The sequence below is a fragment of the Acinetobacter sp. Ac_3412 genome, from assembly GCF_013072675.1.
GTDB classification, from domain to species: Bacteria; Pseudomonadota; Gammaproteobacteria; order Pseudomonadales; family Moraxellaceae; genus Acinetobacter; species Acinetobacter higginsii.
In genome coordinates this window covers 230,687-288,136 of sequence record NZ_LXUJ01000014.1, presented here as the reverse complement: position 1 = coordinate 288,136, position 57,450 = coordinate 230,687, and the positions used below count along the sequence as shown (strand labels likewise).

Below are 57,450 nucleotides of genomic sequence, written 5' to 3'. Positions count from 1 at the left end.
AATTACAGCGTTTAGGTGTAGTTGTTCAAATCGATCAAGAGGTCGTATTACAACAACATAGCTTTACCCCAGATAACCAAATGCAAGAAAGTAAAGCTCTCTTTTCTGCCAATCTCAGTGACCATTTGGCTGCAGGGATTGATAACTTTATCAGTGAAAAACCCTTTACCCATCTCGAACAAGCTGTACATGCCGAAAAATTAACAGCACAATCTGTTGAGGCACTTCGGCAGTTGAGTATTACACTTTGGCAAGACATGGCAAAACAACTTTTAAATGCCGCGATTCAGCATTGTGATCAAGACCAAGAAAAAGATGATGCACATTATCAATTTCGCTTTGGTGTCTACCAGTACGATACTCAGATAAAACTACAAGTGCCTTATATTTTTAAGGATAAATAACAATGAGAAGCTTATTGCTCACGACAGTTTCCTTCATTTCAGTGGTTGTCTTAACCGCCTGTGGAGAAAACTTTTCTGTTGCCAATGTGAGTCTAGGTGGCAGTGGCTCTGGTACACAAAAACCATTACCTGGTGGAGGAAATCCACCTGTCACTGGTGATAAAGGTAAAGATGATGAAGAGGAAGATCAATATGATTATTTTGTTACCTTCCCTGATGCCGTAAATGATGAATGTACTGGCATACAACGTAGTATATATTTCATTGATGCTGGGACTAAGCATCCTCAGATTGCTGGAGCTCAGCAAAGTAGTCCTTCACAAACCGTTCAAATCAATATTAAAAATACAACGCCGAATTATATATTTGAAAAAATTCCTCAATGTCATCAAGTAGAATTTTGGGCAATGTCAGGGAAATTACATTTCCTTCCTGATCAATATTTAAGATGTTCGGCAGAGCAATATACTGTGCAAGTTTTACAACCTTATGAAATTAAAACCTATGAGTTTGACTTTAAAATTCCACAAGGTGATGACATTTTATTAGTTCGTTACCCAACACAATACACATCTAATTTGCCCGATGCCCAAACCCATTGGAGCAGTTGCCCAACCTTAGACATTCATCTTCCAGTCACCCAACAGCTGATCCCTAAATCGGGCGAAAAATTACCACCATCAAAACCAGATCTTAGCGAACCACCCTCTGGCAGAAAGCCACAACAATAAGCGGTATACAATCGGGCTAAAAAATTAAAACCCGAGTTCTGCATCCTGCAAAACTCGGGCAAATGAGGTTGTGCTTTCAAACTACTTTTATTATCCTGCGTCCATCGCATGCATCATATCCATGATGACTTTTCCATCTCAGCGTTGCTATCCTTAAGCGGAAATCCATTCCTGCGTCCTTGTGCTGATGTATTTAGAATAAACCTTTTAACGATGTAGCACTATTCGTTGCAGACTTAAATCTATGTACGAAATAACGTACATTGATTAGGTAAACTTTAAAATCAGCCAATTGCACGCACATCCTCTAGTTGAATCAGTTTTCCATTTGTTGTTTATGTGGTTGAGCTAAAGGATCTGTCACCAGCTTCTCCTCTTGCTCCGCCTTTTCGATTCCATCTTGTATGGCTTCCTGAGCCTCCTGCTCATCCTCAGCGGTCTGTTGCAACGATTGCTGCTGCTGTTCAAACACCCGTCCTGTTTGTAAGACCACATACACCGGAAAATGATCTGAACCAATATGTGGCAGGCGTTTCATATCGACCAAACCAAAATCGGTACTGTGAAAGATATGATCCAGCGACCATCGTAATAAAGTATAATCCGCATGGAAGGTATTCATAAAATAGCGCCCGACTCGAGGATCAAGCAAGCCACTAATCCGCTGAAATAAACGCGTGGTTCTTGACCATGCCACATCATTCAAATCCCCCATCACGATACAGCTCTGATCAATATCTTCAATCTGATCACCCACAATCAGTAATTCTGCATCTCTTAAGGTCGAATCTTTGGCCTCTGTCGGACTCGGTGGTTTAGGGTGCAAACAATACAACTGCACTTGCACGCCTGATGGCAAAGTCACTGCAGTATGAATCGATGGAATTTCATCACTCAAAATAAATTTAACTTCGGTGTCGTCTAAGGGCAAACGACTATAAAGATGCATACCATATAGGTTCTCTAAGGGTACTGCCACACGGAAAGGATAATCTGCTTCAATTGGGCTCAGCGCTTGCTGCCATTCAGCATTCGACTCCAGCGTAAGTACCAAATCTGGCTTTAAAATTTCAATTTGATCAAGTAACAGATGATATTTGTGATTAGGTGTCAGTACATTTGCCACCAATAAGGAAATTTGTTGCTCTGGATTGAGTTGTGTCTTTTTGACTTTTTTGACTTGCTTGCGCCATAACGGTGTATAAGGCAACACCATTTTAAGCTGATAGGCTATCGCTGCAACCAGCCCAAGAAAGAGCAGTTCAGTACTCAAGGTCCAATCGGAAAGCACAAATAACATCGCAAAAAATGTGATGATCCCGAGTGCTAATATTTGTAATCTCGGAAAGTCTGCACCCCGAAACCACCATTCATCTCTGGGGATCAAAGACCAAAATGAAAGCCATATCACCAGCGCTGCGCAAATCTGAATCCATATCATGTTCATTTTTCTCTTTGGGGTAGCATAGATTTACAATAAAGTTTTCGCTTTATCAATTTTCTATCTAATATAAACAAGATATTCCACTCAATAAACGCACTGTTTTATTTCAGTAAAGCTTGCAGTTGTGGGCACTTTTGATACACTCAAACCCCTTTAAATTTTTTTACATACCGAGGCACAATGACATGAAAGTAGGTCTGGTCGGTTGGCGTGGGATGGTTGGTTCTGTCCTGATGCAACGTATGGTTGAAGAGAATGATTTTGCTCATATCGAGCCATTCTATTTCTCTACCAGTAATGCAGGTGGCGAAGCACCTTCATTTGGTGGTAAGACTGCCCCAGCACTTATGGATGCAACAGACATTAACAGTCTGAAGCAAATGGATGTCATTTTAACCTGCCAAGGTGGTGATTATACCTCTGAAGTTTTCCCAAAGCTTAAAGCTGAAGGTTGGGATGGCTATTGGATTGATGCCGCATCTACGCTGCGTATGGCAGATGACGCAATCATCGTTCTTGATCCAGTCAACTTAAATGTGATCAAAGATGGTTTGGTCAACGGTACTAAAACTTTCGTTGGCGGTAACTGTACCGTTTCATTGATGTTGATGGGCTTAGGTTCACTATTCCAAAATAATTTAGTGGAATGGGCGACTTCAATGACCTATCAAGCAGCGTCTGGTGCGGGTGCGCAGAACATGCGTGAACTGATCACAGGTATGGGGTATTTGTATAACAATACTAAAACCTTATTGGATGACCCTAAATCTGCAATCCTTGATATTGACCGTCAAATCGCAGAATTACAACGTGGCGAAGGTTTCCCGAAAGCAAACTTTGGCGTGCCATTGGCGGGTTCATTGATTCCGTATATCGACAAACAACTCGAAAGCGGTCAATCGAAAGAAGAATGGAAAGGTCAGGTTGAAACCAACAAGATTTTAGGTAATCAACAAATCGTTCCAATTGATGGTCACTGTGTGCGTATTGGTGCAATGCGTTGCCACTCTCAAGCAATCACATTGAAATTGAAAAAAGATGTGCCACTTGATGAAATCGAAGACATGATTCGCAACTCTAGCCAATGGGCAAAAGTCGTTCCGAATACTCGTGAAGCCTCTATGACAGATCTTACCCCTGTTGCAGTCACAGGTACTTTAACTGTTCCTGTTGGCCGTTTGCGTAAGCTCAATATGGGTAAAGAATATCTTGGTGCATTCACTGTTGGTGACCAACTGCTTTGGGGTGCTGCCGAGCCATTACGCCGTATGCTTCGTATTCTGGTGGAATACAAGAACGCTTAAGCAAAAAATCCTAAAAATCAAAAGCCGATCACATTTGATCGGCTTTTTTCTTGCGACGAAAGATGAATAATTTACAATTCATTTACATCACGGTAATGTATACTTTTTCCAGACCATAACATCACTTTTTCATGGATCGAGATGACTGTTTATAACAAATTAAAAATTGCCATTTTAGCCATCATTTCTTCGCAACACCTTTATGCAATTACGCTTGATCCAATTCAAATCCAGTCTGCGCCTGGTGAACTTCTTTATGCCGAAATGAGTTTCCACCAAGCCGATGCTAATTCCAAATTAGACGTCAGTTTGGCAACACCTGAAGATTTATTGATGCTTGGCGCTGCGCATCAGCCCCCTGCTAATCTTAATTTTTTTACACGCCGTAATAATCAAGGCGAAGGCGTGATTGTGATCACTTCATCACGTCCCATGACCGATGCTGAACTGAATATTATTTTAAAAATTCAGGAAGGTGGCGCATCTCATTTAAAGCATATTCGCCAACCGATGCGCCAAGTCGCGAAAGCACCTCTAGCGAAGAATGCCAATGAAAAATCACTCACACCCAAGTTTATTGTCAGTGAAAAAGATATCGCTTTAAACCTACCTGAAAGCACACGCTTTAATGCTACAAATGCAAATTCACAAGGGCAAAACTTAAAACAAGAAACACTCCTCAATGCGCCATTTACCCTTCCACCTGTATTAGAAACATCAAAGCCAAGTACGACAACAACAGCTGCCAGTGCAGTTTCAATCGCTCCCCCCGTGAAAGTAGAAACAACCGCGGCAGTGGCGAGCTCCGTGCCCCAGCCAGCAACGCCTATCGCAGAAAAAGTACCACAGCAGCCAAAAACAGTGCCTGTCAAACAGGAAAGTACTCAAACTGTGAATACGGCCGCTACCAAGCAAAGTACTGCATTGGATGAGGAACTCAAAGTAGCTGAACTTAAACCGATTGAAACCAAAGAAAGAGCAAAAACACCTGATCCAGTTAAAGAGACAGTCCAAGCGGCCAAAAAGAAGCTCCCGACAAAAGCAGCAGCAAACGATGACAAAGCCCAACAGCATGTGGTGCAACGTAATGAATCCTTATGGAGTATTGCACAACATATTGCAGGGCAAACACAGCAGCCTGTTGCTCAGGTCATGAATCAAATCAAAGCACAAAATGAACATGCCTTTATTGGGGGCAACGCCAACCGCCTTAGACAGGGCTCACATTTAAACTTTAATCTTACTGCCACATCTACACAGCAGAATAAGAACACCAATCAAATTGCGGCACAAACACAGCGTCCAGCCGTAGGAAAAGCCAAATATCGGTTACAACAAGCTGAAATGTCTCTAGTGGCTGAGAGTAATCAAGATTCCAGTACTGGAAGTGCCAAAAAAGACACATTACAGCAAAAAACCAGTGCCGATTTATCATTAAAAGTTATGACAGCACGAGAAAAAACCGTTACATTACAAAGAAACGTAACACAGTTAGAATTGGCACTACGTCAGAAGGAACAACGTATTCAGCTGTTAAATGCTCGACTTGCTGAACTGCAAGATCAGTTGAAAGCGCAACAGGACACTAAAAAGCCAACACGCTAGGTTACGAGAATATTCTCATAAATTTGCATAAAAGCGGCTCTATCTTTAAGGGGTATAGATCATGTCAACTATAATCATTGTACTGCTCGTCATTGTACTGATTGTAGCTATCGTTTTAAAAAAACGTGAAAGCAATCAAGCCAATACTGCACCTAAAAAAGGTGCAAGCAAAACGACAAAAAAAGCAGCGACACGATCTGCTTCACGAACCACGCTCGTACGTGAAGAACAAGAGCCAGCAGCACCTCCAACGACTACAGCAATTTCTGAAAGCTTACGTCAAAAACTTGAACAACAAATTCAAAGTGGTAACTTTCAGTCTGCCGAGGCACAAATCAATCAAGCCTTAAAACAAGACAATTCTCAACATGAATTGTATTTGTTTTTACTGGATATTCATTTAAAGCAAAAAGATGATTTGGCGATTGATCAATTGATCAAACATATTCATGCCTTAAAACTGGAAGATATTGCACAAGCAGCTGAAGCGAAGCATCGTGAATACGAGCAGAATAAACAGCCTGATTCAATTGAATTTAATTTAGCATCACATAGTTTTCAGCAAACACCTACATCTGAGCCACAGGTTCAAAGTAATGCTGCTGACTTTGATGCTTTAGTCCAAACACCAGCTGCACAATCATTTGATGACTTACAATCAGAATATGCAGCACCGACAGAAGACGCAAAGCCTGTAGAAGCTGCCCCTGAAGTTCAACCTTTAGACTTTAATTTCTCCTTTGAACAGAAGCCTGCTGATGAAGCCGTGGCTGTACAGTCTCCAGTTGAAACATCTGAGAGTAAAGAACAGCAGCCACTTGAGTTTTCGTTTAACTTAGAACCGACACCACCAAGCATTGAAGAAGCAAAAACTGAAGACCTAAAACCTGAGCTTGACTTTAACTTTACTCATTTAGAGGTTGCATCTCAGCCCGTTGCAGAAAAAGCACCTGTAGAAGAAGCGGCACCAAGCTTAGATTTTAATTTTGAACCTACTGTCGAAAAAACTGAACAACCTGCACCACTTGAAACCACAACGTTTTCATTTGACATTGCAGAACCAGCTGTAGTTGAAACACAACCTGAATTGATCACGCCTGCAGCAACACCTGCAGCAGCGATTACAGTTCATGACCCATTGGCCCAGTCATTCCCAGACCTACAACAGCTTGATGAAGCGCAGTTGAATTTAGAGCTTGCAGAGCAGTATATTGAACTTGGTGCCTATGATTCTGCTCGTGAGTTGTTAAAAAACAATCAGGCATTCAATGCAGAACAACAACAACGTTCAGAAAATTTACTGAATAAAATAGCTTCCTGAATTTGATCAGTCTAATATAAGCAGTCTCTCAGGCTGCTTTTTTTATGATGAAAACAATCGCTTTAATTTATATGGGTGGAACGTTTGGTTGTATTGGCGAACCCTTGATGCCAATGCCAGAACAGGATTTTTTACCTTTATTGGCGAAGGTGATTCCACCACATTTACAGGTTGAATGTTTCGCTGCCCCTAGCATTAAAGACAGCAGCGCCTGTACCGCAACCGATTGGTTGAAGTTGGTACAACAAATCCAACAATTACAACTCAATGGCTTTCAGCATTTTGTCATTATTCATGGAACGGATACACTGAGTTATGCTGCTGCAACACTGGCACGTTTTTTAGGCCATTCTTGTCATGCCATCATTACGGGCAGCCAATACCCATTATTGAATATTGAAGGCAATGATACCCGCGAATTCACCGATGCAATCGGCAACCTGTATTTAGCACTGGAGCAAGTGCTTACCTTACCAAGTGGTGTTTATCTTGCCTTCCATGAACAAGTCTTTCATGCACAAAGCACTTTAAAAGCCCATACCACTGAATTAGATGCCTTTGTTGGCATCAAAGCAGACCAAAGCTGTAACACTACAGCAGATGCCCTTATTGTCCAAAATGAACAGATTGAGCAAGCCGCTCAACTGAGTGTCCTGAATTTGATGTTACAACCGATCGGGAAACAACAACTTATTGTGCAGTTAAAAAATCTTCTAGTTAACCCACCTCACTTTTTGGTGCTACAAGGCTTTGGCACAGGCAATATTGCGGTGAATGATGAAATTCTAGCATTATTTGAACAGCTCTATCAGCAACGGTGCTTACCCATTATTAGTACACAAGTGACCTTTGGGCAACTTGATCAACGCTATGCGGTCAGCTCATGGATTCAATCTGCCAAAGTTTTAGTCAATGATTGTCATAGCCATGCCGATTTATATGCAAAAGTCTTGCAAATGTATTTAAAATATCCGACCCACGAACAATGGTTCGCGCATTGGCATCAACATTAATTCTGAGGTTAGAACATGCAACGTTATGCAATCGGTATTGAATTTTGCGGTACTCAATACCGTGGTTGGCAAACCCAACAGGCTGGCGTTATCACTGTTCAGGAAACCATAGAAAAAGTGCTGAGTCGTATTGCCAATCAGCCGATTATGTTGCATGGCGCTGGACGAACGGATGCTGGCGTACATGCAACCAATATGGTGGCGCATTTCGACACCGAAGCCATTCGCCCAGAACAAGGCTGGATTCGTGGGGCCAATAGCCAACTCCCCAAAGACATTTCAATCCAGTGGATTAAATGCATGGATGAAAATTTCCACGCCCGTTTTAAAGCGGTGGCACGACGTTACCGTTATGTGGTGTATAACGCTCCGACTCGCCCTGCCCTGTTATATAAACAGGTCACCCATCTTTATCAAAAGCTTGATGTGCAAAAGATGATTACGGCTGCTGCCAAATTTGAGGGTACGCATAATTTTGAGACTTTTCGTGCCGCAGCCTGTCAATCGAATCAACCTGTACGTCATGTAAAACACTGTCGCTTATTCGAACATGGTCGTTATCTGGTCTTAGATATTCAAGCAGATGGTTTCTTACACCATATGGTGCGTAATATCATGGGCTGCCTGCTTGAAATTGGGCAAGGCATGTATGAAATCGACCATATTGATACCATGTTTGCCGCAGAAGATCGCACCGCTGCTGGGATTACCGCCCCACCTGATGGTTTATATTTTATTCAGTCTTATTATCCAGATGAATTCGATTTACCACAGCTACCTTTAGGTCCACACTGGTTAAATTTAGCTGAATAACAAAAAAGCCTTATCACAGTGATAAGGCTTTTTATTTGGAACCAATTAACGTTGTTTACGCTTGCGATATTCAACTGGTGTTTCATTGGTCCAACGCTTAAAGGCACGATAGAAGGTACTTGGTTCAGAGAAACCCGTTAAATACACAATCCGCTCGACACTTTCATTGGTATTCGCCAACAGCTTTTTCGCCAAACGGCAACGATAATCCGAAAGAATTTGCTGGAAGCTGGTATTGGCCTCACTGAGTTGGGTTCTTAAACGGCGCGGCGTGATATTCAACTGTGCCGCTACCGTCTCCAGAGTCGTTTCACCACTTTCAAGGGTTGAGCCAATGGCACGGCGGACTTCACCCACCAGATCGTAACGCGCCAGTTCTTGTAATTTCTCAATCGCCAATTGCTCATGCAATTGTAATAATTCAGGCTCTGCTTGCCATAAAGGATAATCCAGTACGGCCGCATCAAAATAAAGGCGGGTTTCTTTTTGCCCCAAGCTCACTGGGCAGCCATAGACTCTAAAGTATTCGTCATCAGCAGCGCCCTCATTGAAGTTAAAATCAATATAAATCGGGTGAAACTGACCTTCGGTAATAAATTTAAAGAAACGTAAAATGCCTGACATGGCACATTCAGAGAAATGACGGTTGACCAAATTATCTGGCCAATACTGTTCACCATTGCTCAAGTAACAGCGACCATCTTCAATCACCAGTTTGGCATCGAAAGCATCACTGATCAGGCGTTGATAAGCCAAGGCGCGCTTTAAGCCTTCGCCAAAGGTTTCACTACTAATAAATAAATGTTCAATCACTTGCCCACGATAAAGTGGTAGATGTTCACCGAGATGAAGCCCGATATCAGGATCGTTACTCACATCCTGTGCAGCGATCCAGAACGCATTTTGTGCACTTAGCGGCGTTCTTGCATTGGTATCCACTTGATTTAATGCCACGCCGGCCTTTGTTAAAATCTCTTCAGTTGGTAATCCTGCTTTACGAATTGCCTGATAACCAAAGCGCAATACAACTGATGCATCTGTTAGCTGACCCACGCTGTGCCCTTCCCTGTAGATACGTTATTATGACAATGAACAACAATTTTAGATTAACGTTGATTGACCAAACTGACAACAATATTCTGCTTATTTTGTTAAAAAAAATCGCGAATTGTCTGACAGTTTCTTTCGGTTAATATCTGACAGCCTCTAACAGACTTGATCTTGTAAATTTTAAATAAATTGACTATAATTTGCGCCTTCCCAATTTGATCTCAGGTAGGCTATGGCCAATAAAGAGGAACTCATTGAGTTCGAAGGCGTTGTCACCGAAACGCTTCCTAATACGATGTTCCGTGTACGTTTAGAAAACGGTCACGAAGTTATTGCTCACATTTCTGGTAAAATGCGTAAACACTATATCCGTATTTTGACAGGTGACAGTGTTAAAGTTGAAATGACACCTTATGATTTAACTAAGGGTCGTATCACTTATCGTGCGCGCTAAGTCAGATTAGTGAATGCAAAAAAGCCACATCATGTGGCTTTTTTTATTGCTGATACGAAAGTTTATTCACTAAGGCGTGTTGTTTTACACCCCACCGTCTGACATTCACGAATACGCTCTTGCAGCCAGTTATTGCGTTCTTGCGTTGCATTCAATTGGCATTGCACATAAACCGTACTCTTGGAATCATCACTACATTCTGCATCACGATGGCGAATCCACGCCAGTTGTGATTTTTTTAAAATTTTTTGTTGTGTATCGCTCAGTTGTTTGCGTAATTGCTGATAGTTTTTATTTAAATCAGCATCTGCACTGGCAAAAATTTTATTGGTACAGTAGATATCGTCATAAGTATTACGGGCATTTTCGCAGTTATCCGCATAGCTCAATGTCGCCATTGCCCCACAGATCAAGCCAAATATTATTTTGCGCATGAAGTTGTCCAAATCGCTTAATTATCATCATTATCTAAGCATATTTTGCTGGGCTTGAACATTGTCCAAAAGTAGACAAGATTGTATCTTTTTAGCAATTCACATAAATGCTCTCGACACTGCTGCACTTTTGCCATTGAATAAAAAAAGATCAAAAAGATAAAGGATGATCATAATGAAAAATTATAAGTACCTGTTGTTCTGTACGCTTCTCGGTTTACAAGCTTGTGCGACATCAAACCAGCCAAATATTAGCCTGCCCGACTATCTAAAACCGTTTATTGGGCAATCTGCGCAGACCATCCAGCAACAACTCGACTTAAAACCCTTAGGTTTCCAAACACTGGCCCAACCGGTTAAGCAAAATAATCAACTGATTTATACCGTGATTCGTCCCGTCCGTATCCCGATTCCGATTGCACAATCAACCGAACTTGGCGCTCAGAATATTCCGATTCAAACTGCTGGCAATGCAGGCAGTGCTTATGATCTAAACTTAAAATGCCATATTATTTTTGAGCTGGATCAACAACAAATTGCACAATCAATTCGTTATGAGGGTAAGGCCTGCTGATTTATCAAATAAAAAAACGCAGCTCATGCTGCGTTTTTTTATAGCCTGCAAGGCTTAGTTTAATGCTGTAACTACAGCCTCACCCATCGCATCTGTACCGACCTTAGTCATGCCTTCAGACATAATATCCGCTGTACGTAGACCTTGATCCAAGACCTGACCGACTGCATCTTCAATCGCTTTAGCCGCCGCTTCTTCACGGAAAGTGTAACGCAACATCATCGCCACAGAAAGCACAGTCGCCAATGGATTGGCAATGTTCTGTCCTGCAATATCTGGTGCAGAACCATGGCAAGGTTCATACATACCTTTACCATTTTCATCTAAAGATGCTGAAGGCAACATGCCAATTGAACCCGTCAACATGGCTGCTTCATCAGACAAGATATCACCGAACAAATTACCTGTGACAATCACGTCAAATTGCTTTGGAGCACGAACCAATTGCATTGCTGCGTTATCGACATACATATGCGATAACTGAATATTTGAATACTGTGCTTGCTGCAAGTCAGTGACGGTTTGTTTCCACAATTCCGTTACTTCAAGTACGTTGGCTTTATCCACCGAACAGACCTTGCCACCACGCAATCCAGCCAACTCAAAAGCAACTTTGGCGATACGCTTGATTTCACTTTCTGAATAAACATCAGTGTTATAGCCCTGCTTTTCACCATTCTCAAGTTCACGAATACCGCGTGGCTGACCAAAATAGATCCCACCCGTTAACTCACGAACAATGAGAATATCAAGGCCAGCAACGATTTCAGGCTTTAAGCTAGACGCATCTGCCAATTGTGGATACAAAATCGCAGGACGTAAGTTGGCGAATAAATTGAGTTCACTTCGAATTTTTAACAAGCCACGTTCAGGGCGAATTGAACGCTCAATGCTATCCCACTTCGGACCACCCACTGCACCCAATAAAATTGCATCGGCTTTTTTCGCCTGTTCACTGGTCACTGTTGGGTACGGTTCGCCATGTGCATCAATTGCAGAACCACCGAGCAAACCATGTTCCCATGTCAAACCTAGATTAAATTTATCATTGACCTTGGTTAAAACCTTTTCTGCAGCTGCTACGATTTCAGGACCAATGCCATCACCCGCTAAAATTAAAATATGCTTCGACATTTATTTTTCCAATTTTCCTATGTGCAGCGATAACACTGCGAGCCAATTAAACCTTTTTCTCAACAAACTCACCAAGACCGGTACTGACGTCAAATGGACGACAGAAACGGCGAATGGTGTGTTGCTCTTGCTGCAAATCTACACACAACGGATCAGGTACAGAAACATTAAGTAAACTGCCTGAACGACGTGTTCGGTCTCGGTACATTTTAAAGGTATAGCGCACATGCGGTTTAAATGCATGAATCACATGGAAAGTTTCGGAACGATCAGGAGAAATCGGATAAAAACGAATGACGACTTCATATTGCTTGGCTGGCACACTTAAATAGACCTGCTGTTTGCGGCTAAATACTGAACCATGTAAGCGTACAATGCCGCGTTCCATTGCCTGTTGGCTAATCCGATGAGTTTTTGCATCAATGACCGCAATGTCACCAATTCGTTCAAACTCACAATTCTCAACACCTGAACAATATAAAGTTGTGTTGTCCGCCTTACTTTCCAATGTGTTCTGTGCAATACGAACCTGATCCACCACATTGGGTGCATTTTGACACGCAGTCAAAGTCATCGTAGCGCCTAGACACAGTAAAATACTGCGAGCGAGTCTTCTTTTCATTATTCAAGCCCAGTCCTCATGTCTTGTTAACATGTAAGCAAAATATTATCCGCTAGCATGTTAACAAGAGTTCAATCTCTGCGCTATGCCTATGTTAAAAATGTCTAAAACCCAATCTGGTTTCTTGCACCCAAACTTATGCTTGGATGTCTTGAAACACCCAAGGACGTGCTTGTTTCGCCTTAGCTTCAAAAGCGCGAATATCATCTGCCACTTGTAAAGTTAAGCCAATATCATCCAAACCATTCAACAAGCAATGTTTACGGAATGGATCAATTTCAAATTTAAATGCTTCACCTGCGGGCGTACGTACTTCCTGAGCTTCTAAATCAATCGTAAGTTGATAACCCTCATTCTCAGCACATTCTTTGAACAATTGTTCCACAATCTGTTCAGATAAAATCACAGGTAACATGCCATTTTTAAAGCAGTTATTAAAGAAAATATCGGCAAAGCTCGGCGCAATGACAGTACGGAAGCCATATTCATTCAATGCCCATGGCGCATGCTCACGGCTTGAACCACAACCAAAGTTAGTGCGTGCCAATAAGATCGTTGAACCTTGATAGCGCGGTTGATTTAACACGAAGTCAGGATTCTTTGGGCGCTTGCTAATGTCTTGACCTAAGAAGCCTTCATCTAAATAGCGTAACTCATCAAATAAGTTATCACCGAATCCCGTACGTTTAATCGATTTCAAAAACTGTTTTGGAATGATTAAATCGGTATCGACATTGGCACGGTCTAAAGGCCCAACAATACCTTGCTCTACAGTATATTTTTCCATGATATTGCTCCCTTAGAATGAACGAACGTCAACAAAATGGCCTGCAATTGCAGCTGCCGCTGCCATCGCTGGGCTCACTAAATGCGTCCGCCCACCATTGCCCTGACGACCTTCAAAGTTACGATTCGAGGTTGAAGCACAATGTTCACCTGGTTGTAACTTGTCAGCATTCATCGCCAAACACATTGAACAGCCTGGTTCACGCCATTCAAAACCTGCTGCCAAGAAAATTTGATCTAAACCTTCTTGTTCGGCTTGCTGTTTCACCAAACCAGAACCAGGAACAATCATTGCTTGCTTAATACTTGAAGCAACTGTACGCCCCTTCACAACATCTGCAGCAGCTCGGATATCTTCAATACGTGAGTTAGTACATGAGCCAATGAAAACACGATCTAACTGAATATCAGCCAAAGCTTGACCAGCAGTTAAGCCCATATATTGATAAGCACGAGTCCAGTCATTGCGTTGTACATCATCTTTGGCTTGTTCTAAAGTTGGTACTGCCTGTGAAACAGGAATCACCATTTCTGGAGAAGTTCCCCAAGACACTTGAGGCTCAATCTCTGCACCATTCAATACCACCACCGCATCAAATACGGCATCTTCATCTGAATGTAAGGTATTCCAGTATTCAACCGCTTGATCCCACTGTTCACCTTTTGGTGCATAGTTACGGTCTTTCACATAGGCAATGGTTTTGTCATCGACTGCAACCATCCCGACACGAGCACCTGCTTCGATTGCCATATTACATACGGTCATACGGCCTTCAATGGACATATCACGGAATACTTGCCCGCCAAACTCAATGGCATAACCTGTACCGCCCGCAGTCCCAATTTTACCGATAATGGCTAACACAACATCTTTAGAGGTCACGCCTTTGCCTAATACACCATCAACACGAACCAACATGTTTTTCGATTTTTTCTGTACCAAGCACTGCGTTGCCAACACATGTTCCACTTCCGACGTCCCGATACCATGTGCTAAACAGCCAAAAGCACCATGTGTTGCGGTATGCGAATCACCACAGACCACGGTCATGCCCGGCAAAGTCAAACCTTGTTCTGGGCCAACCACATGAGCAATCCCTTGACGAATATCATTAATCCCAAACTCAACGATATTAAAGGTTTTACAGTTGTCATCTAAGGTTTGTACTTGAATTCGAGAGGTATCATCTTCAATCCCTGCAATACCTTGTTCGCGCTCTTTTTTAGAGGTTGGCACGTTATGGTCAGGTGTTGCAACGTTAGCACTTAAACGCCAAGGTTGGCGATCGGCAAGCTGTAAGCCTTCAAACGCTTGAGGGCTGGTCACTTCATGTAATAAATGGCGATCAATATAAATTAAGCTCGAACCATCATCGCGTTGTTTTACTAAGTGGTCATCCCATAATTTGTCATATAAGGTCTTGCCTGCCATGTCGTCGCCCTCCATCGTGCTTGCCATTGGTCTGGGTATTTTTCATCTTGAATTGATTATAGCAATCGCTTCACATAAATCTAATTTATCATTTTTATAAATTAACAAACTTTTAGGAATGATAAATTTAAATTTTATATCTTGATCATCTCATTAAATTAAAAAAATTTAAATCATCTTCGCTGAGCACATTTCATACGTACTCTGGCTTTGAGCAGCTGATGTTAAATCATTCACCTCACGATTTATAAATCCAATCGTCCTGAATTGAAATTTCCTTTTTACATTTTAAATGATAATGATTATTATTTAATTAAATAGAGATTTTGTAGGGTGAAACAGATGTCAAATATTCAACAATTTGTCATGAACAATAGTCGGACTTTGAAAAAAACCTTGAGTTATTACATCATGCATATTAGTGTTGCGATGATCGTTGCTTACCTTATTACAGGCAATTGGCTCATGGCAGCTACCTTAAGTTTAATTGAACCAACGGTACAAGCCTTTGCTTTTTTCTTTCATGAAAAAGTATGGAATTATTTCTAATTCAAAAATACTGCTTATAAAACTAATTTTAAAATCTCCTTGGACAAGCTTGTATGAACCTCGCTGCTTTTGAAGCATTTGTAAAAGTGATGGAAACTGGTTCAATTTCCATCGCAGCAGAACAATTATTTATTACCCAACCCGCAGTCACCAAACGGATTCATAGCTTAGAAGACTATTTTGGGGTCAAACTATTTGAATCTGCGGGTCGGGGCATTCAGCCCACCCATGCAGCACATTCTCTATTGCCTAAAGTTCGTACTTGGCTAAATGAATTAGGGGAAATTCACCATACCTTAAGTCATGAACAAGCTCAGGTCCAAGGTCGTTTAAAAATAGGGACCAGTCATCATATTGGCTTACACCATTTAGCTGAACCCCTTAAAAACTTTGTACAACACTATCCTCAAGTCACCTTGGATGTGCATTTTGTCGATTCAGAACAAGCCCATGAACAAGTTTTGGCAGGTGAATTGGAACTGGCATTTTTAACCTTACCACCGGTTGGGGATGATCGTCTCAATTACGTGACCATTTGGAATGACCCTTTAGTCTTCGTGGCTGCTCCCTTCCACCCCTTGGCTCAACAGACACAGCTTAAATTGGAAGACTTGATTGCCTATCCAAGCCTATTACCAGCAGCACAAACTTATACCAGCCAAATTACCCTTTCAGAGTTTGAGAAAAACAACTTAAAACCAAAAATCACCATGAGCAATAATCCACTTGAGTCAATCAGAATGCTGGTGTCAATTGGTTTAGGTTGGTCTGTGTTACCCAAAACCTTGGTGAATCAAGATTTAAAACAACTTGATTTAAAACTAGATATGCAGCGTCAACTGGGTATGGTTTGGCATCCCGCACGAATCCAATCCAAAGCGGCTGAAGAACTGATTCGAATGATGCATGTAGGCTAGTGGTATCTGTTAATCTCCACCGCCCCCACCACAGCTACTGCAACTACTACAGCTATTGCTGCTACTTCCACAACTCGAAGAGGATGACGAAGACTGAGCTTGCAAATATTGTGCATAATCCTTCGTCATCAGCTCTAAATTAAAATATTGCCCTTCCTGCCAATTGAGTGCCTGATCAATGGCAAACAGTCTTGGCAACAACGTGGTATTTCTTGGCTGATAGGCATGCAAACCACAACTGTTTCGCCACGTCGCAAATAACTGTTGTGTTTGCTGCGTGGACGTTGTGCTCGCATTATAGGGGCTATGCTGTAACTGCCGACCGAGTATCTGTTCACATAAGTCTTGATACTGCTTTGGGAACTCCAACATCACATGCCATAACGAATCCACTGCATGTGAAGGCATGGCATAGGCCTGTTTTTGCATGACATGCAATGTCAAATAATCCTTAAATCCAGCTTCAATCAATTGCCGTTGTTTTAGCCCCAGTTCTGGATAATAGAATCTGAATTTATGCCAAAAAATCGGATCGAATTTAAATTGCTCAATCTTTTGTAGTTTTTTAGATTTGGAACGCGCAATCAAAGCCAGATTCAGCACGATCAACGTCCAAAGTAAAGGTAAGATCACCCAAACAGTAAAAAGCTGTTGCTGCCAACTGTACATCAAGATCAAGACGAACAGTGGGAGCGCGATCCATCGCATTTTGATCATGGGGTGTTGTCGTTTTAATTGCAGTAATGCATCGATTGAAATGGAAGTCTGTGCTTCCTGATTTATTTTTATTTTCATACAGTGATCTTAAAAATAAATGATGACATTAATATGACAAAAAACCTCCCAGTAGGGAGGTTTAATCAAGATTATTTAATCTGCAATAAATGGCGAATTTGCTGAGCCATCTGCTGAACATCCAAGAGGTGGTGTGGAATCGTCATCGACAATAATTGATCTGAGCGGTGACGGCGATCAACCTCAAGCATGACATGGGTTTGGTGCGGTTCAGCCACAAAAGACACTTCCACCTCATTAAAACCACTGAATAAACGCGAAGAGACAAATTCAAGTTCTTGGTAGCAACCAATGGTCGATCTAAAGTTATGCGCAGTCAGTTGGCCTTTTTCCACATCTACGCTGGATAATACAAATCCGCATTGCTGCATGGCTTGTAAAAACATTTGCATGGCAGGTGTTGGCAGAACGCTTAAATAATCACGATCCGTTGCGTCCACACCCCAATCCACATCCAGACGGGTATTGATCCAGACCCGTGTTCCATTACGGCGGCAAGAAACTTCGGTAATCGGTGTTTCATGTGGGATTTCCATGGTGAAAGGAATATTGTGCGATTGATTTGCTGGCAATGAAAAATTAGCACTGATTAACCATTGATCCAAAACCAAAGGCTGATTAAATTCATGATCGCCCGACTCTACCTCCGCCATGGTCATTAATTGCAGATAGAGGCCTTTAATTTCTTTATCGGTTGAGCCACCTTTAAAGTTAATCTCACCACGTAGTGTCTCCCCTGCTTGTAAGGTTGAATTAAACAAACGGGTTTCAAGCGTGACACCTTGCAGGCCCAAGCCTGACATAATTTTGCTAAACATTTTGTCTTTTTTCTCTCAAATCATGACTATTTTTATGTCTGTACTCACTAAAGGGCATCATCGCCAGCGAGCTGAATCTGACCATCCGCTACGGCATTCATGAATTGCTGGTAGTCATTGAAATTACGCTCAGCTGACTGGGTCGCATAATTCTGTAAAACCTCAACGATCGTACTGCCTTCACCTAAATACCCCATCAACACATCGGCATTACCGGCTTTTGCATGCGCATGGGCTAAAGCGAGACCGCAACTTTCCGCATATTCATAGAAATATTCATCATCCATATCGGCAAGATCGACCGAAATTTTCATATCTCGTAACTGACGGACATGAAAATCTTGTTTCAAGCTGGAAAAACCCAAGAAGATATCGCTGGCCGCTTGCATCAATTGCTGACCATGAATCACCCGCTCGCCTTCATGCGCAACCTTATCTTTAAACAGCGGACTGAGAATTGAAGGATTGGCTTCCTTCATTTGTAAGATCAGCGGTTCACGGTCTGCATCTTCAAATAAGGCAATTGCTGAGCGGGTTCCAACACTGCCAACCCCCACCACTTTGAGTGCCACATCGGTCCGCTGATAACGATCAAACAATACCTGTCGGTCATATTTCAATGAGTTACGATAGCGTTGAAAAAACTCATCGACTTGCTCAGCAAATGGTTCATCCGCTTTGGGATGCCACAGTAAAGGGGCATCATCAATAAAGTGTCTAAACCCGGTTGCATCATCTTGTTGGGTCAACTTGGGTAATACCGAATGCGCATTGCGCTTTTGGGCTGAATCTAGATGCTTGGCACGTTTCTTTCTGAGTTTTCGGCATTCGGTATTTTCTAATAAAGTAGTGGCATCGACCTTTTCATACCAAACTTGCAATGGGGACAAGGCCATATTTTCAAGCAAGTGTTTGCGGTAGCTATTCAGCATGGTTTTAATGGCTTTTAAGCCACTACGCTCTCCCAAGCCAATGTCTTTAGCCGCAATCACGAAACTGGTCACCAGACGTTTTAAATCCCACTCAAATGGCGCAACCAAGGTTTCGTCAAAGTCATTGATGCCAAATAACAGGTTACGTTCAGGACTGGCAAAACCACCAAAGTTGCTTAAATGGCAATCGCCACAAATTTGCTGAAACAGGCCTGAATTATGTTGTTCCCATGCTTGGTCAAACAGCATTAGCGCTGGCATACCACGATAGAACGTAAACGGCGAGACACTCATCCGCTTGGCACGAATCGGCTGTAATTGTGCTAGGCGTCCTTGATTGCTCCAATCATAAAGCGTTAACGCCGTGGTGCCTTTGGGACGTACTGAAAGTTGAGCTAAGTTTTCACGTGGAACTTTTTTTCGTTGTGTCTTACCTAATTGAAAGCCTTCGCTTTTGCTCAATAACTTGCCTTGATAGCTATGTCGTGTGAGATCAATACTCTCTGCGGTCCAAAGTTGTTTTGGTAATTTGATTTGTTGTTTTGTCATAACACCCCCTATAAATCCAGTAGTGTTATAGCAATAATTTGAATGAATCGGATAATGATTTTTTTAATTTTTTAGCGTGATTAAAGCACTGCCAAATATTCCATTTCATCAAGACATATTTGGCAGCAAATCAAAACTTTAAATCGACCAGTCTTGAATGTCCCAAGCTTGCTGTTGCGCTAGCTTTTCTAAACGATCGTCTGGATTGACCGCAATCGCATGGGTGGCATATTCAAGCAAGAAACGATCATTAATTGAGTCAGAATACGCCCATGACTCGGTCACTGATCGGCCAGCCAACCATTGATCCAGACGTGCGAGCTTGCCTTTTTGATAACACGGAATCCCTGTCACCTTGCCTGTATATTGACCATCAATTACTTCTGCATTGGTGGCAATAATCTCGGTAATGCCAAATTCACGGAAAATCGGTGCGGTAATAAAGTCACTGGTCGCAGTAATTCCAACCAGCTCATGCCCCAATGCTTGGTGTCTTTTAATCGCCTCGAAGCCTTTAGGCCGCATCTGTGGACGGATGACCTTCTGCATAAACAACTGATGTAACTCAGTTAAATAGGCATTGTCGTGTTTGGTCAGGAATTCGAATACAAATTCATTATAAGCAATCGGGTCAAGTTGCCCTGCTTTATAGTCTTCGTAGAATTTGTCATTCATTTGACGATGATGAACTGGATCGACTAAACCTTCATTGACTAAAAATTCACCCCAAGAGTGATCAGAGTCAGTATTTAACAGGGTGTGATCTAAATCAAACAAAGCCAATTGCATAGAATTTCTCGTTTAAACTGAAAATTAAGAAAAAAAATGTAAATCTATCACCGCTAGTCGATAGAAATTCGTTAAGATCATAGCAATTTTTAAACATTTTACTTTGACCTTTTTCGAGTTGGACAAAAGAGTGACTGTCCCCGAGATCAAAGTCAACGATATAGACAAAATTTAGGTAGCCAAATGATCGACTCAGAAGGTTTCCGACCCAACGTCGGGATCATTTTGGCAAACGATGACGGACAAGTTTTATGGGCAAAACGCATTGGTCACAATGCTTGGCAATTTCCACAAGGAGGGATCCAATTTGGTGAAACCCCTGAACAGGCACTTTTTCGTGAACTGAGAGAAGAAGTCGGTTTATTGCCCGAACACGTCCAAATTATAGCGCAAACAAAAGGTTGGCTGCGTTATCGTTTGCCACATCGGTACATTCGGTCAGATTCAGATCCGGTATGTATTGGACAAAAGCAGAAATGGTTTTTACTGAAGTTAACGGCCTCGCCGCATCATATTCAGTTAAACCTATCAGACCCACCCGAATTCGATGAATGGCAATGGGTGAGTTACTGGTACCCATTGGGTCAAGTGGTCAACTTCAAACGTGATGTTTACCGTAAAGCTATGATGGAATTATGTTTACAACTACCTCAGCGCTAATTGTCATGAAATCATCATTTTAAGCAATGATTTTTGGCAACAGAGCTGTTATAACTAGGCCTATAACGATTCAATAAATTGGAGTAAACATCCATGTCAAACATGCAACTCGACACGCTTAGACGCATTGTGCAAGAAATCAATGCGTCCGTCAGTTTGCATGATTCCTTGGACATTATGGTCAATCATGTGGCCGATGCCATGCATGTGGATGTCTGTTCAATTTATTTATTGGACGAGCGTAATCGTCGTTATGTACTGATGGCGTCTAAAGGGTTAAAACCAGAGGCGGTTGGCACCGTATCACTCAGTGTCGGTGAGGGTTTGGTTGGCTTGGTCGGTCAACGTGAAGAAATCGTTAACTTAGACAATGCCCCTAAACATGAGCGCTTTGCCTATTTACCTGAAACAGGTGAAGAGCTATTCAACTCCTTCCTTGGCGTTCCAGTGATGTATCGCCGTAAGGTAATGGGGGTGCTGGTTGTTCAAAATAAAGAGTCTCAAGACTTTAGCGAAGCCGCTGAATCATTCTTGGTCACACTTTGTGCACAGCTCTCAGGTGTAATTGCTCATGCACATGCTGTGGGAAATATTGATGTGTTCCGTAAACCCAGCAATGGCCCGAGCTATAAAACCTTCCAAGGTGTGTCTGGTGCAGGTGGTGTGGCCTTAGGTCGTGCCATCGTGTTGTACCCTCCTGCTGATCTTGCTGCGATCCCAGATCGTGAAGCCGAAGACATCAGTGACGAATTAGAATTATTGGATCAAGCCATTGCTGCAGTACGTTTAGAGATTCAGTCCCTAGATGAAAAAATGCAAGATTCATTGATGTCTGAAGAACGCGCCTTATTTAGCGTGTTCTTAAGAATGCTTGATGAAAATGCTTTGCCAAGCGAAATCAAAGACCATATTCGTGCAGGCAGTTGGGCTCAAGGTGCGGTACGCAAAGTCATCGACAAACATGTCGCGTTATTTGCACAAATGGAAGATGACTACCTGCGTGAACGTGTTTCTGATCTGAAAGATCTTGGGCGCCGAATCTTGGCTTGCTTGCAAGAAAACGATACCAGTCATCGTGAACTCAGCCCAGACAGCATTTTGATTGGTGAAGAGATCAGCACGGCAGCCTTGGTGGAATTGCCCGTGGATAATATTGCGGCGATTGTCACTTCTGAGGGTGCGGCCAACTCACATATGGTGATTGTTGCACGCGCCTTGGGCATTCCAACTGTGGTGGGGGTAACCGAGTTACCAATCACTACACTGGATGATATCGAAATGATTGTGGATGCCTATCAAGGCCGTGTTTTCGTCAATCCACCGCGTCGTCTACGTCAACGTTATAAAGAAGTACAAAAAGAAGAAGAGCAAATCGCCAAAGATTTGAAGCAATACGAAACCAAAGATGCGATTACGCCAGATGGCGTGTCGATTCCTTTATTCGTCAATACCGGTTTGATGATTGATGTGGTACGTGGTGTACAACGAGGTGCCAAAGGTGTTGGCTTATATCGTAGTGAAATTCCATTCATGTTACGTGAGCGCTTCCCTGGCGAAGAAGAACAACGCGCCATCTATCGCCAACAATTAAGCCATTTTGCCAACAAGCCTGTGATTATGCGCACCCTCGATATTGGTGCGGACAAGGACTTACCGTATTTCAGTATTGAAGAAGAAAATTCAGCATTGGGTTGGCGTGGTATCCGCTTTACTCTTGACCATCCTGAAATTTTCTCTGCACAAATTCGTGCCATGCTGAAAGCCAGTATTGGTCTAAATAATTTGCATATCTTGTTGCCAATGGTGACCAGTGTCAGTGAAGTTGAAGAAGTACTGTATCTGTTAGAACGTGACTGGATTGCGGTACAAGAAGAAGAGCAAGTTAAAATCACCAAACCTAAAATCGGGATTATGGTTGAAGTACCAAGTGTACTTTTACAGATTGATGAATTTGCCGAACTGGTTGATTTCTTCTCGGTGGGCTCAAACGACTTAACCCAGTATTTACTGGCAGTCGATCGGAATAACCCGCATGTGGCCAACGTCTATTCGCATTTTCATCCATCGGTACTACGCGCACTAAAACGTTTGGTTCAAGACTGTCATATCCATCAGAAACCAGTCAGCGTCTGTGGTGAAATGGCAGGAGATCCATTGTCTGCAATATTATTGATGGCGATGGGTTTTAACACCCTTTCTATGAGTTCAAGCAATATTCTCAGAGTACGCAAAGCGATTTGTCATGTCCCAATGACTGATGCTAAAAAACTGTTGGATGATGTGCTGCAAATGAACAACCCACTGGTGATTAAAAGTTGGCTTGAACATTATTTCAAGACCCACGGTCTTGCCGATATGGTCAAATCCAATCGTATGCTCAATGTCTAAGCTCGACATTGCGATATAAGACCAAACATAAAAAAGGGCGATACTTTTAATGAGATCGCCCTTTTTCAATACATATGCTTATTTTGCTGAACGCAGGTAAATCTGTTGTTTGCCGCCATTCAAAGTAACGCTTGGAAATTTACGATCATAATCAATCACAATCGCATCTTTGCCAGTTAAATTCTTGGCATCCGATTCCCAAGTCACATAGTATTTGATTTTAGCATCATCCCGAACTGAGGGCTGAATAAGCTTACGGTGATCTGCAGGCACAGTAAAATCAACCGCAAATGGGACCTGAGAGATTTGAACTTTTTTCTGTTGAATCAAAGTCGCTGGAACATCCGCGATCTGACTGTCCACTGCATATAAGCTTACTGTACCCTGTTGTTGCGTTACCGCATAATTTCCTTGCCCAACAAACTCAACCTTCAAGGAATTTGCTTTAGCCTCATCTTTTTGTGGCATGGAAGTACAACCTGCTAAAACAGTTAAAGACAACCCGAAACTCAATGCTAACTTTTTCATTTTTTTAATCTCTTCAAAGATAAGCACAAAATAACATAGCAAACGTAAAAATCTTAAGGGTTTACATATTTACTACTGAGCATCTGCTTTTAGATAACAAGAAAAGTATGCTGAATAAATTCAGTCGTTTTAACTGTACTCACTGAGTAAATTAATCAATTTTAAGATACATCAAAAACCATGAGAGAAATCAATTTAGGACTTTTTACATAACTCCAACAGGTAAAATAGGCCCTTTTATAAAAGAACTGATGTCTTTCTCACTTTCCAAAACAAACACTAGATTCAATTTTAACTAAAACCCAGTAAAGCAGTAAGTCTTTATTTTTTCGCTATCTTTTATCTTTTTTTAACAAATCTAACATTCAAAAAAGTACAGTTCATGTTTAAGATTTAGACAGCTTCAATCGAATAAAGCATTTATGACATCAACTTTAATCCATTGGAAAAAAAGCTTTCATCAACCTAGAGTAAAAATACAAAGGATGGGAACTTGATCATTGTAAATCGCACTTAGGCATCTGATATTTCGATACCCAATTTGCACATGAGACAGTTAAACATTCATATCTTTGAACGGTCAAACAGTTGAGGTGACCTCACTCACGGGTCATCTTGATGGAGATAGAACATGAGCCAAGACGATAAAAAATGTCCTTATAGCCACTTAACTACTGACTTCGGCGCACCTGTCGTCGACAACCAAAATAGTATGACCGCAGGTGCTAGAGGACCATTATTAGCCCAAGATTTATGGCTAAATGAAAAACTTGCCAACTTTGTCCGTGAAGTCATTCCTGAGCGCCGTATGCATGCCAAAGGTTCAGGTGCATTTGGTACATTCACTGTAACCCATGATATTACTCAATATACCCGCGCTAAAATTTTTAGCGAAATCGGTAAAAAAACTGAAATGTTTGCTCGCTTTACCACAGTTGCAGGTGAACGTGGTGCAGCAGATGCGGAACGAGATATCCGTGGTTTTGCTTTAAAATTTTACACTGAAGAAGGTAACTGGGACATGGTCGGGAACAATACCCCTGTGTTCTTCTTACGTGATCCACGTAAATTCCCAGATTTAAACAAAGCGGTAAAACGCGACCCTAAAACCAATATGCGTAGTGCGACCAATAACTGGGATTTCTGGACATTACTTCCAGAAGCATTACACCAAGTGACGATCGTGATGTCTGATCGCGGTATTCCTTCAAGTTACCGCCATATGCATGGTTTTAGTAGCCATACTTATAGTTTTATTAATGCAGCCAATGAGCGTTTCTGGGTGAAATTCCACTTTAGAACACAACAAGGGATTAAAAATTTAACCGATGCAGAAGCTGGCGAATTGGTGGGTCAAGATCGTGAAAGTCATCAACGTGATCTGTTCGATGCGATTGAACGACAAGACTATCCAAAATGGACGCTTTTCGTACAAATCATGCCAGAGCAAGATGCCGAGAAAGTTCCGTATCACCCATTTGACTTAACCAAGGTTTGGCCTCACGGCGACTACCCATTGATTGAAGTTGGTGAATTTGAACTGAACCGTAATTCAGAAAACTTCTTCTTAGATGTGGAACAATCTGCTTTTGCACCAAGTAACTTAGTACCTGGTATCAGTGTTTCACCAGACCGTATGTTACAAGCGCGTTTATTTAACTATGCAGATGCTCAACGCTACCGTCTCGGTGTGAACTACCAACAAATTCCAGTCAACGCCGCACGTTGCCCTGTACATAGTAACCACCGCGATGGTCAAGGCCGTATCGACGCCAACTATGGTGGCTTACCACATTATGAGCCAAACAGCTTCGGTCAATGGCAAGAGCAGCCTCAGTACAAAGAGCCCCCATTGAAAATTAATGGCGATGCCGATTTCTGGGATTATCGTGAAGATGACAATGACTATTTCAGCCAACCACGTGCATTGTTTGAATTGATGACACCTGAACAACAACAAGCCCTGTTTGGTAATACCGCACGTGCGATGGGTGATGCCTTAGATTTCATCAAGTATCGTCACATCCGTAACTGCTATGCTTGCCATCCTGCTTATGGTGAAGGTGTTGCCGCAGCACTAGGGCTTAGTGTTGCTGATGCTCAGGCAGCACGTGAAACTGATCCAGCCCGCCATTTACCAAGCTTCCTATAAGCTTTGAAATGCTAAAACAAAAGCCATCCTCGGATGGCTTTTTTTATGGAATTGGGTGACAATTTATTCAAAACAACATCAGAAAAACAACCATGCCAAAACCATTAAAGCAGCTGATTCAAGCCCATAACATCATCTTGTTTGATGCTGAGTGTGTGCTGTGCTCAGCATGGGCAGATTTCATGATCAAGCATGATCAACACTGCCAATTCAAACTAGTTTCAGTGCAATCCAATATCGGACAGCAACTCCTCACCTATTGCCATCTGCCTACCGATCATTTTGAAACGATGGTCTTACTGGAAAATAGTCAATGTTATACCGAATCGACCGCCTTTCTACGTATTATGCAACGACTGGATTTCCCTTATCGCAGCTTGAAATATGCCCATCTTGTGCCTCAAACCATCCGAGATTTTGCTTATCGTCGTATTGCACTCAATCGTTATCGCCTATTTGGTCAAGCCGAACAATGCTATCGAGTGACACCTGAAACTCAGCAGCATTTTCTATTGGATGAGGTCTTAACATGAATAGCCAGAACCAGACCATTCAACAGATCTTACGGTTTTGTCAGTTAATTATTGCAGTGCTTTGGATTTATCAGGGGTTGATTCTCAAACTGATATTTCAGGTTGAAGGTGAATACTATGTCTGGCAACAACTCAATATTGCAGCCCCCTATATTCCGTGGATGATTTCACTGTCGGGCATTGCCGAGATCATTTTTGGTAGTCTATTTTTATTTTTAACTCATAAGTATTTACATTGGCTCAGCATTATCAGCCTGATTGGGTTATTTATTTTCGTTTTGTATATTTATCCCAATCAGATCTATCAAGCCTTTAATCCTGTGGTCATGAATATAGCACTTACGAGCCTTTCTGTGATTTCATTGTGGTGTATCAAAGCACGACATAATGCTAAGCACGAATAAAGTGCCCTTCACGGATACAATAAAACGGATTCACCAATTTTGAAGAGGATTTCATGGCTTGCTGCAATTCATGCTCAGGGGCATCACGATCTTCATCCGTAAGCTGGAAGGTGCGGTAATGTATCGCCAAGGAACGATGAGCATGCAGATCTAAATGGGCATGAAAAGCATCTTGCGGATTCATATGCACATAGCGCATCAGCATGCGTGGTTCATAAGCACCGATCGGCAATAACGCCACTCGCGCATCGCCATAACGTTCATGGATTTGTTTAAAGTGCGTGGAATAGCCCGTATCCCCAGCAAAGAAACAATGGCCTGTTTTAGCAAGCAAGGAAAAACCGCCCCACAATGCTCTATTTTGATCACGCACTCCACGCCCAGAAGTATGCTGTGCAGGCGTATAAGCGATCTTCAACTCATCATGAAATGGAATCTCCTGCCACCAATCCATTTCAATCACATGTAAGTGCTTAGGCAGATAATAACCATTGCCCAAGCCCGTATAAATTGGCATTTCAAATTTCTGATGTAACCATTCTAAAGTCGCCAGATCCATATGATCATAATGATTGTGGCTCAATAACACGCCATGAATGGTTGGAAGATGTTCTAGGGCAATACCAGCAGGACAAACACGTTGTGGACCATTGCCCTGTTTCGGACTGACATATTCACACCAAACTGGATCAGTTAAAAAGTTATAAGGGCCGATTTGAATAAGAACTGTTGCATGACCGACAAACCAGATTTGCCAATCATTGAGATCTGCATGCGGGCGGTTCTGCGGAAGTTCCAACATATGATTCCGCATATTCCATTCATGCGAACGATCTACCGTCCATGTCGATGATTTACGTGTCGCCAGCCATTTGAGCAAACCTTTACGATCAAATGGTGTTAAGGGTTTCTGTAAATTATAAAAACGGTCAATGCCACAATGATCAGAAGCCTCATGTGGAAAAGGAGGTTTCCCCCAAGTATGGCTCAAGCAAGATTGTGTCGGCAATTGATAGGTTAATGTCGGCTTATCTTTCATGTACGTCTTCTTTGGTGGAATCTCATCGCATGAGGTGAATGGTTTGGTATACCGTTTAGGTCATGGACTATTTTTTAATGCGATAGCCTTTCAAATCATAATGATTTTTTAGGATTCTCGTCTTATTCCAAATCACTATAATCGGTCTTTGATCCTAACATAAGCTTGTTAGTTATGCTGATTTTCTCTGGTAGAGTCAACACAATTTTACCGAACTAATAACGCACAATGACAATTCAAGCCAAGGGCTAAACATCAGCTTTTGCGCTATTTCTTATATTTTAGAAAAAAGCATATTGTATATAAAATAAGCTCAGATATAATGCGCCAACAACATGATATTCCCATCATGATAACTAAAATAATAGTAAGACACATTTGGATCAGTCTTATGGAATTACGTCATTTACGCTATTTCATTACCGTTGCTGAAGAGCTCAGTTTCAGTAAAGCAGCGCTTAAATTACACACGTCGCAACCTTCACTCAGCCAGCAAATTAAAGATCTCGAAGATGATGTTGGTGTACAACTGTTGCATCGGACCAAGCGCAAAGTAGAGCTAACTGACGAAGGCCAAGTTTTTCTCGAACAAGCACGTTTAACCCTCACTCAAGCAGACAAAGCCATTACCATGGCGCGACAGGTTGCTGCAGCCAAAGTACAATTTTTAAAAATTGGTTTTGTGCCCTCTGCTGAAATTCGCATTTTCCCTTATATTTTGCCGCGTTTAAGAGTTCGCCTGCCCAAACTGCAAATTCGTACGCTTAACCTTAAAGAAAGCGATCAAATCAATCTGCTGAAAAAAGGTGATTTAGACCTGATTTTTATTAATCAAAGATTTGAAAATGATGCATTTGCAAGTCAATTGATACTCAAAGAACCCTTGGTATTTATGCTACCGAAACAACATCCTTTGGCACAGCATGCACAGATCAACATTGATCAATTACAGGGTTTAGCCCTGACCATTTTAACCCACAAACTGTCTCAGCCTTTGGCACGAATCATTACCCAATACATTAAACAGCAGCAGATTCATTTTCAAAGCATCGATGAAGCCAACAACATTGCCGAAGCGATTCAAGCGGTCCATTCTGGGCAGCGTTGTGCCATTTTACCGGCCTATATCCAAGCCTTAGCCACCGACCAAATTGTCGTCAGATCATTGCATCATCCGCTGCCCTGCCTCGACGTTTTCATGGCTTACCCAAAAAATGAGTCGAACCTTGCCACACAGCAATTCCTAGAAGAAATTCGACATATATTTGGCTTAGATAGCGCCCATTTGAATTCGCAATGAATTCCTCACAAATAAAAAAGCCGAATCAATCGGCTTCCGTATTTTTTAAGTAAAGCCTATTGGCTTAGGCATTACTAAAAAATTCAGCAAATTTCTGATAACTTGGTCGCTGTTTAATGTTTTCTAAATAGTGCTCAATCGCAGGATGAGACTGAATATCGCCCATCTTAAGCTGCCAAAATAACATCGCAGAAACCGTGACATCCGCAGCAGTAAACTGTTTGCCACATAAATAGGGATCAACTTGATTGAGACCTTGTACAAAGGCGTTATAGGCATCTTGATAATCGCCATATCCAACTGAACCTTTCTGATCGGGCTTCACCTCAACACCGAGCATTTTATTGGTTGAAGCGGCTTCCCAAGGCCCAGAGATGAAGAATAACCAACGATAATACACGCCACGTTTTGGATCATTCAGTGCGGGTGCCAAGCCTTTATCTGCAAATTTATCGGCTAAATAAGCACAAATTGCATCCAGTTCATACACCACCACATCACCATCGACAAGAACAGGTACTTTGCCAAATGGATTGATTTTTAAATATTCAGGTGCTTTCATCTCAGTTTGAAAAGCAACCTCAATACGTTCGCATTCAATGCCAAGCTCGATCAGCAGCCAGTCAACAACGACGCCGCGCGAAAAACTATTGGTATAAAGTTTAAGTGCCATTTTGATATTTCCTTGGTGAGTTATTCTTATTTCAATGTAATTGTTTTGATTGTCAGTTTTTGTCAGTAGTCTCACGGCACATTTCCTGTGCCCACCATTGTTGAAATAATTGTTGTTTGAATTGCGGATACAGCTCCTGACTTAGATTCAACGCTCGAATCCGATCAATACGGAAGTGACGAAAACCTTTACGTAGCTCACACCATGCTGCTAACACAATCCGATCATTAAAATAACCTAGCGCAAATGGCCACAAAATACGAGAACTTACCCGTTGTTGTTCGTCGGCATAATCTACGGTAATTTTTAACTGCTGGCGGATGGCCAAGCGCACTTGCTCCACCAAAGTTTCATCGACAGGTAACCAGACATTGATCGATCTTAAAGTGGTTTGTTCAAGTTGATGCTGACAATGCTCAGGCAGTACTGCATTGAGCTTTGCCAACACCGAAGTTGAGGCCGATTTCAAAGCCAAATCAGGAATATCGCTCAACCAATTCAGCGCTAAAAAAATTGCTTCGATCTCGGTTTCATTCAGCGTCATCGGCGGAAGCAGGAAATCTTGTTTTAGTTGAAACCCTAATCCAGCGGCAGCATCAATACAAACACCCTGCTCACGCAAGGTTTCGATATCACGATAGACACTGCGCTGACTAATCTGTAAACGCTCTGCCAACACCTGTGCGGTCACAGGATAGCGATATTCTCTAAGCAGCTGTAATAGATTGAGCAAACGGATTGAACGACTCATGTTGTCCCTATTGTTATTATGGATGATGGGAATGCAAACACTCCCATCATTGTCGTTTCATATGGATGTGGATGGATTAACTCTCGGTTAAGGCTGCCACATTCAGCACACTTTGCAAATAAGCATGCAGCTCCTGCACATTGTGCGCGATGGTGAGTGGCTGAAATTGCTGCAAGACTTCAATGCTATGCACCCCATAACTCACCCCAATCCGTGGCATATTCAGAGTTTGCGCCATTTCCAAGTCATAACTGGTATCACCCACCATAACAGCACGATCAGCAGCGACATCCAGCTCAGTCAAAATTTCCTGCAGCATCAATGGATCTGGCTTGGATTTGGTTTCACTGGCTGCACGGGTAATATCAAAGATCTCATAGCTATTGGTTTGTGCCAAAACCCGATCTAAACCTTTACGACTTTTGCCTGTTGCCACAGCAAGCTTTAAGCCCTGCTGTTTTAAATCAGCGAGCAGCTCTGCAACACCGCTAAACCACACATCCCCTTTGGAGTTTGCCACATAATGATCTGCATAACATTGCAAAATATCTTGCTGTAAATGCGGAACTTGCGGAAACAGTATTTGCATGACTTCAGGTAAACCTAAGCCAATAATGCTTTTTGCAGCTTCATCCGTAAGCGGTTGTTCAAATTGCTGTGCTGCATATTGCAAACTTGCTACGATTTGCCCAACCGAATCGAATAAGGTGCCATCCCAATCAAAAATCACCAGTTCGATATTTTGACTCATTTCTGCTTTCTCAACTGATCGATCACCTGTTGCATATCTTCAGGCATTGGCGCTTCAATGCTTGGATAGTTGGGAATGTCTAAACGCATGGCATGTAGGCACAAACGGCGGGCTTCCGGACCGGTATAGGCCGTATTGTGTCCGTATTTATCATCCCCGACTAAAGGGTGACCAATACTGAGACCATGTACACGGATTTGATGGGTCCGGCCAGATAACGGTGATGCATGCACCAAAGTCGCGGCTTTAAAACGTTCAACCACTTTCCAATCGGTTTTACTCGGCTTACCGTCTTTGGTGACACGGACACGACGTTCGCCATTGGCCAGTTCATAACGCAATAACGGCGCATCAATCAATTGCTGATCCAAACTGACTTGTCCTTTGACAATCGCTGCATAAGTTTTTTGAATTTTATGCTCGCGCAGTAAATCCTGTAGCAGCTTTAAAGTACTGCGTTTTTTACTGATCATCACCAAGCCAGAAGTATCACGGTCAATACGGTGGATCAGTTCCAAGTATTTTTTACCTGTCGCGGCACGCAAGGCTTCGATTAAGCCATAGGCCACCCCACTACCGCCATGCACCGCAATCCCTGACGGTTTATTAACGACCAATAGCCCTTCATCCTCATACACCACACGGCTGAGTAGACTTTGTGCCACGCCATCACTCACTGGTGCCGCAGTTTCATCCTTTTGTTCATAGCGGATTGGTGCGACACGAATCTGGTCGCCAATCTTCAAACGTGTCTCTGCTTTTATTCTTTTTTTATTAACGCGTACTTGTCCTTCACGAACCAAACGGTAGATTCGACTCTTCGGTACACCTTTTAATCGGGTAAATAAAAAATTATCTATTCGCTGCCCGTCTTGATGCTCATCCACGTCAAACCAAGTGACACTTTGCCATTGTTGTGTAGAATTCATACGCTCGATTAATCCAAGATTTGTTAAATATGATTAAAAAATGATCATTTAGCTAAGTTATTTCACAAGAAACCTAAACTTAGCCCATAGGCAGATGCCGCAAGGTTTGATATATTCAGCGCACGGATACCACCGTAAGTGAGCATCAAATCAGAAATTTTATTTAGATAAAATTTTTAATCGATGAGATATTCACCAACAACTCGGATAGGTCCTAAAGAATTATGCCGACGCCGAAGGCTTATTATATCGGCAAAATGGCAAACTGTTGCGTTTAATTGTGCATATGCACATACAGTTTGTTCAGAAAAAATATGTCGCCAGCAATTTGCTGGTTATTAAACGTAAACTGATCCACATCAGACAATTTGCTCCCTGATGTCGCATTCAGGCTAAAGCGTTGATGCATTGGAACTGCTAAGCAGAGATACGATGATCATTCCGTATCAAGACTTCCAGATGGATCGACTTCAATGCTTAATGACAGTGAAAGTCACCATCCAATGCACCGCTCACCCGCCAGTGAAGCGTACAGGAAACTTTGATTATGTCGGATCTAGTGATATTTCACAGATGTAAGACATACATGAAATATCAACGGATTCAAGATTGAAGCAGTATTGCCGACATCGAAATAACCGTATCAAACCCCCAGCTGGATATTTACAGTCAGTGGTTTCAGAGCTTCCTACACAACGTTGCTTCTGAGTCTTGATCGCGCCAATTTGATGTTTGCTCAAAAATATTGGGCTTGTTGTCTGTGTGCATCACTATTAGGTGTCACACCCATGAAACGTATGTTGATTAATGCAACCCACGCCGAAGAAGTTCGCGTTGCACTTATCACTGGTAATCGTCTTTACGATTTCGATTTAGAGAATCGTACTCGCGAACAAAAAAAATCAAATATCTATAAAGGTCATGTCACTCGAGTTGAACCGTCTTTAGAAGCGGTTTTCGTTGAGTACGGCGCACAGCGTCAAGGCTTTTTATCGATGCGAGAAATTGCAAACTCGTATTTCAAAGCAGACCCTCGTCAAACTTCAAATATTCGTGAACTCATCACTGAAGGCACTGAATTATTGGTTCAAGTTGAAAAAGAAGAACGCGGCAACAAAGGTGCTGCCCTGTCTACTTTTATCTCACTTGCGGGTCGTTATTTGGTCCTCATGCCAAACAATCCAAAAGGTGGCGGTATTAGCCGTCAAATTTCGGGTTCAGTGCGTGAAGAACTGAAAGAAATTTTAGCTTCTTTAAATGTACCGCGTGGCATGAGCGTGATCGTTCGTACTGCAGGTATTGGCCGTACACAAGAAGAGTTACAACTCGACTTACAACACTTACTCGACCTTTGGGCTCAAATCCAAGGTTCAGCAGGTTCTGGTCCATCACCAATGCTGGTTCATCAAGAAGCTGGTGTGGTGACCCGTGCAATCCGTGATTATTTACGTGATGACGTGGCTGAAATCCTGATTGATAGCGAGCAAGCCTATAACGAAGCGTATAACTTCGTAAAAGCAGTAATGCCACGTCAGTTAGACAAACTCAAAACCTATACCTTGAATGAGCCACTCTTTGCTCATTTTGGGATTGAAAGCCAGATCCAAACGGCTTATGAACGTGAAGTAAAACTTCCTTCTGGTGGTTCAATCGTGATTGACCAAACCGAAGCATTGGTATCGATCGATATCAACTCGGCGAAATCAACCCGCGGTCATGATGTTGAAGAAACGGCGCTCAATACCAACTTGGAAGCAGCCGAAGAAATCGCACGTCAACTTCGTTTACGCGATATTGGTGGCTTAGTGGTGATCGACTTCATCGACATGACCAAAGACCGTAACCAGCGTATGGTTGAAGCGAAATTACGTGAAGCAACGCAAAGTGATCGCGCACGTATCCAATTCGGTCAACTGTCACGTTTTGGTCTGATGGAAATGAGCCGTCAACGCCTACGTCCTTCGCTAGAAGAAGCGACTGGCTACGTGTGCCCACGCTGTCATGGTACGGGTATGGTACGTGACTTACGTTCACTGTCACTTTCGATTATGCGTAAGGTTGAAGAAATTGCTTTACGTGAACGTCAAGGTGAAGTTCAAGTCGAAGTCCCTGTGGAAATCGCAGCCTTCTTATTGAATGAAAAACGTCACAGCCTAGTTTACTTAGAGCAAACCTCAAATGTACGTGTTACCGTATTGCCTCACCCGCACTTGGAAACACCACATTACCAAATCCAGTTCAATCCAGATGGTTTCGCCCCTTCTAGTTATGAACGTACTGAAGCCACCCGTTCAAGCGAAAAAGAACTGGGCTATGAATCTTCAGACTGGCATTTAGAAGATGCAGAGCATCACCATGCACCTGCTGCACAAAACCAAGCTGCTGCACCACAGAAGAAAGCGGCTCAGCAACATGCTGCGCAAGCAAAACAAACTCAAGCAAGCACGCAAAAGTCAGCAAGTCCTTGCGCTTGGTTAGAGAACTTATTTGTTCAAAAACAAGCACAAACCACCGATCAATCTCGTTCTGCACAAAATGCAGCAGCCGCGATTGAACAAATGGTGAATAACGGTGCGGTGAGCCGCGGTCAGTTTGGCCAAGTCAATACACCAGCAATCGCTGAAGTTACTGCGCCAACTGCAAACAATGCTTATATTTCACAAAACCCTGTGAAACAAGAAGCACGTGAAAGCTTTGAGAAAGACGAGAAATCACATCGTCCGAACCAAAACCAGAAGAAGCGCAAGCACAAAGAACAACGTGAGCAACATGCACATGCGCATGAACAACAAAATCAAGTGCATGAAGAAGTGGTCCAACTGTCACGCCAAGAACAGCGCCATGAGCAACGTGAGCTAAAACGTCAACAAAAACGTCAACAGCCACAAGAATCTCAAAACCAGCAACAGCATCATGATGCTGCTCAAGGAAATGAGTCTGCGCCTTTACCACGTCGTGACCGTAACCAACAACGTCCAAATCGACCAAATCGCCATCGTGACCAGAGTGTGTTAAATGAAACACCGACGGCTGCACCTGAAGCTGTGGTAAATCCACAACAGGTTAAAGTGGATGTGGTCGATGCACCTCGCAGTGAACCAATGAACACAGCGCTTGTTGTGAATATTGATCAAGGTCAAAGTGAAATTGTTGCATTAAATGCACAACAGGCAACAGCGCCAGCGGCTAAAGCAGAAAAAGCAAAACCTGTTGTAGAAAAAGTTGAAACACCTGCGCCAGCTCAAGTAGAACAAGCGACTACTGAAAAAGCACCTGTTGAAGAAACTGCACAAGCACCTGCACAACGTGCCAGCAATGATCCACGTTCACGTCGTCGTCAGCGCAACCACCAAACTGCACCGAAAACGGCTACAGTAAAAGTTGCACTGTCGCAGACACCTACGTTAGGACAATATACGCTGGGTAGCTTGATTCGTCATGTCTATGGTGATGATTGCACAATCCTGATTGAGCAATTCGGCTTAGTCACCACCTTTAACCGCGCTTTACAAAAGTTCGCTGAACAATATGCAAATAGTTTAGTGACTGAAACCGTCGTTAAAGAAGACAAACGCCCTGTCACACGTGATGCTGAACTTCCGACTCAGAAGCCAACTGAAGAAGCTGAACCTGCACCAGTGTTAGCATTAACACCACCGGACGCAGCGGCAGTTCGTGTTGCCAATGACCCGCGTGAACGTCGCCGTTTAGCGAAAATGGCCGCGGAGCAGGCAAAAGAAGCACATGTTGCCTCAAATGCAACGCCAGCTCCTGTAGAAACGACTGAATCGAAAGAAGAAGTGAAACAAGCAGACGATGCGGTTGTCGCAGAAGCAGCAACTGCACCAGAGCAACAACCTTTAGAACTTGCTAGTACAGAGACTGTTGCAGAAGTTGCACCAGTTGAGGCTGAAGCAGTCGAACCTACTGTGGTTGCTGAAGTTGAAACCGTGACCGAAGCTGTTGCAGAAGTTACTGAACCTGCTCAACCGGTTGAAAAAGCTGAACAAGCAACAACTACGACAGAAACAGAATTGGATGATGAAGCAGCGAAAGCGGAAAAAGAGAAATCGAACCGCCCTCCTCGTCGTCCACGCGGACGTCCACCAAAAAAGACCACAGCTGAGTGAGTAATTTGCTAAATTGCACTCAATAAGGCGAAGCCTAGTCATTTCGATGACTAGGCTTTTTTGTTATTTTGTCAAATTAGGTTGATTGCTCTAGGCACTTACCATTACAAAACAGCATTAACAAAATGGTGTGAATGGTTGTGTTCTAACGGATAGCCATTTCTTGGATTGATCGAAAAATAAATAGGATTGATATGAGCCAAACTACGCAGACCGATATTATTACCCTTGGTGATGTCGCTACTCGACTTCCTAACTTCATCACTAAAGTACCTCATATCCTCAATGGTCTTAAACAAGCATATTTGCGAACGCCAACATCTCCTGCTGGTTTAGGTATTGCCTTTGAAAAAGCAGTCAAGCGTAACTCTCAAGGCATCGCACTGTTATTTGAAGATCAAAGCTATAGTTACCAAGCACTCAATGAGTGGGCAAACCAGATTGCACATTACTACTTATCGCTTGGGGCAAAGAAAGGTGATGTGATTGCAGTGATGGTTGAAAACCGTCCTGAACTGATTGCCTCTATCGTTGCTTTGGCAAAAATTGGGGTCACGATTGCGCTTGTGAATACCTCACAAGTCGGTAAGGTACTCGCGCACAGTATTAATCTGGTCAATCCAATTGCCGTGATTGCAGGTGAAGAAGTTCGCGCTGCAATTGATGAAGCACGCCAAGACTTAAAAGTTGCTCAAGATCGTTTCCACTGGTTTGCGGACCAAGAAACCCGTAAACATGCAGGCACGGCACCAGCAGGTTACCTGAACCTTGCCGAACAAATTGACCAGTTTCCAAAATTCAATCCATCCACCACACGTACCGTGACAGGTAAAGATGGACTGTTCTATATCTACACTTCAGGCACCACAGGCTTACCAAAGGCCGTAATTTTCACGCATAGCCGTTGGACATTGGCATATGGGACTTATGGCCATATTCTCAATCTCGGTAAAGATGATGTGATGTATGTGACCCTACCGCTTTACCACGCAACGGGTGTGGTGGTGTGTTGGTGTGGTGTGATTGCAGGCAGTGCCACACTGGCAGTACGCCGTAAGTATTCAACCAGTGCCTTCTGGAAAGATGTGCAAAAGTTCGATGCCTCTGCAATCGGTTATGTTGGTGAATTGTGTCGCTATCTGATTGATGCCCCTGTCACAGAACAGGATCGCGCGCATCGTGTAACCAAGATGATCGGAAATGGCATGCGTCCGAATATCTGGGGCAAATTCAAAGAACGTTTTGGCGTCGAAGAAGTGCTTGAACTTTATGCTTCAAGCGAAGGCAACGTTGGTTTTAGCAACATCTTTAACTTTGATAATACGGTTGGCTTCTCTCCAACGCCGTATGCGATCGTTGAATTCGACAAAGAAAAGAATGAACTGGTCCGCGATAAGAAAGGCCACTGTAAGAAAGTGAAGACTGGTGAAGTGGGCTTGCTGATTGGCAAAATCACCAGCCGTTCACCTTTTGATGGCTATACTGATCCTGAAAAGAACAAATCGGTGATCTTGAAAGATGTGTTTACTCAAGGTGACTCCTATTTCAATACAGGTGACTTGGTTCGTGATATTGGTTTCCGCCATGCGCAGTTTGTGGACCGTTTAGGAGATACTTTCCGTTGGAAAGGTGAAAACGTTTCAACCACAGAAGTTGAAAATATGGTCTGCGAATATGAAAAGATCGTAGAAGCAGTGGTCTACGGCGTTGAAATTCCAAATACCAATGGTCGTGCAGGTATGGCCGCGATTACTTTGGTTGATGGCGCAGCACTCAATGATGCAGATTTAACCGATATGGTCAATGTATTCAAAAAATGCTTACCATCTTATGCCATTCCAGTATTTTTGCGTGTTCAAGAGAAAGTTGAAACCACAGGCACATTTAAATACCAGAAGAATAAACTGAAAGAAGATGGCTTTAATCCAGGCAAAACTTCTGAACGTTTACTGGTTTTATTACCGGGTGCAAGCAGCTACACTGATGTAAATACAGAGATCTTTGACAATATTCAGAGCTATCAATACCGTTTCTAGTTTATTTTTTAGCTAAACAAGAGGAAATCGTGCTTTTTATAAACAATCATGCACATGTTTTTAAATTTCCTCTTGTGTTAGCTGAATAAGTTGCTAGAATACGCAACATCAAAACGAAGACGCATTTAGAACAAATTAGTTTTTCTTGCGAAGCTTGTTGAAATACTTGCTTAGGGTCGTTAGCTCAGCTGGTAGAGCAGCGGACTTTTAATCCGTTGGTCCCGCGTTCGAATCGCGGACGACCCACCATCTAATGTTTTGATACTCCTGAAAAGGACTGATAACCGAAAGTTATCGAGATTTGTAAGACTACGCGCTTTGCTTGTCTTGCAATAAAATAATTCTAGAGTGTTACTCTAAAATTCTTTCAGGGTCGTTAGCTCAGCTGGTAGAGCAGCGGACTTTTAATCCGTTGGTCCCGCGTTCGAATCGCGGACGACCCACCAAATTCTAAAAAGCCTCATCATTGATGAGGCTTTTTTATTGTCTGCCTAATTTCTTTCAGAAAAATGACAGACTGATTTGAATTGCTTTAAGCATCCATACTTAAAGCATTATAGCCATTGAATTATAAAAACGCTTCTAATACCGAATTTAAGAAAATATGCCCCTGCGCTGTACAAGCAATTCGCTGGCTATCCGCAATCAATAAATTTTTATCGCGTAACTGATGCAAGGTCTCATTCAAATCTTCCAACGCAAGCCCTGTACGCTGAGTATAAAATTCAGCAGCCACACCTTGATTTAAACGCAAGGCATTCATCATAAACTCAAACGGCAATTCCTCAGCTTCAATCCGTTTCATTTGTACATGCTCAGCTGGCACTTTGGCTAAATAGTCTTTCGGCAAACGGGTTTTCTGAAAACGATAAATCCCATCTGGTCGGGTGACTTTGCCATGCGCACCTGCACCAATCGCCAGATAATCACCAAATTGCCAATAATTTAAATTATGCGCAGATGGCTGTTCTTTGCGCCATGCTGAAACTTCATAATTGACATAGCCATTGGCAATCAAATAGGCCTCGCCTTTCTCCTGAATATGCTCAAGCACTTCATCTTGTGGTAATACAGGCTGGGTGCGGAAGAACACCGTATTCGGCTCAATGGTCAGTTGATACCAACTAATATGCGTTGCACCCTGCTCCACAGCCAATTTAAGATCCGTTAATGCCTGTTCCTCCGTCTGTTGTGGCAAACCATGCATCAGATCAACATTAACGCGCTCAAAGCCTGCCTGACGTGCCTGCTGAATCGCATCCAGTGCATTATTAGCTGAATGAATTCGACCCAGTCGCTGTAAATGTTCTGGATCAAAACTTTGCACGCCCAGTGATAAACGATTAATCCCCACCGCCAGATAATCGGCAAATGGATCATGCTCAACTGTCCCTGGATTGGCTTCCAGTGTAATTTCACAGTCATTTTCAAAGTCTAAACGTGCTTTGAGTTGATCAAACAACCATTGATAACCTTGTGCAGAAATCAGTGACGGTGTACCACCACCAATAAACACACTATGAATCGATCGGCCTTGTGCCATTTCAATCTGCGTCTCAAAGTCAGCCACTAACGCAGCAAGATATTGCTGTTCCAAATCCAGTGACAATTGCCCATCAGGGACAGCGTGTGAGTTAAAGTCGCAATAAGGACATTTACGTACACACCAAGGCATATGGATATACAAAGACAGTGGGATATTTGCAGGATTTAACAGACTCAAAATACAAGCTCAATGACAGAACCTGATTATTTTAACATGACTCGACTCGGTACAGTTGCAGCTTCAATACGGTATACAACTTATCATCCCCTAGGTATTCAGTTAGACTGAAAGCATAAACAACAATTAGACCGATAATATGATGAAAATTTCTAGCCAATTGCTATTTATTCTGCCGCTTGCTTTAGGGATTGGAATAGCAATGGCCTTTCAAACGGCAATCAATGCACAGCTCCGAGAGTATCTTAACTCTCCCCTACAAGCCGCCTTACTTTCCTTTTGTATTGGAACGATTATTCTCGCCCTGTTGGTTTACTTCCAAGCTGCAGACAAACCCAGTTTAACTGAACTTTCACAAATTCCATGGTATCTGTGGTTAGGTGGATGCCTTGGGGTTTATGCAATCAGTATGAGCATTTATACTGCACCTAAACTCGGATTTTTAACTTTTTCAGGTTTAGTGATTTTTGGACAATTGGTGATTTCCATGCTCATCGACCACTTTGGCTGGTTAGGTACAGACAAAACACCAATTAACTGGCAACGCCTACTCGGCAGTATTGTGATTTTTATTGGTGTGTTATTCACATTACAACGCTAATTCTCCCCCATTTTAATAAGAGTAATTTTTGTGTCCCATGCCACAACCAAGCGGTTTGAACTTAAACAGCTATTTCATTTGATGTTCCCGATCCTGATTACACAGTTTGCGCAAGCTGGATTAGGTTTAATTGATACCATTATGGCAGGACATCTGTCTGCCACTGATTTGGCTGCGATTGCCGTAGGTGTCGGTCTATGGATTCCTGTCATGCTGCTCTTTGCAGGGATTATGTTGGCAACCACACCGTTGGTGGCTGAGGCGCGTGGTGCGAGAACGCCTGAAAAAATTCCAACTATTGCGCGTCAGTCTTTATGGGTTGCTGTCATTCTCGGTATCGTTGCGATGTTGATTCTGCAATGTATGCCCATGTTCCTGCCCCTGTTTGGTGTGCCTGAAAGCTTAATCCCGAAAGCAAGCCTGTTCTTACATGCGATTGGCTTTGGTATGCCTGCAGTGATGATGTATGCCGCACTACGCAGTTATTCAGAAGCATTGGGACATCCACGTCCTGTCACAGCCATTAGCTTGATTGCTTTATTGGTACTGATTCCGCTGAACTTTATCTTTATGTATGGCTTTGGGCCAATTCCTGCACTAGGTAGCGCAGGTTGTGGTTTTGCAACGGCGATCTTGCAATGGCTCATGTTTATCACTTTGGCGATTTATATTTCCAAAGCAAAAGCTTATAAACAGGCACCGATCTTCACCAAATGGGAAAGAATTGATCCTGTTTGGATTAAACGCATTTTAAAACTGGGCTTACCGATTGGGCTGGCGGTATTTTTCGAAGTCAGCATTTTCAGTACTGGGGCGATTGTACTGGGGCCACTGGGTGAAAATGCCATTGCAGCCCATCAGATTGCGATTTCAGTCACTTCTCAGCTGTTTATGATCCCGCTGTCCTTAGCCATTGCTTTGACGATTCGTGTTGGCATGTATTATGGCGAACAAAACTGGCATGCAATGCGTCAAGTACAAATTGTGGGATTGATTACGGCCACAATCTTTGCTGCCTTGACCATGACACTCATTGTGCTTGCACGTCCCTATATCGTGGCGATTTATACCACAGATATTAATGTTATTCCTGTGGCGATGTACCTGCTCTGGTTCGCGATGGCTTATCAGCTGATGGATGCATGGCAAGTCAGTGCCGCTGGGTGCTTACGTGGCATGCAGGACACTCAAGCGCCGATGTGGATCACCTTAATGGCGTATTGGGTGGTGGCCTTCCCGATTGGTCTATACCTTGCGCGCTATACTGTTTGGGGCGCTGCTGGTGTCTGGCTCGGCCTGATTATTGGTTTAACAATTGCCTGTGTGCTACTGATCGGCCGTTTATATTTAAACAATAAACGTTTGGCACAGCGTGCAAATCTCAATCTATAAAAATTAACCCGCATTTAGCATTATTGATTCAGAGCAGCACGGATGCTGCGCTTGCCTTGATACGCTCCGCTCATCAAGGCTCCCCCCTTCACTGCATGCTTACATCACTTAACATTTTGGTATAGGCAATTTAAGTTTTGTCGCCTATGATCAAAGCATCACTTTGAAACTGGATCATCCGAGGTCAAGCACATATGGCAAAACATGCAAGCTCTCCCAGTAAGCGTTTTTTTAAACTGGCTGGCATGACCGCAAGTATTGCCAGCAAAAGTGTTGCCAACTCCATTCGCAACCTTACCGCAGATGAAGAACAAAAAAATGCAGCACGCAGCAAACTATTCCAAGATATCGGCTTACAAATTGCCGATACCTTGGGCGAGATGAAAGGTGCGGTGATGAAAGTCGGGCAAATTGCCTCGCAATATAAAGACATCTTCCCACCAGAAGTGGCAAAGGCGATTGCCAAACTACAACGCCAAGCCCCTGCCATGCCTTTTGCAGCGATTCAGCTACAAGTTGAAAAAGAGTTGGGCAAACCTTTAAACCAGATTTTTAGTTCCTTTGAAACAGAGCCTTTTGCTGCTGCTTCAATTGGTCAAGTGCATCGTGCAGTGTTACCCAATGGACAAGCTGTTGTGGTGAAAGTGCAATATCCTGGGGTGGATCAAGCCTGTGAAAGTGATTTAAAACAGGTTCGTCTGGCTTTACGCTTAATGGGCGTGTTAAAGATTGATAAGAAGTTACAAGATCAACTGTTTCAGGAAATCCAAGACAGTTTATCTGCCGAACTGAATTATGAAATTGAAGCACAAAACCTAGAAGTGTTTAAAACTTTCCATGAAAAGCTGGATGATCAAATCATCATCCCAACCGTGTATAAAGACTATTCATCACGCCGGGTACTCACGCTCAGTCTTGAACAAGGTGAGTCCATCGAAACCGCCAGCACATGGTCGGTTGAAACACGTAATCAAATTGGTCGTCGTCTGATTCGTGCTTTAGGACAGGAAATGTTTTTCTTGAAGCGTTTCCATTGTGACCCACATCCAGGCAATTTTGCTTTCCGCGAAGATGGCAGCGTAATTATTTATGATTACGGCAGCGTTAAAACCCTTTCCCCTGAAATCATTCAGCACTTCAAAGCACTGGTGAATGCAGCGCGCCAAGAGGATATTGCCCAGGTTGAAGATTTGCTGGTTGAACTGCATTCGATTGCGGAGAAACAGAAATTTCCAAGCGAACTGTATACGCAATGGATTGAAATCCTGTTGCGCCCACTAAGCACCCATTATGACTTTGCCAAGAACTCATCGCATCACGATGGCATGCTGTTAGTGAAAAAATCCCTGAAATACTGGGATGTGTTTAAACCCTCTCCAGATACATTGATGGTTAATCGGACCATTTCAGGACATTACTGGAACCTGATTCACCTCAAAGTGCATGACAATCTCAATGATTTATTTGAAGAACTGGTCCCGAACTAAACTTCATAAAAATGCCAATCAGATGATTGGCATTTTTATTTCATTCATATTCAAACGTCTAGCAAATCAAATAACTTAAGCAAAGTTCCATATCCACACCCGCTTATTCATTGTTTACACATAAATTTCAACAAAACTTGAAATGAACAAGATTGACGGCATATATTGTTATGTTATAACATTTCTATCAACAATAGGAGTATTCAAAATGCGTAAAGATATCCATCCTGCTTATCAACAAGTGTTGTTTCACGATACCAATGCCGATGCCTATTTTTTAATTGGCAGCACACTACAGACTAAACAAACCAAAGAATATCAAGGCCAAGTCTATCCCTACGTGACGCTTGATATTTCCAGTGCTTCACATCCGTTTTATACGGGTGAAGTTCGCCAAGCCAGCAATGAAGGTCGTGTCGCAAGCTTTAACAAACGCTTTGCGCGCTTTAACCGCAAAGCTTAATTTTCATTTAAGTTTCACACATTAGGCTGTAAGCATTAGAAGTCTAAGGCTATCTCTCCTCCACTTAGACTTCTTTTTTTATGCCTATCTTTCAAGAATCTGACTTAGCTTGGCCTACCACACCAAATTCAATCGGTGTTTTGACATAAAATAAAGAAATTTCTTTGTCATTCAAATAGTCCAATAATTCCGTCGCCTGTTGATTGCTTACTGCAAACTGAATTTGTACGGGTCGATCCGCCAACTCAAAAAAACTGGCGGAATGAAATAAACCTTGATGATCCACGCCTTCCATCCCTGCCAGTACCGTCGCGCCACGCAAATTCATTTGCTTCGCCACTGCCAATAACCATTCACTCATCATTTGTCCCTGATAAGTCCGGTTTTGTGCCGTGTAAAAACTCAGTAAAAATCCATTCATTATCATCACTCCAAAGCTAAGCGGCACTCAGCCATTGATGCAAGCTCATACCTAAAATGGTAAACAGCAATGATCCAATCACATGAATCAAAATTGCTGCGCAGGCATAACCCAATTTACCGCTTTGTAATAAAGCAATAATCTCGGCAGAAAAGGTCGAAAATGTGGTTAATGCACCGCAGAAGCCTGTAATCACAAATAGTTTGTAATTTGGACTCAGTGAGCTTTGAGAAAAATAAGAAATTGCAAAACCAATAATAAAGCCACCAACAAAATTAACGGTGACCGTACCTAAAGGAATATTGGGGAAAATTGGATTGAGTTTTAAACCCAAGAACCAACGCAACCATGCGCCGAGTACCGAGCCAAACGCGATTGAGAGCAAAGGATAATACATGGCTTACTCCACACATCGCGCAGGAGATAAAGCGACATTTAACATGGATAGATCAACGTTTTTTTGATTATTTTTCATCTGCGAACTCCAAAATGGGAACAGAGCACGCACAAACCTACGCCCCCTGTTCAGGGTAACGTAGGCATCATTAGCCACAGTGGCGGTTTGTAATAGGAGGAATGCCATCTCCTTTGTTCTAAAATAACATAATTTTTAGACAACTCAACTGCTGTTTTTAAGCTGCAAGCAACTGTGTATAAAACTCAAGTTATCCACAATTTATGTCGTCTGAGATAAAATTTGCTCACCAAGCACTGCAAAATCCAGTGCAGGAACCACGAAAGCAAACGCTTCGGCATCCTCATCCAAACCGAATTGTTGCAACAATTGAGGGGCCTCTAAGCTCAGAATCCCAGCCGCTTGAATCTGCTGAAACTGTACAGGCATCTGAATATCCCCCTGCGACATTCGAGTCGGTTGATCAACCCATTCCGCCCATGCATGGTCTTGATCAACCAAGAACTCAACAGCATCCTCCCAAGAACAAAATAACCGCTGCCATGCATCAGGTAATTGCTTTTCCTTGATCATCTGCACATCACTCTTCAAGGAATAACGTTCATCAACACTCATTTCCGTATGAATCACGTGTTCTGCCCGTTGATGCTGAAACGTCGAAGCATATTGTGCAGGCATCACATCGCTGGCCAAACGCCCCCCTAAAACATACAGTACTTGATCAACCACGACCTGCTCAAAGATCACGGTCTTGGGCTGTGAGTCATCCAGATAAAAGCGCCAGTTGCTTTGTTTGGGTGAAGGCATGAACTGACGTAATTTACCCAAGAAACTGAATCCAAAATGCTGATGCTGATAAGTCAAAATGGTAAAAATGGTTTTTCCATCTTTTTCCCATAAGGGTACATCTTTCGGATAGCGCAGACGTACTTGCTCAACATCAACCAACCAAGACAAGTACACTACATTGCTGACCTGACTCTGCAAGCGCATAAAAGGCAGTCGTCGCATCATCATCCGGCGGAGTTGTAACAGCAAACCACAACTTAAAATAGGTGCTAAAAATCGAAGCACAGCGTTGGATATTGATAACTTTAAACGATGTCTATTCATTATTATTCAATAGATTAATACTCTGTTTGAGCATAAACTGCTACTTCCACTACGTCCAGTTCAAATCGCGTCCAGCTTCTATTCTGCATTTTCAATGTTATGATGCTTACCATTGATTCAATCAACATGGAATTTTAAAAATGGCTCAAAGCTTATTGGCACAACTGAAAGATGGCTCGGCAAAATTTGCAGATGTATTGGCATTTATCGAAGCACGTTATCAACATACTCCAACTGCCTTTCAGAATGGTGCACAATCGAATGCTGCGACTGAAAACCAAGGCAGTGCCAAAGTACTCAGCTTTGCCAAAATTGAAGGCTTGAATCAAGCAGATACGCTCAGTTTATTTGCAGAGCATTATGCGTCTGTATTGGCAACGCCAGAAGCCACTGACCATCAAAATATCCGCCAGTTTATGCAACATGGCTGGGATGGTGTCAAATTTGAAGCTGAAGCACTCACTACAAAATAAGAAAAAGGAGGTTTAACCTCTTTTTTATCATTTTGATTTATCAAAATTCTTTCTGTGTCGCCTGTTCAGGCATTAAAACCACCATCCACATCAATCACTGCACCCGTGATATAACGCCCGCTTTCACCCGCCAGATGGAGCACAGTTGCGGCAATATCATCAGGTTGTCCATAATCAGCCAATGCCAGAGTCACTCGTGCAGCGTCGGCATGTGATCCATCAGCAGGATTCATATCGGTATCGGTTGGTCCTGGCTGGACAAGATTGACTGTAATTCCGCGCTTGCCCAGATCTCGCGCAACCCCCTTAGTCAAACCAACTAAGGCAGCTTTGCTGGCTGCATATAAACTAATTCCTTCACGACTTGCCCTTGATGCAAGACAGCTACCAATCGAAATAATACGCCCATCATCAGGCAAATACTTGCTTGCCTGCATGGTCGCGGCAAAAACTGCTCGTAAATTAACCGACATAGTACGGTCATAATCCTCAAGTGTAAGTTGATCTATCTGCCCCGTCAGAAAATTACCCGCATTGTTGACTAAAATATCCAGTTGTCCAAGTCGGTCGACCGTAATGTCTACCGCGGTGATTACCTGACTGACATCAACCGCATCAGCAGCAATAACTTCTACACGTCGACCCAAGGCACGAATTTCTGTAGCGACAGCCTCAGCTTGTTGCTTCGAACGACTATACGTAATCGCCACATCTGCACCATGTTGCGCAAGCATACGAGCAATAGCCGCACCAATACCACGACTTCCACCAGTCACAAGAGCAACTCTACCTGTAAGTGTATTCATTATAAAAATCCCTGTTTTAAACATAGTCAGATATTCAGTACTGTTCCAATTCATTGCTCAGCCGACTTAATTAGCTGGACAAATAATGATCGTTAGTGGGTCTTGGGTCAGCACCAATATATGTATCGATCGATACAAATGTAGGCTTAGTATTTCTGATTGTCAACGACTTTTGTATCGAATAGTATATATCTAAAAAGGAGTATCAAATGGCACAAATGGGCCGACCTAGGACCTTTGAACGTGATCAAGCAATTCAGCAGGCCATGCATCTATTTTGGCAATACGGATATGACTCGACATCCTTGGCCCTGCTCAAAGCTAATATTGGCAATGGTATCAGTGCTCCTAGCTTTTATGCTGCCTTTGGTTCCAAAGAAGAATTATTCCGAGAAGTCATTGAGCATTACATCGCAACGCATGGTCAGGTCACGAACAGTCTCTGGGATGAAAGTCTTACACCAAGAGAAGCGATTGAAAGAACCCTGCGCCAATCCGTGAAAATGCAAACCGAATCTAGTCATCCAAAAGGCTGTTTATTGGTTCTTTCAACGGCGACCTGTTCCCCCGAAAATATCCACATTCAACAACTCTTAACCCAGCATCGCCTAACAACTCACGATAGATTTACACAATGCGTTCAACGTGCTGTGGATACAGGTGAATTAACGGCGGATACGAATATCACTGCTTATGCGACTAGCATATATAGCTTTTTACTTGGCATATCCATACAAGCGCGTGACGGAGTTTCTGGTGCCTGTTTAGATGCAGCAGTAACAGAAATCATGTGTCACTGGAACTCACGCGTTGCCACATCACAAGCCAAACGTCATCATGATTAAGTCTTCACCTAAAGCGTTTATTACAAAATAAAACGGAGGCTCAACACCTCCTTTTTTCTTTCATTTTTTACCATTCAAGGACGCGACAATTTCCGTAAGTCGGTACTTAAACTATAAAAATCTCCACCCATTTTGCCGACACTCTGAAGTTGCTGCTGATCAATCATCTGCCCATCCCAAAGTCGATCATCAACATAAATCGATTTCACATCCAATAAGGCCACAGTACCACCCGATGGTAGGCTACTGAGTTGAATCACCTCTCTTAAATGACATTCATAACGCACAGGCGCATGCTTTACCGCTAAGGCTGCGACCGCATGGCTCGGTTCAGACTCAATCTCAGCAAACTCAAATTCACTTTGCTCTGGGGGTAATAAAGCACAGGATAAATTCATCTTTTCAAGCAGGTCAGTATTGGCAATATGCACCACACATTCTTTGGTCGCAATTAAATTTCTGATGGTGTCTTTATCTTGCCCATTTCTTGGATTGACTTGTGAATACCACAGAATAGGCGGATTACAGCTGGCGACATTAAAGAAAGAATACGGGGCAATATTGGCAACCCCATCTGCCGACAGGGTACTGATCCATGCGATCGGTCGAGGCGTAATCCCTCCAACCAACAAACGATAGATTTCATTGGCATCTAAATCAGACGTTTCAAAAATCATGAGAACAACACAGCCAGTTTAGGGACGTTCGGCATATTGCGGTAAATCATCGGCAATACAATCCCATTCGGCTTTAGAAGCCGCAAAAATATGCATGCTTGGTTTCTGCTGCAAAGGTGTATCTAAAGTCCCGATTCTTAAGCGATAAAGCTCAGGCTGTGCATCGCGCGAACTGATCAGTGGAGAGCCACATTCACCACAGAACCAGCGATACACGCCCGATGCAGCAAACTTTTTAACCAACTCTTCACCCTGAGTAATTTTAAAAGCTGCACTGCTAATCGGTGCATTGGTCGCATAAGCCGTGCCATTGGCTTTTCGGCAACGCTGACAATGGCATTGTATGATCTCACCGATTTCACCATGAATCTCATAATGAATCCCATCACATAAACAACTGCCACGATATACAGATGAAGCTTGAGACATATCCCTATTCCTGATGAACATTTACTCAAAACTAGCATTTTTAAATGCTGAATCACAAGGCAAATCTGCTCAAGAAATATGACCATATTTAAGAGGAATCACAAAGCCTTTTCCAACTCAACTGATCAAGGCAGTAAATGCGCCAATGATTAAAATATAGAACAGGATAGGCAATCCTAAAAACCAAAATTTTGCCCAGCCATTGGTAGGAAACACTTGGGTAGCACCACGATAACTCACCCAACATGACAAGAATAAAAATGGAACGGGAATAAAGCCTAAAAATGTAGATTGATTATAGGCTTCAATATAATTTGAATATAAAAATGTTTGGATTGCCGTTGTAATCACGATAGGCAATACAAAGACCAAGGATTGCAATACATACACGTGTCGGGAAAGTTGTGGATCAGCCTCTTTTGCGCCTGAAAACTGCAATCTTTTTTTATACCACCAGCCTTGTACCAACCACGCAATCGCTGCTGAAATAATTCCTATACCCAACACCCATAACCAGTAACTCAACCAGGATGCTGTAATCCAGTCGATCAATGGCCTAATGCCTCTTGTTTCTGCACTTAATAATTTTTGATCGACTCGATCCATGACCGCAACGATACCAATCAGATAAGCAGCAAAAAGGATACTTTGATGATGATAGTTTTTAGATTGTGAAAAGAATTTTTTCGGTTGGAAAAACAAGCGAAATAAGTTGTTCAGTTGAAATGGTTTGATGATCTCATTGTTTTGTGTTTCCAAAGTCGGCTCAATATTCATATACCCTCTTCATCAATTGATTTAGATTATTTTTATTTAAGTATTTTAGCTTATTTTATCATTTGATAAATATATTAACCCCTTCTGCTGCCGCTCTTCCAGTTGCGAAACAAGCTGTCAATAAATAGCCACCTGTCGGTGCATCCCAATCTAGCATTTCACCACAACAAAACACATATGGATTAGATTGCAATTGCAATTGTGGGGATACAGCAGTTTGCTTCACACCACCTGCACAGCTTATAGCCTCTTCGATTGGACGGAAGCCATCCAAAGCAATACTCAACTGCTTAATTTGCTGAGCCATTTGCTTGGCATCTGACCATAAGCTTTTTTCGACAATTTCTCGGAGTAAATTAATTTTGACAGTGTCCAAACCTACTTTACGCCAGAGATTGGTCAAAGACTGCTTTTTATTACCCTGTAATTTCTTTTCTAATTGATCAATGCTGACATCAGGCAGTAAATCCAGATGTAATTGTAAACGCTGTTTTTGGGCAAGCTGTGCTCTGAGATCACGACCCAGTTTATAAATCACGCCACTTTCTAAACCGTAGTGAGTAATAATGATATCACCATGGCTTTGCTGTTCGGTATGCACCCACGCATTAACGCGCTTCAACGGCTGACCGAAACACACCTGTATGAACGGCGACCATGTTTTGAGCACGCCTGCGTTACTGGCTTGGAAAGGTTCAATCTCGCTTGAAGCCAACCATTGCTGCCATGCACCATCACTGCCTAACTGCGACCATGATACTGCACCACAGGCCAAAATAATCGCATCATAAGTTGCACTAAAGCGCTGGGTTTGGTTCTCAATCGTGAGTTGATTTTCAGATAAATCCACACAACGATGACGATAGTGGAACTTCACCCCATCGGCCATTAAGCGTTTTAACCATGCACGAAGTAAGGGGGCAGCTTTCATTTCAATCGGGAAAATTCGACCAGAGCTACCGATATAAGATTCGATACCAAGTCCTTGCATCCATTTCTGAATCCACTGCGCATCCCATTGCTTCACCCAAGGCCCCAACCATGCCGCATGGTCATAGCGCTGTATAAACCTATCGACAGGCTCAGCATGTGAAATGTTTAAACCTGTTTTACCCGCCATTAAAAACTTACGTGCTGCGGAAGGTTTCTGTTCAAACACGTCAATCTCATAGTCATATTGGCTTAGAACTTCAGCAGCCATCAATCCTGCTGGGCCTGCACCAATAATTGCAACACGCTTAGGCATCAGCTTGCTCTTGAGCATTTTGACCTTGTAACGGTTCAAAATCATCAAAGCGGGTTACATAGCCTTCTGGTTTTCGAATGATCAACTGTTGGCACAACTCGCCACGCTCTAAATATTTGATTTCAAAATGTGTTCGGGCAGAATCTGCTGCAATTTTTTGCTTCTCATGCGGCAGCTTCCACAATTCAATCAATTGTTGTTCTGCTTCATCAATATATTCAGGAATATTACTCGCCAAAGTAATTGTGCCATTCGGCTGAAGACGAGACAGTAGGAACTCGAAGAATGGCATATTCAGCCAACGCTGTGCAGGATTATGCGGTTCTGGATTCGGATAGAGAATGAAAAATTGTTCGACTTGTGCAGGGAATAACGCATGCACCACCCAAGGAAGTGCATCGGCATGAATCGGATTTAAATATTCACGTGGTTCTAATTGATGCTGTTTCTGCATTGCCACAAATTTTTCTTTGGTTCGCTCAATTGCATACAACGTGGTGTGCGGATTTTGCCCAGTAAACAATAAGGCATGTTTACCTTTTCCTGCCCCAATTTCAACGCAGATTGGCGTATTGGGAATGGCTATAAAATCACGAGGGGCTTGCATACGTTGTGCTTGAAATTGACGAATCGACATAATCTCATCAAACTATCTAGAAATCGGCATAAGTCTAACAACTCACCTTACTTTTGCCTAATCTATTTAGGGTTTGTTAACATTTCACAAATGCTTGCGACAGAGAGCATTTTTTAGCTGATGCAAGGCATGACTTATGAAGTTTAGCTATTCTAAATGAATAAGTCATAACACAGTAGCAGCAAAAAATGCTCCTGTCCCATAGGGTTATGGCTAAAACCTCCCTAAACTTCGTTATGAAACTTGACAAGGGAATCGCCATTGTCTACGTTTCATGCCTTGTTTATGTCGTTTTAGCTAATAACGCAATGCATGGTTGAAATGTCAACAAACCCTCTTTGTTTTAGGAATTTTCTATGCCACGTACATTCCCCTGCCCGCGTTGCGGTGAAGCCAGCACTTGGGAAGGTAATCAATTTCGTCCTTTCTGTTCGGAACGCTGCAAATTGATTGATCTCGGTGCTTGGGCCAGTGATGAATACAAACTCCCGACTCAAGATGCGCCACAAGCAGATCAAAAACGCAATGAAGATGATTATGAAGATTAATCATCTTCATTCTTTCAAACATTAGAAAGTTTTCCCCAATCCAGATTGATGCATTTTAATAAAAATTTACACATTTTAGATATGTGAATTACATCACAGTAATTTACTTTTTTTTGACCTTATGCAAATCTTAATTCAAACATTGTAATGAATAAAAATAGCAAATAACTCACGACAACTTATATCTCATACTGATCCAACCTTGATCAAAATTTTATAGGGATCAGTTTGTTTAATAAAAATATTTAGACTTACTAGGATGTAATAATGAATCAATCTATTCCTTATCAGCTCAGGGTTTTAGTCACTCAAATTGATCCAAATCTAGATGCCAATTGGCAGCTAAATTTACAAACACTTTTTTCCACCTGCGCTGCTGAAGACCGTGAAAATATTTGCCAGCAGATTTTGCAACTCAAAAAGATTCACTGGAATCGAAAAGATCACAGTTTTTCTTATCTTGCCAAGCATGACATCCACCTATTGGCAGAAAAAATTCAAGATGCGCCCATGAAAGTGTTAGTCAGAAGCATTGCCAATTCTTTGGAAAAATTAAAACAATACCAAGATATCTATGCCATCTCCGACTATTTAGAGAATATGCTCGGTCAGATTAACCGCATCAATACAGAAGATGACTTTGATCTACAAGAACAGAAAAAACAGGTGTTAAAAGAATTCATCTATGCCTCTGCAAAGATCATTTTGCAGAAAGAAGTCATTCAATTACCTATCAATCAAAGACACATCAATACGGATGTCATCAAAACCTTTATTACTGAAGTATTTTTAAAACAACAGCTACTCAAATATTCATTTAACATTATTCGTTCTCATCAACTACGAGAAGAAAAGCCACATATTCTTAAATATTTTTTATACCAACAGCAAAAAACAAAACAGCTTGATATTGTTAAAACGTCTCAATATATCTTTGCACTCGCACCGAGCAAAGAAGGTATCGCAAATACTTTTTCGATTCGACGCTTTCTGCAGGAAGAAAAATTTGAAGCCTGTGAAAATATTTACTTCAATGCCGCTTTTTTGGCTTTAGATCAAATCGAAGATGAATCACAGCATCAGCAATTCCGATGGCAAATGGATCATATCATTACGATTGATAAACAAGTCAATCACTATGTCTCTGATATTGTTCGTCATATCGAGCTTTATGCCAATAAAACCCTGATTCCCTTTTTGATGGAACCGCTTAATCCCCACGGCGTCTTTATTGAGAAGCTAGTTGAACAACGACTAATTGATTTTGAACAGAAACTCTGTCGCAATATTCTTGAACCGATCGCAGATGCTTTAAAACATGCAGTGCATCATAGTGATGAATGTCATTATCTTTACATTAGCGTCAAACAAACCTTGGATGATCTGATTAGCCATTTTATTGCCTTTCAATCACAACCTTCAATTATCTTAAATAAACAGGTCAATCTATTTATCGCGCGACTTAAATCCTACGCCACCTTATTGCAAAAACGCCATAGCGATGTATTTACCGTGTTTTCTTATGATGACTGGAAAAAGCACCATACAGCAGCATTAGAGCCGACCAATATTCTCAAAGACTTAAGCATTAGTTGTTTGCAAGAATATAAAGATGCATTTTCAGAGTTAAAAGAGAATCAGCGTCAACTGAAACAAAGTGTGTCTTTTCTCAGTAAGCTGCTTAATAAACCACAGAAAATAAAAGATAATATTATTAAGTTAAAAGAGAAAACCTCACAAATCAAAAGACATGCCCATCAGGAAATTATTCGCATTCAGCGGCGCTTTCCATCCCTGATTGTGTATTTAGAATTTGAATCACTGATTTCAATCAATCATAAAGAACGGCATTATGCCTTCCCCACAGGAGACAATGGCATTACCCGTCTACCGATTTTGATTCAGATCCCAGAAGATAAAGCGTCTTTTGATTTACAAAGTATTTGTAATAGTTTGAATTTTGATTTGAACTTAGCCAATCAAAAATGGCTAGAAAGCATTTAGTCAGCAATAAAACAGGCTTAGCCTGTGTATAAACACTGATTTATACACAGGCTCAATAACCAATTAACCCGCTTTACTTGCCACAAAAGGATTGAATTGCTTTTCATAACCGATGGTGCTCATCGGACCATGACCTGAGATAAATTGCGTTTCATCTGGCAGGCTAAAGCATTCGCGCTGAATCGAATCCAACAGCTGCTGGTGATTGCCTTTTGGGAAGTCAGTCCGTCCAATCGAACCCTTAAACAATACGTCACCCGTCCACAACAAGCCATGCTTGGCGTTATAGAACATCACATGCCCTGGGGTATGCCCTGGGGCAAAACGAACCTCAAATTCATCCTCACCCAGCTTTAATACTTCGCCACCTTCAAGCCATTGATCAACTTTTACAGGCTGTGGGATTGGAAAACCATAACGTGCCGAGACTTCCTGAATCATATCCAACCAGAACTGATCTTCTTTATGTGGACCAATCACAGGGATCTTCCACGCTTCAGCCAACTCACCAACTGCACCTGCATGATCCAAATGTCCATGGGTCAACCATAGTGCTTTCACTTTTAAGCCCAAGGTTTCTACTTCTTTTTTAAGTACCGCAGCATCACCACCCGCATCAATCAAAATCGCTTCTTTGCTTTCACTGTCCCACAGGATTGAGCAGTTTTGGGCAAATGCAGTAACAGGGACAATTTTGACTTGTAGCATAGAAACCTCTGGCGAAATAAAGCGTCGATTTAACGATGGGCTAAGGTATGGGTCAGTGCGTCAAGATTAGCCTGAACCAGACTGGCAAGCAAATCTATATGTGCCTGATCTGCATTTAAGGCAGGAATATAGGCATATGCCCCACCACCCGCATGCTGGAAAATTTCTTTATTCTGCATCGCCAGCTCTTCTAGTGTTTCCAGACAATCGGCTGAAAATGCAGGGCTAATCACCTGTACAGACTGTACTTTTTGCTCACCCCATTGTTGTAATAGCTGGTCGGTGTAGGGTTTGACCCACTCTTGCTTACCAAATCTTGACTGGAAGCTAATCGCCCATTCATGCTCTTGCAGATGTAAAGCCTTCGCAACGAGACGCGCGGTCATTCGACAACGATCGGCATAAGGATCACCTTTATCGGCATAAGGCTGTGGAATACCATGGAACGACATGAGTAATTTTTCAGGTTTTCCATGCTGTAATTGATAGTTTAATACGCTATCTACCAAGGCCTGAATAAACAGAGGATGCTGATAATAATCCTTAATCAGGGTAATGCCTGGCAAATGACGTTGCTGTGGAATCCATTTGGCAAAGGCATCGTATAAAGGTGCAGTTGAGGTCGCAGAATATTGTGGGAACAAGGGTAATAAAATGACATGCTCTTGTGGTGTTTGCGCCAGTTGATCAAGTACATCATGAATACTGGGTTGACCATAGGTCATTGCAGGGACAACGCTAAGCTCAAACTGATGATTTTCTTCTTGTAGACGCTGCTTAATCAGCAGTGTTTGTTCCAATACAATTTCACGCATTGGCGAGTCATTTGACCAAACCGAAGCATAAGCTTCAGCCACACGTTTTGGACGAAAGGTCAGGACAAATAAGTGTAGGATAATCCACCAAAGCAACTTGGGAATTTCAATCACACGCGTATCTGACAAAAATTGCTTTAGAAAGCGTCTTACTGCTGGCACAGTGGCTGCATCTGGTGTACCAAGATTGGCCAGAATCACAGTCACTTTTGGTTTTTGTGTTGCTAACATAGACCGCATCCGCTTTTCATTGAGTTCATTCAATTACTTTAGCAGTTTTAAGGCTTTTTTCTAAATTGGATTAATGCATGGTCTTAAATTGAAAAACCCGATTACTGTCCAAAACATTACTTTCCAATAATTTCTGCCCTTTTGCGGTCAGTTGCCACAGCATACGCTGACGATCATCACGTCCTGTCGGCATGATCCATTCATTTTGACGCATCTGTAATTTAATTTCATGCAACGCCCGAATATTGACTTGAGCACGAGAAACCGCATGTGCTCTTGGCATCTCTTTGCGTGCATCCTCCAAACCCGTTTCATTTAGATATTCATTCATGCGTTTAGAAAAATATTCTTCAGGTGTTGGAATGACAAAAGCCGAGCCCAAAACATTCAGTAATTGTGCCCACGTCATTTTACGATGCGGTTTAACTTCTTTGAAATTACCATCTTGATAAGCATGCATGCGGTACTCAAAAGAATACAGTTCATGCATCGAAACTTTAGCAACATTGGTCAATGGATCTGTTTCACGATTACCGAGCTCTGTTTCCAGCTGTTTGACTTTGGCTCGCAATGCATCAATTTCATCACGTAGTACCTGTGTGTTTTGCGGACGCACCCAACCCACGACAGGATAACGCTCTAACATCTGCGGCATACTTGAACGCACTGCCAACTCTAAATCTCTTAATGTGCGATAACAAAAGACTTGGTCAACTTCATGTTGAAGCTGCTTTCTAAACTCTTTAAATTTTTCTTTTAACTCAGATTTATGATCATGCAATTTTGTATCACGCGATTCCGGATCTTCATGCATAAATACAATGACTGGCTTCTGTTTGGTCATCGCATAAATATATTCCAGATGCATATAACCCACACCTGAAACCGACTGCTC

58 protein-coding genes, 2 tRNA genes and 1 riboswitch (2 of these 61 only partly in view) are annotated in these 57,450 nt (G+C 42.3%); of the genes, 30 read left to right on the top strand and 30 right to left on the bottom strand.

Annotated features, from left to right (window positions below; genetic code table 11):
* Together A7P54_RS18505 and A7P54_RS18500 are read left to right on the top strand one after the other, a co-directional pair.
* Positions 1-404: the 3' portion of a DUF6502 family protein gene (locus tag A7P54_RS18505; protein WP_171550444.1), read on the top strand. It extends 475 nt beyond the left edge of the window; the window shows 404 of its 879 coding nt (coding positions 476-879); the start codon falls outside the window, past its left edge; it ends in the stop codon at positions 402-404.
* A gap of 2 nt (positions 405-406) precedes the next feature.
* Positions 407-1,135 carry a hypothetical protein gene (locus tag A7P54_RS18500; protein WP_171550443.1) on the top strand — a complete coding sequence of 243 codons (729 nt, stop codon included), beginning with the start codon at positions 407-409 and terminating at the stop codon, positions 1,133-1,135.
* A 316-nt stretch (positions 1,136-1,451) separates the two neighbouring features.
* Here A7P54_RS18500 and A7P54_RS18495 read toward each other — a convergent pair whose 3' ends face one another.
* A complete protein-coding gene (locus A7P54_RS18495) occupies positions 1,452-2,576 on the bottom strand; it encodes an endonuclease/exonuclease/phosphatase family protein (RefSeq protein WP_171550475.1) in 1,125 nt (374 codons plus the stop codon).
* A gap of 188 nt (positions 2,577-2,764) precedes the next feature.
* Between A7P54_RS18495 and asd the strand changes: the two genes are divergently transcribed.
* From asd to truA, 5 genes are all read left to right on the top strand, one after another.
* Positions 2,765-3,883, top strand: a complete 1,119-nt coding sequence (asd, locus tag A7P54_RS18490; protein ID WP_004802505.1) for an aspartate-semialdehyde dehydrogenase — start codon at positions 2,765-2,767, stop codon at positions 3,881-3,883.
* A 141-nt stretch (positions 3,884-4,024) separates the two neighbouring features.
* A complete protein-coding gene (locus A7P54_RS18485; RefSeq protein ID WP_171550442.1) occupies positions 4,025-5,488 on the top strand; it encodes a FimV domain-containing protein in 1,464 nt (487 codons plus the stop codon).
* Between the two features lie 61 nt (positions 5,489-5,549).
* On the top strand, positions 5,550-6,809 hold the full coding sequence (locus tag A7P54_RS18480; protein WP_171550441.1) for a FimV domain-containing protein: 1,260 nt from the start codon (positions 5,550-5,552) through the stop codon (positions 6,807-6,809).
* A 44-nt stretch (positions 6,810-6,853) separates the two neighbouring features.
* On the top strand, positions 6,854-7,822 hold the full coding sequence (locus A7P54_RS18475) for an asparaginase domain-containing protein (RefSeq protein WP_171550440.1): 969 nt from the start codon (positions 6,854-6,856) through the stop codon (positions 7,820-7,822).
* Between the two features lie 15 nt (positions 7,823-7,837).
* Positions 7,838-8,635, top strand: a complete 798-nt coding sequence (gene truA, locus A7P54_RS18470) for a tRNA pseudouridine(38-40) synthase TruA (protein ID WP_005315187.1) — start codon at positions 7,838-7,840, stop codon at positions 8,633-8,635.
* A 45-nt stretch (positions 8,636-8,680) separates the two neighbouring features.
* Here the strand turns inward: truA and A7P54_RS18465 are convergent, their stop codons facing one another.
* A complete protein-coding gene (locus A7P54_RS18465; RefSeq protein ID WP_004656037.1) occupies positions 8,681-9,688 on the bottom strand; it encodes an AraC family transcriptional regulator in 1,008 nt (335 codons plus the stop codon).
* 229 nt (positions 9,689-9,917) lie between these two features.
* Between A7P54_RS18465 and infA the strand changes: the two genes are divergently transcribed.
* A complete protein-coding gene (gene infA, locus A7P54_RS18460) occupies positions 9,918-10,139 on the top strand; it encodes a translation initiation factor IF-1 (protein ID WP_001284370.1) in 222 nt (73 codons plus the stop codon).
* A 62-nt stretch (positions 10,140-10,201) separates the two neighbouring features.
* Here infA and A7P54_RS18455 read toward each other — a convergent pair whose 3' ends face one another.
* Positions 10,202-10,573 carry a lysozyme inhibitor LprI family protein gene (locus tag A7P54_RS18455; RefSeq protein WP_004656039.1) on the bottom strand — a complete coding sequence of 124 codons (372 nt, stop codon included), beginning with the start codon at positions 10,571-10,573 and terminating at the stop codon, positions 10,202-10,204.
* A 175-nt stretch (positions 10,574-10,748) separates the two neighbouring features.
* Between A7P54_RS18455 and A7P54_RS18450 the strand changes: the two genes are divergently transcribed.
* On the top strand, positions 10,749-11,147 hold the full coding sequence (locus tag A7P54_RS18450; RefSeq protein WP_004802495.1) for a hypothetical protein: 399 nt from the start codon (positions 10,749-10,751) through the stop codon (positions 11,145-11,147).
* A 54-nt stretch (positions 11,148-11,201) separates the two neighbouring features.
* On the opposite strand, the gene leuB is transcribed toward A7P54_RS18450, so the two are convergent.
* From leuB to leuC, 4 genes are all read right to left on the bottom strand, one after another.
* The gene (gene leuB, locus A7P54_RS18445; protein ID WP_171550439.1) at positions 11,202-12,281 is read right to left on the bottom strand and encodes a 3-isopropylmalate dehydrogenase; all 1,080 of its coding nucleotides are present in this window, start codon (positions 12,279-12,281) and stop codon (positions 11,202-11,204) included.
* 46 nt (positions 12,282-12,327) lie between these two features.
* A complete protein-coding gene (locus A7P54_RS18440; RefSeq protein WP_032859189.1) occupies positions 12,328-12,903 on the bottom strand; it encodes a hypothetical protein in 576 nt (191 codons plus the stop codon).
* Between the two features lie 136 nt (positions 12,904-13,039).
* Positions 13,040-13,690 carry a 3-isopropylmalate dehydratase small subunit gene (gene leuD / locus A7P54_RS18435; protein ID WP_171550438.1) on the bottom strand — a complete coding sequence of 217 codons (651 nt, stop codon included), beginning with the start codon at positions 13,688-13,690 and terminating at the stop codon, positions 13,040-13,042.
* 12 nt (positions 13,691-13,702) lie between these two features.
* Positions 13,703-15,121, bottom strand: coding sequence for a 3-isopropylmalate dehydratase large subunit (gene leuC / locus A7P54_RS18430; RefSeq protein WP_004802487.1), 1,419 nt, complete (start codon positions 15,119-15,121; stop codon positions 13,703-13,705).
* 342 nt (positions 15,122-15,463) lie between these two features.
* Between leuC and A7P54_RS18425 the strand changes: the two genes are divergently transcribed.
* Together A7P54_RS18425 and A7P54_RS18420 are read left to right on the top strand one after the other, a co-directional pair.
* Positions 15,464-15,670, top strand: coding sequence for a DUF2061 domain-containing protein (locus A7P54_RS18425; protein ID WP_004656050.1), 207 nt, complete (start codon positions 15,464-15,466; stop codon positions 15,668-15,670).
* A 53-nt stretch (positions 15,671-15,723) separates the two neighbouring features.
* Complete coding sequence (locus A7P54_RS18420) at positions 15,724-16,587, top strand: LysR family transcriptional regulator (protein ID WP_004802484.1); 864 nt, start codon at positions 15,724-15,726, stop codon at positions 16,585-16,587.
* A gap of 9 nt (positions 16,588-16,596) precedes the next feature.
* On the opposite strand, the gene A7P54_RS18415 is transcribed toward A7P54_RS18420, so the two are convergent.
* The 4 genes from A7P54_RS18415 to A7P54_RS18400 all read right to left on the bottom strand — a co-directional run bounded on the left by A7P54_RS18415 (position 16,597) and on the right by A7P54_RS18400 (position 20,470).
* Complete coding sequence (locus A7P54_RS18415) at positions 16,597-17,382, bottom strand: hypothetical protein (protein ID WP_171550437.1); 786 nt, start codon at positions 17,380-17,382, stop codon at positions 16,597-16,599.
* Positions 17,383-17,453: 71 nt separating this feature from the next.
* Complete coding sequence (locus A7P54_RS18410; RefSeq protein ID WP_171550436.1) at positions 17,454-18,200, bottom strand: sporulation protein; 747 nt, start codon at positions 18,198-18,200, stop codon at positions 17,454-17,456.
* Between the two features lie 47 nt (positions 18,201-18,247).
* Complete coding sequence (locus A7P54_RS18405) at positions 18,248-19,681, bottom strand: DUF2252 domain-containing protein (RefSeq protein WP_171550435.1); 1,434 nt, start codon at positions 19,679-19,681, stop codon at positions 18,248-18,250.
* A 138-nt stretch (positions 19,682-19,819) separates the two neighbouring features.
* Positions 19,820-20,470, bottom strand: a complete 651-nt coding sequence (locus A7P54_RS18400; RefSeq protein ID WP_171550434.1) for an HAD family hydrolase — start codon at positions 20,468-20,470, stop codon at positions 19,820-19,822.
* Positions 20,471-20,653: 183 nt separating this feature from the next.
* Between A7P54_RS18400 and A7P54_RS18395 the strand changes: the two genes are divergently transcribed.
* Together A7P54_RS18395 and ptsP are read left to right on the top strand one after the other, a co-directional pair.
* Positions 20,654-21,130, top strand: a complete 477-nt coding sequence (locus A7P54_RS18395) for an RNA pyrophosphohydrolase (protein WP_004656060.1) — start codon at positions 20,654-20,656, stop codon at positions 21,128-21,130.
* A 93-nt stretch (positions 21,131-21,223) separates the two neighbouring features.
* Entirely contained in the window at positions 21,224-23,518 is a 2,295-nt protein-coding gene (ptsP, locus tag A7P54_RS18390; RefSeq protein WP_005200346.1) for a phosphoenolpyruvate--protein phosphotransferase, read from the top strand.
* 78 nt (positions 23,519-23,596) lie between these two features.
* Here the strand turns inward: ptsP and A7P54_RS18385 are convergent, their stop codons facing one another.
* Positions 23,597-24,046, bottom strand: a complete 450-nt coding sequence (locus tag A7P54_RS18385) for a hypothetical protein (RefSeq protein ID WP_171550433.1) — start codon at positions 24,044-24,046, stop codon at positions 23,597-23,599.
* A gap of 631 nt (positions 24,047-24,677) precedes the next feature.
* Between A7P54_RS18385 and A7P54_RS18380 the strand changes: the two genes are divergently transcribed.
* From A7P54_RS18380 to A7P54_RS18370, 3 genes are all read left to right on the top strand, one after another.
* The gene (locus A7P54_RS18380) at positions 24,678-26,198 is read left to right on the top strand and encodes a catalase (RefSeq protein WP_004802468.1); all 1,521 of its coding nucleotides are present in this window, start codon (positions 24,678-24,680) and stop codon (positions 26,196-26,198) included.
* 92 nt (positions 26,199-26,290) lie between these two features.
* Positions 26,291-26,731, top strand: coding sequence for a DCC1-like thiol-disulfide oxidoreductase family protein (locus A7P54_RS18375; protein ID WP_171550432.1), 441 nt, complete (start codon positions 26,291-26,293; stop codon positions 26,729-26,731).
* Entirely contained in the window at positions 26,728-27,135 is a 408-nt protein-coding gene (locus A7P54_RS18370; RefSeq protein WP_171550431.1) for a DoxX-like family protein, read from the top strand. Before A7P54_RS18375 ends, A7P54_RS18370 begins: the two co-directional genes overlap by 4 nt.
* Here the strand turns inward: A7P54_RS18370 and A7P54_RS18365 are convergent.
* Positions 27,122-28,174 (bottom strand): MBL fold metallo-hydrolase, encoded by a 1,053-nt coding sequence (locus tag A7P54_RS18365; RefSeq protein ID WP_005315137.1) that lies wholly within the window; start codon positions 28,172-28,174, stop codon positions 27,122-27,124. The two genes, A7P54_RS18370 and A7P54_RS18365, sit on opposite strands and share 14 nt — an antisense overlap.
* Positions 28,175-28,565: 391 nt before the next feature.
* Between A7P54_RS18365 and A7P54_RS18360 the strand changes: the two genes are divergently transcribed.
* On the top strand, positions 28,566-29,474 hold the full coding sequence (locus A7P54_RS18360) for a LysR substrate-binding domain-containing protein (RefSeq protein WP_171550430.1): 909 nt from the start codon (positions 28,566-28,568) through the stop codon (positions 29,472-29,474).
* A gap of 64 nt (positions 29,475-29,538) precedes the next feature.
* On the opposite strand, the gene A7P54_RS18355 is transcribed toward A7P54_RS18360, so the two are convergent.
* The 4 genes from A7P54_RS18355 to A7P54_RS18335 all read right to left on the bottom strand — a co-directional run bounded on the left by A7P54_RS18355 (position 29,539) and on the right by A7P54_RS18335 (position 32,578).
* Positions 29,539-30,147: a glutathione S-transferase family protein gene (locus tag A7P54_RS18355; protein WP_171550429.1), complete on the bottom strand. Its 609-nt coding sequence runs from the start codon at positions 30,145-30,147 to the stop codon at positions 29,539-29,541.
* A 52-nt stretch (positions 30,148-30,199) separates the two neighbouring features.
* Positions 30,200-30,898, bottom strand: coding sequence for a YafY family protein (locus A7P54_RS18350; RefSeq protein WP_004802456.1), 699 nt, complete (start codon positions 30,896-30,898; stop codon positions 30,200-30,202).
* 76 nt (positions 30,899-30,974) lie between these two features.
* Positions 30,975-31,649, bottom strand: coding sequence for an HAD-IA family hydrolase (locus tag A7P54_RS18345; protein ID WP_171550428.1), 675 nt, complete (start codon positions 31,647-31,649; stop codon positions 30,975-30,977).
* Positions 31,646-32,578, bottom strand: a complete 933-nt coding sequence (locus tag A7P54_RS18335; RefSeq protein ID WP_216077162.1) for an RluA family pseudouridine synthase — start codon at positions 32,576-32,578, stop codon at positions 31,646-31,648. Before A7P54_RS18335 ends, A7P54_RS18345 begins: the two co-directional genes overlap by 4 nt.
* A gap of 432 nt (positions 32,579-33,010) precedes the next feature.
* Between A7P54_RS18335 and A7P54_RS18330 the strand changes: the two genes are divergently transcribed.
* The 5 genes from A7P54_RS18330 to A7P54_RS18310 all read left to right on the top strand — a co-directional run bounded on the left by A7P54_RS18330 (position 33,011) and on the right by A7P54_RS18310 (position 39,190).
* Positions 33,011-33,157 carry a hypothetical protein gene (locus tag A7P54_RS18330; protein WP_004637771.1) on the top strand — a complete coding sequence of 49 codons (147 nt, stop codon included), beginning with the start codon at positions 33,011-33,013 and terminating at the stop codon, positions 33,155-33,157.
* A gap of 209 nt (positions 33,158-33,366) precedes the next feature.
* On the top strand, positions 33,367-36,708 hold the full coding sequence (locus tag A7P54_RS18325; RefSeq protein WP_171550427.1) for an Rne/Rng family ribonuclease: 3,342 nt from the start codon (positions 33,367-33,369) through the stop codon (positions 36,706-36,708).
* Between the two features lie 194 nt (positions 36,709-36,902).
* Positions 36,903-38,744 carry a long-chain-acyl-CoA synthetase gene (locus A7P54_RS18320; RefSeq protein ID WP_171550426.1) on the top strand — a complete coding sequence of 614 codons (1,842 nt, stop codon included), beginning with the start codon at positions 36,903-36,905 and terminating at the stop codon, positions 38,742-38,744.
* 173 nt (positions 38,745-38,917) lie between these two features.
* Positions 38,918-38,993 (top strand) — tRNA-Lys (locus tag A7P54_RS18315).
* 121 nt (positions 38,994-39,114) lie between these two features.
* A tRNA-Lys gene (locus A7P54_RS18310) sits at positions 39,115-39,190 on the top strand.
* A 122-nt stretch (positions 39,191-39,312) separates the two neighbouring features.
* Here the strand turns inward: A7P54_RS18310 and hemW are convergent.
* Positions 39,313-40,467 carry a radical SAM family heme chaperone HemW gene (gene hemW, locus A7P54_RS18305; RefSeq protein WP_171550425.1) on the bottom strand — a complete coding sequence of 385 codons (1,155 nt, stop codon included), beginning with the start codon at positions 40,465-40,467 and terminating at the stop codon, positions 39,313-39,315.
* Between the two features lie 139 nt (positions 40,468-40,606).
* On the opposite strand from hemW, the gene A7P54_RS18300 reads away from it, so the two are divergent.
* From A7P54_RS18300 to A7P54_RS18285, 4 genes are all read left to right on the top strand, one after another.
* Positions 40,607-41,068, top strand: a complete 462-nt coding sequence (locus A7P54_RS18300) for a DMT family transporter (protein WP_171550424.1) — start codon at positions 40,607-40,609, stop codon at positions 41,066-41,068.
* A 30-nt stretch (positions 41,069-41,098) separates the two neighbouring features.
* Complete coding sequence (locus A7P54_RS18295) at positions 41,099-42,460, top strand: MATE family efflux transporter (protein WP_354667343.1); 1,362 nt, start codon at positions 41,099-41,101, stop codon at positions 42,458-42,460.
* 194 nt (positions 42,461-42,654) lie between these two features.
* Positions 42,655-43,947 (top strand): AarF/ABC1/UbiB kinase family protein, encoded by a 1,293-nt coding sequence (locus A7P54_RS18290; protein ID WP_171550423.1) that lies wholly within the window; start codon positions 42,655-42,657, stop codon positions 43,945-43,947.
* A gap of 208 nt (positions 43,948-44,155) precedes the next feature.
* The gene (locus A7P54_RS18285) at positions 44,156-44,410 is read left to right on the top strand and encodes a type B 50S ribosomal protein L31 (RefSeq protein ID WP_004656092.1); all 255 of its coding nucleotides are present in this window, start codon (positions 44,156-44,158) and stop codon (positions 44,408-44,410) included.
* 91 nt (positions 44,411-44,501) lie between these two features.
* Here the strand turns inward: A7P54_RS18285 and A7P54_RS18280 are convergent, their stop codons facing one another.
* From A7P54_RS18280 to A7P54_RS18270, 3 genes are all read right to left on the bottom strand, one after another.
* The gene (locus A7P54_RS18280; protein WP_171550422.1) at positions 44,502-44,831 is read right to left on the bottom strand and encodes a DUF190 domain-containing protein; all 330 of its coding nucleotides are present in this window, start codon (positions 44,829-44,831) and stop codon (positions 44,502-44,504) included.
* 16 nt (positions 44,832-44,847) lie between these two features.
* Positions 44,848-45,228, bottom strand: a complete 381-nt coding sequence (crcB, locus tag A7P54_RS18275) for a fluoride efflux transporter CrcB (protein WP_171550421.1) — start codon at positions 45,226-45,228, stop codon at positions 44,848-44,850.
* 132 nt (positions 45,229-45,360) lie between these two features.
* A riboswitch (Fluoride riboswitch) is annotated at positions 45,361-45,427 on the bottom strand.
* An 80-nt stretch (positions 45,428-45,507) separates the two neighbouring features.
* The gene (locus A7P54_RS18270; protein ID WP_171550420.1) at positions 45,508-46,359 is read right to left on the bottom strand and encodes a DUF2071 domain-containing protein; all 852 of its coding nucleotides are present in this window, start codon (positions 46,357-46,359) and stop codon (positions 45,508-45,510) included.
* Between the two features lie 140 nt (positions 46,360-46,499).
* On the opposite strand from A7P54_RS18270, the gene A7P54_RS18265 reads away from it, so the two are divergent.
* Positions 46,500-46,832 carry a HopJ type III effector protein gene (locus A7P54_RS18265; protein WP_171550419.1) on the top strand — a complete coding sequence of 111 codons (333 nt, stop codon included), beginning with the start codon at positions 46,500-46,502 and terminating at the stop codon, positions 46,830-46,832.
* A gap of 65 nt (positions 46,833-46,897) precedes the next feature.
* On the opposite strand, the gene A7P54_RS18260 is transcribed toward A7P54_RS18265, so the two are convergent.
* Complete coding sequence (locus tag A7P54_RS18260; RefSeq protein ID WP_171550418.1) at positions 46,898-47,638, bottom strand: SDR family oxidoreductase; 741 nt, start codon at positions 47,636-47,638, stop codon at positions 46,898-46,900.
* 209 nt (positions 47,639-47,847) lie between these two features.
* Here A7P54_RS18260 and A7P54_RS18255 point away from each other — a divergent pair, with 209 nt between their 5' ends.
* Positions 47,848-48,483 (top strand): TetR/AcrR family transcriptional regulator, encoded by a 636-nt coding sequence (locus tag A7P54_RS18255; protein ID WP_005200381.1) that lies wholly within the window; start codon positions 47,848-47,850, stop codon positions 48,481-48,483.
* Between the two features lie 74 nt (positions 48,484-48,557).
* On the opposite strand, the gene A7P54_RS18250 is transcribed toward A7P54_RS18255, so the two are convergent.
* The 5 genes from A7P54_RS18250 to A7P54_RS18230 form a co-directional block, all read right to left on the bottom strand.
* On the bottom strand, positions 48,558-49,160 hold the full coding sequence (locus A7P54_RS18250; protein WP_171550417.1) for a flavin reductase family protein: 603 nt from the start codon (positions 49,158-49,160) through the stop codon (positions 48,558-48,560).
* A gap of 18 nt (positions 49,161-49,178) precedes the next feature.
* Positions 49,179-49,589, bottom strand: coding sequence for a GFA family protein (locus tag A7P54_RS18245; RefSeq protein ID WP_004802424.1), 411 nt, complete (start codon positions 49,587-49,589; stop codon positions 49,179-49,181).
* Positions 49,590-49,706: 117 nt separating this feature from the next.
* Positions 49,707-50,366 carry a hypothetical protein gene (locus tag A7P54_RS18240; RefSeq protein WP_171550416.1) on the bottom strand — a complete coding sequence of 220 codons (660 nt, stop codon included), beginning with the start codon at positions 50,364-50,366 and terminating at the stop codon, positions 49,707-49,709.
* Between the two features lie 58 nt (positions 50,367-50,424).
* A complete protein-coding gene (locus tag A7P54_RS18235; RefSeq protein WP_171550415.1) occupies positions 50,425-51,612 on the bottom strand; it encodes a TIGR03862 family flavoprotein in 1,188 nt (395 codons plus the stop codon).
* A complete protein-coding gene (locus A7P54_RS18230) occupies positions 51,605-52,249 on the bottom strand; it encodes an SAM-dependent methyltransferase (RefSeq protein WP_171550414.1) in 645 nt (214 codons plus the stop codon). Before A7P54_RS18230 ends, A7P54_RS18235 begins: the two co-directional genes overlap by 8 nt.
* A 356-nt stretch (positions 52,250-52,605) precedes the next feature.
* Between A7P54_RS18230 and A7P54_RS18225 the strand changes: the two genes are divergently transcribed.
* Positions 52,606-52,797, top strand: coding sequence for a DNA gyrase inhibitor YacG (locus A7P54_RS18225; protein WP_004802417.1), 192 nt, complete (start codon positions 52,606-52,608; stop codon positions 52,795-52,797).
* A gap of 267 nt (positions 52,798-53,064) precedes the next feature.
* Positions 53,065-54,801, top strand: coding sequence for a hypothetical protein (locus A7P54_RS18220; RefSeq protein ID WP_171550413.1), 1,737 nt, complete (start codon positions 53,065-53,067; stop codon positions 54,799-54,801).
* 63 nt (positions 54,802-54,864) lie between these two features.
* Here A7P54_RS18220 and A7P54_RS18215 read toward each other — a convergent pair whose 3' ends face one another.
* From A7P54_RS18215 to A7P54_RS18205, 3 genes are all read right to left on the bottom strand, one after another.
* A complete protein-coding gene (locus A7P54_RS18215) occupies positions 54,865-55,509 on the bottom strand; it encodes an MBL fold metallo-hydrolase (protein WP_005200394.1) in 645 nt (214 codons plus the stop codon).
* Positions 55,510-55,538: 29 nt separating this feature from the next.
* On the bottom strand, positions 55,539-56,555 hold the full coding sequence (gene hemH, locus A7P54_RS18210; RefSeq protein WP_171550412.1) for a ferrochelatase: 1,017 nt from the start codon (positions 56,553-56,555) through the stop codon (positions 55,539-55,541).
* Between the two features lie 70 nt (positions 56,556-56,625).
* Positions 56,626-57,450 carry the 3' portion of a DUF4062 domain-containing protein gene (locus tag A7P54_RS18205; RefSeq protein ID WP_004802409.1) on the bottom strand. The gene runs 204 nt beyond the window's last position, so 825 of the gene's 1,029 nt are visible here — the last part of the coding sequence; its start codon lies off the right edge, out of view; its stop codon occupies positions 56,626-56,628.

Excerpts from the sequence above, each read along its gene's own strand:
- A7P54_RS18350 (WP_004802456.1), bottom strand. The coding sequence starts at position 30,898 with ATGAGTCGTTCAATCCGTTTGCTCAATCTATTACAGCTGCTTAGAGAA.
- A7P54_RS18370 (WP_171550431.1), top strand. The coding sequence starts at position 26,728 with ATGAATAGCCAGAACCAGACCATTCAACAGATCTTACGGTTTTGTCAG.
- truA (WP_005315187.1), top strand. The coding sequence starts at position 7,838 with ATGCAACGTTATGCAATCGGTATTGAATTTTGCGGTACTCAATACCGT.
- ptsP (WP_005200346.1), top strand. The coding sequence starts at position 21,224 with ATGTCAAACATGCAACTCGACACGCTTAGACGCATTGTGCAAGAAATC.
- A7P54_RS18235 (WP_171550415.1), bottom strand. The coding sequence starts at position 51,612 with ATGCCTAAGCGTGTTGCAATTATTGGTGCAGGCCCAGCAGGATTGATG.
- A7P54_RS18325 (WP_171550427.1), top strand. The coding sequence starts at position 33,367 with ATGAAACGTATGTTGATTAATGCAACCCACGCCGAAGAAGTTCGCGTT.
- crcB (WP_171550421.1), bottom strand. The coding sequence starts at position 45,228 with ATGTATTATCCTTTGCTCTCAATCGCGTTTGGCTCGGTACTCGGCGCA.
- A7P54_RS18405 (WP_171550435.1), bottom strand. The coding sequence starts at position 19,681 with ATGACAAAACAACAAATCAAATTACCAAAACAACTTTGGACCGCAGAG.
- A7P54_RS18475 (WP_171550440.1), top strand. The coding sequence starts at position 6,854 with ATGATGAAAACAATCGCTTTAATTTATATGGGTGGAACGTTTGGTTGT.
- A7P54_RS18495 (WP_171550475.1), bottom strand. The coding sequence starts at position 2,576 with ATGATATGGATTCAGATTTGCGCAGCGCTGGTGATATGGCTTTCATTT.
- A7P54_RS18255 (WP_005200381.1), top strand. The coding sequence starts at position 47,848 with ATGGCACAAATGGGCCGACCTAGGACCTTTGAACGTGATCAAGCAATT.
- A7P54_RS18365 (WP_005315137.1), bottom strand. The coding sequence starts at position 28,174 with ATGAAAGATAAGCCGACATTAACCTATCAATTGCCGACACAATCTTGC.
- A7P54_RS18380 (WP_004802468.1), top strand. The coding sequence starts at position 24,678 with ATGAGCCAAGACGATAAAAAATGTCCTTATAGCCACTTAACTACTGAC.
- A7P54_RS18360 (WP_171550430.1), top strand. The coding sequence starts at position 28,566 with ATGGAATTACGTCATTTACGCTATTTCATTACCGTTGCTGAAGAGCTC.
- hemH (WP_171550412.1), bottom strand. The coding sequence starts at position 56,555 with ATGTTAGCAACACAAAAACCAAAAGTGACTGTGATTCTGGCCAATCTT.
- A7P54_RS18410 (WP_171550436.1), bottom strand. The coding sequence starts at position 18,200 with ATGTTTAGCAAAATTATGTCAGGCTTGGGCCTGCAAGGTGTCACGCTT.
- A7P54_RS18440 (WP_032859189.1), bottom strand. The coding sequence starts at position 12,903 with ATGAAAAGAAGACTCGCTCGCAGTATTTTACTGTGTCTAGGCGCTACG.
- A7P54_RS18320 (WP_171550426.1), top strand. The coding sequence starts at position 36,903 with ATGAGCCAAACTACGCAGACCGATATTATTACCCTTGGTGATGTCGCT.
- A7P54_RS18415 (WP_171550437.1), bottom strand. The coding sequence starts at position 17,382 with ATGAAAATAAAAATAAATCAGGAAGCACAGACTTCCATTTCAATCGAT.
- A7P54_RS18230 (WP_171550414.1), bottom strand. The coding sequence starts at position 52,249 with ATGTCGATTCGTCAATTTCAAGCACAACGTATGCAAGCCCCTCGTGAT.
- A7P54_RS18455 (WP_004656039.1), bottom strand. The coding sequence starts at position 10,573 with ATGCGCAAAATAATATTTGGCTTGATCTGTGGGGCAATGGCGACATTG.
- A7P54_RS18285 (WP_004656092.1), top strand. The coding sequence starts at position 44,156 with ATGCGTAAAGATATCCATCCTGCTTATCAACAAGTGTTGTTTCACGAT.
- A7P54_RS18355 (WP_171550429.1), bottom strand. The coding sequence starts at position 30,147 with ATGGCACTTAAACTTTATACCAATAGTTTTTCGCGCGGCGTCGTTGTT.
- A7P54_RS18395 (WP_004656060.1), top strand. The coding sequence starts at position 20,654 with ATGATCGACTCAGAAGGTTTCCGACCCAACGTCGGGATCATTTTGGCA.
- A7P54_RS18270 (WP_171550420.1), bottom strand. The coding sequence starts at position 46,359 with ATGAATAGACATCGTTTAAAGTTATCAATATCCAACGCTGTGCTTCGA.
- A7P54_RS18480 (WP_171550441.1), top strand. The coding sequence starts at position 5,550 with ATGTCAACTATAATCATTGTACTGCTCGTCATTGTACTGATTGTAGCT.
- A7P54_RS18450 (WP_004802495.1), top strand. The coding sequence starts at position 10,749 with ATGAAAAATTATAAGTACCTGTTGTTCTGTACGCTTCTCGGTTTACAA.
- A7P54_RS18335 (WP_216077162.1), bottom strand. The coding sequence starts at position 32,578 with ATGAATTCTACACAACAATGGCAAAGTGTCACTTGGTTTGACGTGGAT.
- A7P54_RS18345 (WP_171550428.1), bottom strand. The coding sequence starts at position 31,649 with ATGAGTCAAAATATCGAACTGGTGATTTTTGATTGGGATGGCACCTTA.
- A7P54_RS18420 (WP_004802484.1), top strand. The coding sequence starts at position 15,724 with ATGAACCTCGCTGCTTTTGAAGCATTTGTAAAAGTGATGGAAACTGGT.
- A7P54_RS18385 (WP_171550433.1), bottom strand. The coding sequence starts at position 24,046 with ATGAAAAAGTTAGCATTGAGTTTCGGGTTGTCTTTAACTGTTTTAGCA.
- asd (WP_004802505.1), top strand. The coding sequence starts at position 2,765 with ATGAAAGTAGGTCTGGTCGGTTGGCGTGGGATGGTTGGTTCTGTCCTG.
- A7P54_RS18300 (WP_171550424.1), top strand. The coding sequence starts at position 40,607 with ATGATGAAAATTTCTAGCCAATTGCTATTTATTCTGCCGCTTGCTTTA.
- leuD (WP_171550438.1), bottom strand. The coding sequence starts at position 13,690 with ATGGAAAAATATACTGTAGAGCAAGGTATTGTTGGGCCTTTAGACCGT.
- A7P54_RS18280 (WP_171550422.1), bottom strand. The coding sequence starts at position 44,831 with ATGAATGGATTTTTACTGAGTTTTTACACGGCACAAAACCGGACTTAT.
- A7P54_RS18375 (WP_171550432.1), top strand. The coding sequence starts at position 26,291 with ATGCCAAAACCATTAAAGCAGCTGATTCAAGCCCATAACATCATCTTG.
- infA (WP_001284370.1), top strand. The coding sequence starts at position 9,918 with ATGGCCAATAAAGAGGAACTCATTGAGTTCGAAGGCGTTGTCACCGAA.
- A7P54_RS18225 (WP_004802417.1), top strand. The coding sequence starts at position 52,606 with ATGCCACGTACATTCCCCTGCCCGCGTTGCGGTGAAGCCAGCACTTGG.
- A7P54_RS18425 (WP_004656050.1), top strand. The coding sequence starts at position 15,464 with ATGTCAAATATTCAACAATTTGTCATGAACAATAGTCGGACTTTGAAA.
- A7P54_RS18240 (WP_171550416.1), bottom strand. The coding sequence starts at position 50,366 with ATGAATATTGAGCCGACTTTGGAAACACAAAACAATGAGATCATCAAA.
- A7P54_RS18250 (WP_171550417.1), bottom strand. The coding sequence starts at position 49,160 with ATGATTTTTGAAACGTCTGATTTAGATGCCAATGAAATCTATCGTTTG.
- A7P54_RS18245 (WP_004802424.1), bottom strand. The coding sequence starts at position 49,589 with ATGTCTCAAGCTTCATCTGTATATCGTGGCAGTTGTTTATGTGATGGG.
- A7P54_RS18330 (WP_004637771.1), top strand. The coding sequence starts at position 33,011 with ATGATCATTCCGTATCAAGACTTCCAGATGGATCGACTTCAATGCTTA.
- A7P54_RS18290 (WP_171550423.1), top strand. The coding sequence starts at position 42,655 with ATGGCAAAACATGCAAGCTCTCCCAGTAAGCGTTTTTTTAAACTGGCT.
- leuC (WP_004802487.1), bottom strand. The coding sequence starts at position 15,121 with ATGGCAGGCAAGACCTTATATGACAAATTATGGGATGACCACTTAGTA.
- A7P54_RS18215 (WP_005200394.1), bottom strand. The coding sequence starts at position 55,509 with ATGCTACAAGTCAAAATTGTCCCTGTTACTGCATTTGCCCAAAACTGC.
- A7P54_RS18400 (WP_171550434.1), bottom strand. The coding sequence starts at position 20,470 with ATGCAATTGGCTTTGTTTGATTTAGATCACACCCTGTTAAATACTGAC.
- A7P54_RS18500 (WP_171550443.1), top strand. The coding sequence starts at position 407 with ATGAGAAGCTTATTGCTCACGACAGTTTCCTTCATTTCAGTGGTTGTC.
- A7P54_RS18265 (WP_171550419.1), top strand. The coding sequence starts at position 46,500 with ATGGCTCAAAGCTTATTGGCACAACTGAAAGATGGCTCGGCAAAATTT.
- A7P54_RS18220 (WP_171550413.1), top strand. The coding sequence starts at position 53,065 with ATGAATCAATCTATTCCTTATCAGCTCAGGGTTTTAGTCACTCAAATT.
- A7P54_RS18485 (WP_171550442.1), top strand. The coding sequence starts at position 4,025 with ATGACTGTTTATAACAAATTAAAAATTGCCATTTTAGCCATCATTTCT.
- leuB (WP_171550439.1), bottom strand. The coding sequence starts at position 12,281 with ATGTCGAAGCATATTTTAATTTTAGCGGGTGATGGCATTGGTCCTGAA.
- A7P54_RS18260 (WP_171550418.1), bottom strand. The coding sequence starts at position 47,638 with ATGAATACACTTACAGGTAGAGTTGCTCTTGTGACTGGTGGAAGTCGT.